The 57,671-nt window shown below is 51.2% G+C and carries 51 protein-coding genes and 1 riboswitch (1 of these 52 cut by a window edge); of the genes, 14 read left to right on the top strand and 37 right to left on the bottom strand.

The genetic code is table 11. From position 1 onward, the window contains the following. A protein-coding gene (locus NOM67_RS09485) for a MacB family efflux pump subunit (RefSeq protein WP_156852181.1) crosses the window boundary here: on the top strand, positions 1–1,066 show its 3' portion. It extends 878 nt beyond the left edge of the window; the window shows 1,066 of its 1,944 coding nt (coding positions 879–1,944); its start codon lies off the left edge, out of view; it ends in the stop codon at positions 1,064–1,066. A gap of 1 nt (position 1,067) precedes the next feature. Continuing rightward, positions 1,068–2,429 (top strand): efflux transporter outer membrane subunit, encoded by a 1,362-nt coding sequence (locus tag NOM67_RS09480; protein WP_255936340.1) that lies wholly within the window; start codon positions 1,068–1,070, stop codon positions 2,427–2,429. A 396-nt stretch (positions 2,430–2,825) separates the two neighbouring features. Here the strand turns inward: NOM67_RS09480 and NOM67_RS09475 are convergent, their stop codons facing one another. The 26 genes from NOM67_RS09475 to NOM67_RS09350 form a co-directional block, all read right to left on the bottom strand. Next, entirely contained in the window at positions 2,826–3,236 is a 411-nt protein-coding gene (locus NOM67_RS09475) for an H-NS family nucleoid-associated regulatory protein (protein WP_104015297.1), read from the bottom strand. Positions 3,237–3,772: 536 nt separating this feature from the next. Then, positions 3,773–5,515 carry a PglL family O-oligosaccharyltransferase gene (locus tag NOM67_RS09470; protein WP_255936336.1) on the bottom strand — a complete coding sequence of 581 codons (1,743 nt, stop codon included), beginning with the start codon at positions 5,513–5,515 and terminating at the stop codon, positions 3,773–3,775. Positions 5,516–5,614: 99 nt separating this feature from the next. Then, positions 5,615–6,724, bottom strand: a complete 1,110-nt coding sequence (locus NOM67_RS09465) for an LPS O-antigen chain length determinant protein WzzB (RefSeq protein WP_156852184.1) — start codon at positions 6,722–6,724, stop codon at positions 5,615–5,617. Between the two features lie 51 nt (positions 6,725–6,775). Beyond that, entirely contained in the window at positions 6,776–7,297 is a 522-nt protein-coding gene (gene rfbC / locus NOM67_RS09460; protein ID WP_255936334.1) for a dTDP-4-dehydrorhamnose 3,5-epimerase, read from the bottom strand. Positions 7,298–7,400: 103 nt separating this feature from the next. Beyond that, complete coding sequence (rfbD, locus tag NOM67_RS09455) at positions 7,401–8,285, bottom strand: dTDP-4-dehydrorhamnose reductase (RefSeq protein WP_156852186.1); 885 nt, start codon at positions 8,283–8,285, stop codon at positions 7,401–7,403. Next, positions 8,272–9,333 (bottom strand): UDP-N-acetylglucosamine--undecaprenyl-phosphate N-acetylglucosaminephosphotransferase, encoded by a 1,062-nt coding sequence (wecA, locus tag NOM67_RS09450; protein WP_156852187.1) that lies wholly within the window; start codon positions 9,331–9,333, stop codon positions 8,272–8,274. Before wecA ends, rfbD begins: the two co-directional genes overlap by 14 nt. A gap of 56 nt (positions 9,334–9,389) precedes the next feature. Then, positions 9,390–10,814 (bottom strand): phosphomannomutase, encoded by a 1,425-nt coding sequence (locus NOM67_RS09445; RefSeq protein WP_255936331.1) that lies wholly within the window; start codon positions 10,812–10,814, stop codon positions 9,390–9,392. Then, the gene (locus NOM67_RS09440; protein ID WP_156852189.1) at positions 10,814–11,563 is read right to left on the bottom strand and encodes a glycosyltransferase family 2 protein; all 750 of its coding nucleotides are present in this window, start codon (positions 11,561–11,563) and stop codon (positions 10,814–10,816) included. The genes NOM67_RS09445 and NOM67_RS09440 overlap by 1 nt, the downstream gene beginning before the upstream one ends. After that, positions 11,563–12,969, bottom strand: a complete 1,407-nt coding sequence (locus NOM67_RS09435) for a mannose-1-phosphate guanylyltransferase/mannose-6-phosphate isomerase (protein ID WP_156852190.1) — start codon at positions 12,967–12,969, stop codon at positions 11,563–11,565. Before NOM67_RS09435 ends, NOM67_RS09440 begins: the two co-directional genes overlap by 1 nt. A gap of 4 nt (positions 12,970–12,973) precedes the next feature. Continuing rightward, positions 12,974–13,456, bottom strand: a complete 483-nt coding sequence (locus NOM67_RS09430; protein WP_255936329.1) for a GDP-mannose mannosyl hydrolase — start codon at positions 13,454–13,456, stop codon at positions 12,974–12,976. Beyond that, entirely contained in the window at positions 13,440–14,420 is a 981-nt protein-coding gene (locus tag NOM67_RS09425) for a GDP-L-fucose synthase (RefSeq protein WP_215807583.1), read from the bottom strand. The genes NOM67_RS09430 and NOM67_RS09425 overlap by 17 nt, the downstream gene beginning before the upstream one ends. A 3-nt stretch (positions 14,421–14,423) precedes the next feature. After that, positions 14,424–15,530, bottom strand: coding sequence for a GDP-mannose 4,6-dehydratase (gene gmd, locus NOM67_RS09420; RefSeq protein ID WP_255936325.1), 1,107 nt, complete (start codon positions 15,528–15,530; stop codon positions 14,424–14,426). 20 nt (positions 15,531–15,550) lie between these two features. Next, positions 15,551–16,783, bottom strand: a complete 1,233-nt coding sequence (locus NOM67_RS09415; protein ID WP_255936323.1) for a glycosyltransferase — start codon at positions 16,781–16,783, stop codon at positions 15,551–15,553. Next, positions 16,780–17,829, bottom strand: coding sequence for a glycosyltransferase (locus tag NOM67_RS09410; RefSeq protein WP_255936321.1), 1,050 nt, complete (start codon positions 17,827–17,829; stop codon positions 16,780–16,782). The genes NOM67_RS09415 and NOM67_RS09410 overlap by 4 nt, the downstream gene beginning before the upstream one ends. Further along, on the bottom strand, positions 17,829–19,010 hold the full coding sequence (locus NOM67_RS09405) for a glycosyltransferase (RefSeq protein WP_255936319.1): 1,182 nt from the start codon (positions 19,008–19,010) through the stop codon (positions 17,829–17,831). Before NOM67_RS09405 ends, NOM67_RS09410 begins: the two co-directional genes overlap by 1 nt. Further along, on the bottom strand, positions 19,007–19,498 hold the full coding sequence (locus tag NOM67_RS09400; RefSeq protein ID WP_255936317.1) for a DapH/DapD/GlmU-related protein: 492 nt from the start codon (positions 19,496–19,498) through the stop codon (positions 19,007–19,009). The genes NOM67_RS09405 and NOM67_RS09400 overlap by 4 nt, the downstream gene beginning before the upstream one ends. Further along, complete coding sequence (locus NOM67_RS09395; protein WP_255936315.1) at positions 19,479–20,690, bottom strand: hypothetical protein; 1,212 nt, start codon at positions 20,688–20,690, stop codon at positions 19,479–19,481. Before NOM67_RS09395 ends, NOM67_RS09400 begins: the two co-directional genes overlap by 20 nt. After that, complete coding sequence (locus NOM67_RS09390) at positions 20,671–21,552, bottom strand: glycosyltransferase (protein ID WP_255936313.1); 882 nt, start codon at positions 21,550–21,552, stop codon at positions 20,671–20,673. The genes NOM67_RS09395 and NOM67_RS09390 overlap by 20 nt, the downstream gene beginning before the upstream one ends. A gap of 24 nt (positions 21,553–21,576) precedes the next feature. Further along, complete coding sequence (locus NOM67_RS09385) at positions 21,577–22,827, bottom strand: O-antigen translocase (RefSeq protein ID WP_255936311.1); 1,251 nt, start codon at positions 22,825–22,827, stop codon at positions 21,577–21,579. Then, positions 22,824–23,927 (bottom strand): DegT/DnrJ/EryC1/StrS family aminotransferase, encoded by a 1,104-nt coding sequence (locus NOM67_RS09380; RefSeq protein WP_255936309.1) that lies wholly within the window; start codon positions 23,925–23,927, stop codon positions 22,824–22,826. Before NOM67_RS09380 ends, NOM67_RS09385 begins: the two co-directional genes overlap by 4 nt. A 33-nt stretch (positions 23,928–23,960) precedes the next feature. Beyond that, entirely contained in the window at positions 23,961–25,160 is a 1,200-nt protein-coding gene (locus NOM67_RS09375) for a formyltransferase family protein (RefSeq protein ID WP_255936307.1), read from the bottom strand. Then, the gene (locus tag NOM67_RS09370) at positions 25,150–25,557 is read right to left on the bottom strand and encodes an FdtA/QdtA family cupin domain-containing protein (protein WP_255936305.1); all 408 of its coding nucleotides are present in this window, start codon (positions 25,555–25,557) and stop codon (positions 25,150–25,152) included. The genes NOM67_RS09375 and NOM67_RS09370 overlap by 11 nt, the downstream gene beginning before the upstream one ends. 11 nt (positions 25,558–25,568) lie before the next feature. After that, positions 25,569–26,435 carry a glucose-1-phosphate thymidylyltransferase RfbA gene (gene rfbA, locus NOM67_RS09365; protein ID WP_255936303.1) on the bottom strand — a complete coding sequence of 289 codons (867 nt, stop codon included), beginning with the start codon at positions 26,433–26,435 and terminating at the stop codon, positions 25,569–25,571. Next, positions 26,432–27,556: a dTDP-glucose 4,6-dehydratase gene (rfbB, locus tag NOM67_RS09360; protein ID WP_255936301.1), complete on the bottom strand. Its 1,125-nt coding sequence runs from the start codon at positions 27,554–27,556 to the stop codon at positions 26,432–26,434. Before rfbB ends, rfbA begins: the two co-directional genes overlap by 4 nt. A 616-nt stretch (positions 27,557–28,172) precedes the next feature. Beyond that, on the bottom strand, positions 28,173–31,322 hold the full coding sequence (locus tag NOM67_RS09355; RefSeq protein WP_042032472.1) for an efflux RND transporter permease subunit: 3,150 nt from the start codon (positions 31,320–31,322) through the stop codon (positions 28,173–28,175). A 17-nt stretch (positions 31,323–31,339) separates the two neighbouring features. Further along, complete coding sequence (locus NOM67_RS09350) at positions 31,340–32,518, bottom strand: efflux RND transporter periplasmic adaptor subunit (protein ID WP_033115833.1); 1,179 nt, start codon at positions 32,516–32,518, stop codon at positions 31,340–31,342. 143 nt (positions 32,519–32,661) lie between these two features. On the opposite strand from NOM67_RS09350, the gene NOM67_RS09345 reads away from it, so the two are divergent. The 4 genes from NOM67_RS09345 (at position 32,662) to NOM67_RS09330 (ending at position 35,905) form a co-directional block, all read left to right on the top strand. Further along, the gene (locus NOM67_RS09345; RefSeq protein ID WP_033115834.1) at positions 32,662–33,300 is read left to right on the top strand and encodes a TetR family transcriptional regulator; all 639 of its coding nucleotides are present in this window, start codon (positions 32,662–32,664) and stop codon (positions 33,298–33,300) included. Positions 33,301–33,400: 100 nt separating this feature from the next. Further along, entirely contained in the window at positions 33,401–33,922 is a 522-nt protein-coding gene (locus NOM67_RS09340; RefSeq protein ID WP_255936298.1) for a hypothetical protein, read from the top strand. 288 nt (positions 33,923–34,210) lie between these two features. After that, positions 34,211–35,392 carry a dicarboxylate/amino acid:cation symporter gene (locus NOM67_RS09335; RefSeq protein WP_041208319.1) on the top strand — a complete coding sequence of 394 codons (1,182 nt, stop codon included), beginning with the start codon at positions 34,211–34,213 and terminating at the stop codon, positions 35,390–35,392. 327 nt (positions 35,393–35,719) lie between these two features. Beyond that, on the top strand, positions 35,720–35,905 hold the full coding sequence (locus tag NOM67_RS09330) for a hypothetical protein (protein ID WP_208736673.1): 186 nt from the start codon (positions 35,720–35,722) through the stop codon (positions 35,903–35,905). Positions 35,906–36,054: 149 nt separating this feature from the next. Here the strand turns inward: NOM67_RS09330 and NOM67_RS09325 are convergent, their stop codons facing one another. Continuing rightward, entirely contained in the window at positions 36,055–37,176 is a 1,122-nt protein-coding gene (locus NOM67_RS09325; protein WP_255936297.1) for an HD domain-containing phosphohydrolase, read from the bottom strand. Positions 37,177–37,456: 280 nt separating this feature from the next. On the opposite strand from NOM67_RS09325, the gene rimO reads away from it, so the two are divergent. Further along, positions 37,457–38,785, top strand: a complete 1,329-nt coding sequence (rimO, locus tag NOM67_RS09320; RefSeq protein ID WP_042032463.1) for a 30S ribosomal protein S12 methylthiotransferase RimO — start codon at positions 37,457–37,459, stop codon at positions 38,783–38,785. A 107-nt stretch (positions 38,786–38,892) separates the two neighbouring features. Here the strand turns inward: rimO and NOM67_RS09315 are convergent, their stop codons facing one another. Then, positions 38,893–39,474, bottom strand: coding sequence for a DUF1349 domain-containing protein (locus NOM67_RS09315; RefSeq protein ID WP_255936296.1), 582 nt, complete (start codon positions 39,472–39,474; stop codon positions 38,893–38,895). A gap of 46 nt (positions 39,475–39,520) precedes the next feature. After that, positions 39,521–39,859: a YcgJ family protein gene (locus NOM67_RS09310; protein WP_255936295.1), complete on the bottom strand. Its 339-nt coding sequence runs from the start codon at positions 39,857–39,859 to the stop codon at positions 39,521–39,523. A gap of 210 nt (positions 39,860–40,069) precedes the next feature. Between NOM67_RS09310 and NOM67_RS09305 the strand changes: the two genes are divergently transcribed. Beyond that, a complete protein-coding gene (locus NOM67_RS09305) occupies positions 40,070–40,747 on the top strand; it encodes a Crp/Fnr family transcriptional regulator (RefSeq protein WP_255936294.1) in 678 nt (225 codons plus the stop codon). A gap of 97 nt (positions 40,748–40,844) precedes the next feature. Here the strand turns inward: NOM67_RS09305 and tsgA are convergent, their stop codons facing one another. The 3 genes from tsgA to NOM67_RS09290 form a co-directional block, all read right to left on the bottom strand. Beyond that, on the bottom strand, positions 40,845–42,008 hold the full coding sequence (gene tsgA / locus NOM67_RS09300) for an MFS transporter TsgA (RefSeq protein WP_255936292.1): 1,164 nt from the start codon (positions 42,006–42,008) through the stop codon (positions 40,845–40,847). A gap of 53 nt (positions 42,009–42,061) precedes the next feature. Beyond that, entirely contained in the window at positions 42,062–42,763 is a 702-nt protein-coding gene (gene deoD, locus NOM67_RS09295) for a purine-nucleoside phosphorylase (protein ID WP_005303072.1), read from the bottom strand. Between the two features lie 281 nt (positions 42,764–43,044). Then, the gene (locus tag NOM67_RS09290; protein WP_204383678.1) at positions 43,045–43,422 is read right to left on the bottom strand and encodes a hypothetical protein; all 378 of its coding nucleotides are present in this window, start codon (positions 43,420–43,422) and stop codon (positions 43,045–43,047) included. A 577-nt stretch (positions 43,423–43,999) separates the two neighbouring features. On the opposite strand from NOM67_RS09290, the gene NOM67_RS09285 reads away from it, so the two are divergent. Both NOM67_RS09285 and NOM67_RS09280 read left to right on the top strand, forming a co-directional pair. Further along, entirely contained in the window at positions 44,000–45,388 is a 1,389-nt protein-coding gene (locus tag NOM67_RS09285) for an AAA family ATPase (RefSeq protein WP_255936280.1), read from the top strand. Beyond that, positions 45,381–46,274, top strand: coding sequence for a DUF4435 domain-containing protein (locus tag NOM67_RS09280; RefSeq protein ID WP_255936279.1), 894 nt, complete (start codon positions 45,381–45,383; stop codon positions 46,272–46,274). The genes NOM67_RS09285 and NOM67_RS09280 overlap by 8 nt, the downstream gene beginning before the upstream one ends. A 430-nt stretch (positions 46,275–46,704) precedes the next feature. On the opposite strand, the gene thrC is transcribed toward NOM67_RS09280, so the two are convergent. From thrC to NOM67_RS09260, 4 genes are all read right to left on the bottom strand, one after another. After that, complete coding sequence (thrC, locus tag NOM67_RS09275) at positions 46,705–47,979, bottom strand: threonine synthase (RefSeq protein ID WP_255936278.1); 1,275 nt, start codon at positions 47,977–47,979, stop codon at positions 46,705–46,707. Further along, positions 47,976–48,986 carry a homoserine kinase gene (gene thrB, locus NOM67_RS09270; protein WP_255936276.1) on the bottom strand — a complete coding sequence of 337 codons (1,011 nt, stop codon included), beginning with the start codon at positions 48,984–48,986 and terminating at the stop codon, positions 47,976–47,978. Before thrB ends, thrC begins: the two co-directional genes overlap by 4 nt. A 2-nt stretch (positions 48,987–48,988) precedes the next feature. Next, the gene (thrA, locus tag NOM67_RS09265) at positions 48,989–51,466 is read right to left on the bottom strand and encodes a bifunctional aspartate kinase/homoserine dehydrogenase I (RefSeq protein ID WP_216995310.1); all 2,478 of its coding nucleotides are present in this window, start codon (positions 51,464–51,466) and stop codon (positions 48,989–48,991) included. A gap of 260 nt (positions 51,467–51,726) precedes the next feature. After that, positions 51,727–52,419, bottom strand: coding sequence for a tRNA/rRNA methyltransferase (locus tag NOM67_RS09260; RefSeq protein WP_255936271.1), 693 nt, complete (start codon positions 52,417–52,419; stop codon positions 51,727–51,729). 205 nt (positions 52,420–52,624) lie between these two features. Between NOM67_RS09260 and aceK the strand changes: the two genes are divergently transcribed. Further along, on the top strand, positions 52,625–54,352 hold the full coding sequence (gene aceK, locus NOM67_RS09255; RefSeq protein ID WP_255936269.1) for a bifunctional isocitrate dehydrogenase kinase/phosphatase: 1,728 nt from the start codon (positions 52,625–52,627) through the stop codon (positions 54,350–54,352). Between the two features lie 78 nt (positions 54,353–54,430). Here the strand turns inward: aceK and tesB are convergent, their stop codons facing one another. Then, positions 54,431–55,297, bottom strand: a complete 867-nt coding sequence (gene tesB / locus NOM67_RS09250; RefSeq protein ID WP_042032451.1) for an acyl-CoA thioesterase II — start codon at positions 55,295–55,297, stop codon at positions 54,431–54,433. A gap of 172 nt (positions 55,298–55,469) precedes the next feature. Between tesB and NOM67_RS09245 the strand changes: the two genes are divergently transcribed. From NOM67_RS09245 to NOM67_RS09235, 3 genes are all read left to right on the top strand, one after another. Then, on the top strand, positions 55,470–56,204 hold the full coding sequence (locus tag NOM67_RS09245; protein WP_255936267.1) for an ABC transporter substrate-binding protein: 735 nt from the start codon (positions 55,470–55,472) through the stop codon (positions 56,202–56,204). A gap of 307 nt (positions 56,205–56,511) precedes the next feature. Then, positions 56,512–56,588, top strand: a riboswitch (Fluoride riboswitch). A 67-nt stretch (positions 56,589–56,655) separates the two neighbouring features. Next, a complete protein-coding gene (gene crcB / locus NOM67_RS09240; protein WP_033116160.1) occupies positions 56,656–57,039 on the top strand; it encodes a fluoride efflux transporter CrcB in 384 nt (127 codons plus the stop codon). 11 nt (positions 57,040–57,050) lie between these two features. Further along, the gene (locus NOM67_RS09235) at positions 57,051–57,368 is read left to right on the top strand and encodes a DUF190 domain-containing protein (protein ID WP_043851430.1); all 318 of its coding nucleotides are present in this window, start codon (positions 57,051–57,053) and stop codon (positions 57,366–57,368) included. Positions 57,369–57,671: the final 303 nt, after the last annotated feature.

Below are 57,671 nucleotides of genomic sequence, written 5' to 3'. Positions count from 1 at the left end.
ACAAGGGGCGAGAACCAAGGTGATCGACCAGATCAATGCGATGGGCACCAACACCATCGAGATATTCCCGGGCAAGGGGTGGGGTGATGAGAAGATGGCGAGCATCCAGACCCTCAACAAGGGGGATCTCGATGCCCTGCTCGGGCAGCCCTATCTGGCCGGCGCCAGTCCCGAGATTGCCAGCCCGGGCCAGCTGCGTTACCGCAACAAGACCAGCAGTGGCAGCGTGACCGGGGTGAGCAACGACTACTTCAAGGTGAAAGGAATGACGCTGGTGAGCGGACGCCTGCTCGAGTGGCAAGACATCCAGCAGCGTGCTGCCGTCGCCGTGGTGGACAAGAAGAGTATTGGCAGCCTGCTTGGCAAGGATGATCCCGTTGGCAAGGTGGTGATGGTCGGCACGCTGCCGGTGCGCATTATCGGGGTTGTCTCGCAGGAGACTGGTTTTGGCCCCTCCAGCCAGTCGGTCAATGTCTGGCTCCCCTACAGTGCGGTGATGAGCCGCCTGATTTCGCAGCATCACTTCAGCCAGCTCACCATCCGGGTCAAGGATGGCATACAGCCGGCACTGGCGGAGCAGGCGGTGATCGAGCTGTTGACCAAACGCCACGGCGTGAAGGACTTCTTCACCTTCAGCAGCGACAGCATCATCAAGTCAGTGGAGAAAACGACCGCCACCATGACCCTGATGGTCTCGGCCATCGCGCTGATCTCGCTGATCGTCGGCGGCGTCGGGGTAATGAACATCATGCTGGTGTCAGTGGTGGAGCGAACCCGTGAGATCGGCATCCGCATGGCGGTCGGTGCCCGTCAGTCCGACATATTGCAGCAATTCCTGATTGAAGCGGTGATGGTAAGCCTGCTCGGCGGGATTTGCGGGGTTGGCCTCTCCCTCGGGATCGGCATGCTCTTCTCCCTGCTGGTCGACAGCATCAAGATGCAGTTCTCGCTCTTCTCTATCCTGATGGCGTTTGGCTGCTCGTCACTCATCGGGATCCTGTTTGGTTATCTGCCAGCGCGCAACGCGGCAAGGCTCGACCCCGTGGTCGCACTGGCGAGGGAATAACATGTACAAATTATCCTGGCTGGCCCTCTCTATCGCCCTTGGTGGCTGCAGCCAGCAGAGCACCTATCACCGGCAAGATCTCGCCATCGTTCCCGTCTGGCAGCAGGCGAACAGCGAACAGCTTGCCACCCAGGCTGGCCCTTGGTGGCAAGCCTTTCACGACCCGCAGCTCAACCAGCTGGTCGAGGCGGTGCTGGCCGCCAACCCGGACATGCGCATTGCCGCCCTCAAGCTCAAGAGCGCCCGGCTGGGTGCTGATCAGGCCGATACCAATCTCACCCCCTCGGTCAATGGCAGCCTGGGCGCGAGTAGCAACAAGGATCTGAAGAGCGGTAAATCAACCAGCAGTATGGGGCCATCACTTGGCCTGAGCTATGAAGTGGATCTGTGGGGCAAGCTGGCATCGGCGAGAGATCAGGCGAGCTGGGAAGCTGCTGCCAGCGAGCAGGATCTGGCCAGCACGCGTCTGATGCTTATCGGCAATAGCCTCGAGCAATATTGGCAGCTTGGCTATCTCGCCTCGGCCATTACCTTGAGCGAGCAACAGCTGGCCAACCTGGCCCGCACCGAGCAGCTGACACAGGCCAAATACAAGGCCGGAGCCATCACCCGACTCGATCTGGCACAGGCCCGCCAGCAGCAAGCGGGCAAACAGGCTGAGCTCGCCTCTCTCAAGGCGCAGCAGGAGCAGGCCCGTAATGCCCTGCGCCTGCTGCTTGGCCGCAGCCACGGACAGCTGGAGTATGCACCGACTTCGCTGACAACCCAGCCCATTCCTGAATTGGCTGTCGGCATTCCCGCCGATCTGCTGGCCCGTCGCCCCGATGTGAAAGCGGCGGAACTGCGGCTGCGCAAAACCCTGGCCAGAGGGGATGAGATCCGCACCGGTTTTTATCCGGGCCTCACCCTGACCGGCAGTGCCAGCACGGCATCGGATAAATTGGCACAGGTGCTGCAAAATCCGGTCGGCTCTCTGGGGGCAACCCTTGCCCTCCCCTTCCTTGAGTACAACCACACCCGTCTTGCTATTGCGAGTTCACAAGTGGATTACCAGATTGCCGAAACCGAGTTTCGCAAGCAGCTCTATACCGCGCTGGTCGAGGTGGAAGACAATCTGGCAGCACGAAGCTACGGCCAACAGCGGCTCAGCTACCTGCAGGAACAACTCGGGTATGCCAAAGAGTCGGAGCGATTGGCCAAGGCGCGCTTTGAAGCTGGGGCTACCGGAGTTCAGGCCTGGCTCGACGAGCAGAACCGCCTGTGGGATGCCGAGCAGAGCCTGCTGGCTCAGCAGAAGGAACAGCTCAACACTACAGCGAAAATCTATCGTGCCATCGGCGGCAGCGATAACCTGACCCAATAATCAGCATGCCCCACCTCGTGAAAGCGGGTGGGGCCTTGTAGATTACTCCCATTTTCTTCTTTCTTTTTACTTCCCCACTCCAAGGATCTCCATTGTCCAGAAATATGCAGGATGAGAGATAACGCTTGATGCACTTGTGTTTCTGTTGTCATATCCCCTCCCATCATTTTGAAGCAAAGACATACAAGGCAAACAACCCTTGTCGGGATCGAGCCACGCACTACCTGCATTTACCGCAGTTCATAAAATGCTAGAGATAAGGTGTTTACGGAGAACCAGTTCACAAAGAGGGACGAAAAATAGTGGTGAGCGGATTGAATAATCCAGTGAGAATATGCAGCAGGCAAAAATAATGCCGCACAGAGGCGGCATTATCGAATATCCAAACTGACGAAATCAGATCAGGAAATCGTTCAGGTCTTTGCCCAACGCTACCTGAGCAGCAATGGCTTTCGGCATACGGCCTTGACCGGTCCAGGTTTTTTCCTGACCATCTTCTTCGTACTTGTATTTAGCCGGACGCGGAGCACGCTTGCTCTTGGCAGCACCAGTCGCAGCAGCCGGAGCAGCGGCACTAGCCAGCAGCTCACGAGGATCAATACCAGCCTGCTGCAGCATTTCGGTGAATTCGCTCAGCTTGCGCTGACGCTCTTCCTGTTCAGCACGCTCCTGCTCAACAGAATCAGCGCGCTCTTGATAAACCAGATCAAACTTTTCTTTAGCTTCCAGCAATTGCTCAAACGGCAGCTCACGAATAGCCGCACGCAGACTGCGAATGTTCAGCAGAACCTTCAGAAACTCGTTCATTATTTCCTCACAAAAATCGGTCACAGAGATAACGGTTTTAGAATAGCATGGACAATTCACGACAACATACAGTTTTTATTTACTTCAAGCTTTTTATTCGCAGTCAAGTCAGTGGTGGTTGTCTGTGTTCGCAAAAGAGAACACAGATATAGATGAAAAACGCTTATGCTAGGCTGCCATTCTGAAAAAAGGCTAAATAAACGACAAAGATAGACTCATAATTACCACATTGTGCCAATAAACCCACTCCGAATCGGCCAAGTCTATGTTTGATAGTCATGAGAGATATCTCAGTAAAAAGCACAGCGCAACACGATCCACTATATCAAATCAGGAGAGTAGGTCTGCAAACTCAGTGGTTAATGATATACCCCTTCCCCTATTAAACCCTCGAATAAATTGCCATCAAACAATTATCTTATCCATATAAATCATCATGTTATGATGACCCTGATAGCTGGTTCTTGATTTCTACAGCGGCAAAGGTAGTAACCAATAGGAAAGGCAGCACTTTAAGAACTGGCTTTCCCGTGAGATTACTGTCCCTTGGCTTCCTTTGCTTCACTATTGGCTCGCTGATCAACGCTATTGATCACTGAGGTGGCTACAGAGCCTTTCAATAAAGGCTCGGTTGGGTATAGCACCAATGCCTCACGGCGCAGTGCATTGGCCTCCTCAATCCGCCCCAGTGCATTAAGAGCTATGACCATATTGGCGTATATATTGGCTCTTGGCGTATGGCGAACAAACTCTTTACCCCAATCAAGATAAGCTTCAAGTTCACCTTTGTTATGGGTCTGCAAACCAACCATAAGACGAACCGAGTTCACATCGAACTCAACTCTGGTCAACCATGCCATTGGATTGACTATATCCAGCAACAAGGTCGGCTCCTTATAGCCACCTCGCTCATATTTGGTAACTACCCAGGCGGTATGGATCGCAGTCAGCATAAAAGGAACCACGACCAGAGGAATCGCAATTGCCATAAAACGTAATAACAACCAGGGGCGATACTCAAATTCCCACCATGTGGTACGCCCATCATAGGCAAGGTTGGCCTCTTCAATCTCAGCATCAATGACGTAAATAAGCGTCAGAAGCAGCCACCACAATGCGATAGCATGATAGAGAGGATATTCAGTCTGGGTATGCAACAAGATGGGTGTAACCAGCGCCAACAACGCCATTCCATGACTCAATCTAGTCTTGCTTAGCCGCCACAATAGTGCGCCACCCATGATCACCATTCCGAGCATAGGGGCAATGCCACCTTCAACAGCCCAGTAGAGAAATTCATTATGTGGATGATCCAGGTTGTATTCGATCTGAATCATGTCAGGATTCAGCGCTTTATCTGCCATGTAGTGATGCAGAAATACAGACTCAAAACTGCCATACCCCCACCCTGTCCAAGGGGCCTGCAAAATCAGCTTTATCGCATATGGCCAATAAATGGAACGCATGCCGCCGGACTGGTAGATCTCCAACCCACGCTTGGCTCCTGCCATCCAGTATTGTGATAGCAGGCCAATCACTACCGCCGATATAATCAGAGCCAATACGCGCCAGAGCAATTGGTGACGATAGAGTTGCGGCAGCAATAAAAACAGGGCTAAAAGGCCACCCAATTGGCCCACCCGGGATTGCAAAACAACTAGCAACAGTGTTGCAGATAGAATGACACCATAGCGCAGAGTCATCAGCAAGCGACTCCCCTCACTACGTAATTCCAGCCAGATAGCAAGAGCTACCCCTGTTGCCATAAAGGTTGCCATCACATTGGGCTGCTGGAATATTCCATATGGGCGATTGGCCTTGGTGTCATAGCCAATCCAGTTGCCCGGGGTCAGTAGATAAAACTGCACCAGACCAATCACAGCCTCTATCGCGATCGCAATCAAGACAAGATAGAGCAATCGGTCACGCAGCAACCGATTAAATCGCCATTGATAGAGACCTAACAAAAACAGCAGACCAGCAAACAGCCCCAGCAATCTGGGGATGGCATAATCCTTGAGAGCAAATCCCGGATAAAGCATAGGGAACAGCAGTAAAAATGCCCCTATCCATAACCTAGCCTGTAATGAAGAAAATACCAGGCGCTGGCGTAGCGTCACCTGCCACAGTCCCAATCCAATAGCCAGCGAGGCAAACACCCACCCCCATGCATTAAAGGGCAGATACAGCCCGGCACCTCCAGGGTTGTGTATAAAAAAATGCATGCCCATCAGCCAGTAGAGCACGCTTAAAATCATCATGATTCGCGTTAACGTCATAGCCCAGTTCCTGAAGCAGACCCAAAACTGAAAGGGCACCGAAAAGATAGATAAAAAGAAAGGGGCAAATAGCCCCCTCCACTCAATCAACCACTCACATTATGCTGCTTCTGGCCGACGAAAAGCATGACGTACCAGCACAATTGCCACCCCCAGCATACCACCTAGCAGGGTAGCCAATACAACAATTAGAGGACGCTTTGGCTTGTCACGGGTAAAAGGCTCTTCCGGTGAATCGATCATATTAAACGATGTAAACTCTACATCTTGAAGATTCAAAGCTTTTAAACTGCTTAACTGTAGACGAATCTTTCCTAATTCAGGGTTAAGCAGTTCAGGGTCTTTAATCTCATTCAATATGTTCAATTTTTCAGCTAAACCTTTCGCACCTAGCTGAATGTTGAAAAGCTCTTGGCTATCAATTCTCTCAAGAGGTGCATCCACCCCGGCGGCTTTGCTAATGCGCAGACTATATCTAACCCGCTGAAGTTCTTCCTGTCTTTTCAACAAAGTATCAGCCTTGACACTGTCGTATTGTGCGGTCAGAGCCTTTATTCTGTTGTGCCATATAGATTGCAGTTCTGTATTTTTGTTTTTGAGTTGCTGCTGCTGGACAAAGTTGATGTACTTCACCAATCGCTGTTGAGCAAGTTCAGGTGTTTCAGCAGAGAAATTTAATGTCATATCTTGACTTGTTTTATCCATGACCCTAGCAGATATCGAATCAGCTAGTGTACTTATTAGTGCTCGCTCACTACGTTTATCCGAGACCCCTGCTTTCTCCATCTCCACTGCATAAATACCTTCTCGCATCAGAAACGCTCGTTTATTATTCATGCTATTAAAGGCTGAAATAAAACTTTGATAAATCGCAGATTGTTCAAGTGATGCAAAAACAGAATTTGATAAGGTGGCATCATCACTGCTGTTTTTGCTGTTGCTGCTAGCTTTTATAGCTTGTATTTTATCCACAGCCAATTGCAGTTCAGCGATTTGGGATACTGAAGGTTCTGAGATAGTAGCTTGACTGGTCCATACTTGGCGTGAAGTCATAGCATAGCCGATTCCCATAATGGAAAAAAACAGAGTTATTAACAAAATTAACACCCTCTGATGCCACAATGTCAACATTAATTCACGCAAGTCAATATCATCCGATTGTGGTATCTGCACCCACTGGTTAGGAATAACAGATGCTTTTTTTTTCATATTTTTCTCTTGATTATTAATATAAGAATTTTGTAACGCTTTTCTTTACAATTAAGCTAACTCAACCAATTTTGGTGCAAATCGATCTTTATCAGATAGTATCAAAGGATATTGATCAGATAACGGCCAATCTATTGCCAACATGGGACAATCCCAACGTATGCACGCCTCATCACCTGGCTGGTAATAATCAGTGCATTTATAAAAAACATCAGCACTATCACTGATCACATAGAAGCCATGAGCAAAACCTTGAGGAATCCACATAAGTTCACCTAACTGCGCATCCAGTATATGCCCAACCCATTTTCCATAGGTTGAAGATGTGGGGCGAATATCGACAGCAACATCGAAAATACATCCTTGAACGACTTGAACCAATTTTCCTTGTGGTCTAGTACGTTGATAGTGTAACCCACGTAGAGTCCCCTTTACCGAGTGACTCAGATTATCCTGCACAAATTGATGGTTACCACAAAATCTCTCAAACTCCGACTGACGAAAACATTCCCTAAACCCCCCTCTCACATCGATGTAGGTTGTAGGGGTCAATATTTTTATCTCATCCAACACGGTTGTTCGACAATTTATCATAGTCAAAGATCAATTAAATTAAACATCAATTAATATGGAGCTGTCTGAGTTTGAGTTGATTAACTAACAAAAACAACAGAACTCAAACAACTTTTGCCAAACGAAGCAGAGTATCACGAACACCGTCACGCCAATCTGGCAACACCATGTCAAACTTATGAGAAAAAAGACGGCTATCGAGTTGGGAGTTTAATGGACGGGCGACTTTGCTTGGATAAGCATCACTTTTGATAGGAATGACTGTGGGGATACCAGAAATCAGTCCGATGTTTTGCGCTTCTTTAAAAATAAAACAAGCGTAGTCAAACCAGTTGACTGAGCCAGAAGCAGCCACATGATATAACCCCTCTAACTTTGGCTCTGCCAGAACTCTCTGTATGGCCCGTAGCGTCACCTCTGCCAACATCAAAGCTGAAGTAGGTGTGCCAACCTGATCGCATACCACTTGTAACTCATTATGAACTTTTCCCAAGTGAAGCATAGTTTTGAGAAAATTATCTCGCCAAGGACTGTGTAACCAACTAGTACGAATGATCAGATGACGACAACCGCTGGTAATAATTGCCCGCTCTCCAGACAATTTACTCTGACCATATAAATTTAATGGTGCAGGTTGATCTGACTCCCTCCAGGGTTTATCCATTTTACCATCAAAGACATAGTCAGTTGAAAAATGAACAAATAAGGCATTATGTTGTTTGGCTATCTCTGCTAACCGAGCAACACCATCACGATTAACCTCCATAGCTAATATTGGCTCTTTTTCAGCACGAGTAACATCAGTAAAAGCCGCAGCATTTAGGATAATCGAAGGTTTTATATGAGACAATACTTGCTCAATGGAACCACTAAAAGTTGAGCATCTGGGGACCGCAGTATATCGCCAAGAAGCAGTTCTAAGTCGCGAGCATAGGGCTTGCCCAAGTTGACCAGTAGAACCATAAAGATAAATGTTAAGCTGACTCATGAGATGAAAGAATACCACGTTTACGAAGCCAAGCTAACACACGCCATATAGAGTTAACCACCCAAAAATAGAGAGAGAATACGACCAAAAACAATAATAGGCTAACTAGTTCAGGTGTATTTATCGCTTCGAGTGAAATACCAATTGCAGCAAGTAACATTGCTAATATACAGATAAGACAAAGTGTATAGCGAGAGGATAGACCGGCTCGTAAACATATATGGTGTAAATGCTCACGATCTGGTTTAAACGGAGAATGTCCTTTTCGTACCCGGCGAACCATTATGGTTACCATATCCATTAACGGAATGGCGATAAGCCAAAGTGCCGTCACTGGATACATCTGGGCTTTTGGCCCTTGAGTACCTTGCAACAAAACCCATATCACAGTAAAGCCGATCAACATGCTACCAGCGTCTCCCATAAATACCTTACGGTGTACGCCAAATAGAAAACCTAAATTAAGAATAATGTATGGTACCACAACGATCATCATAAGCAGGCAAAATCGTGCAAGCCATATCTGCTCATCAATATAATTGATATAGGCCAAACCTCCAAAGGTGGCGATCGTGAGACCACCTAGAAGTCCATCAATGCCATCGACCATGTTAAAGGCATTAATAGCCCCCAGCACAGCAAAAATAGTTACAATATAACCCAAAGGCCCCAATACTAACTCATGACCAAATGCGAGCCCACCTAAGCTTTTAAGAGATAATCCTGCACCGAAAATCATTGCACAAGAAATAAGAATTTGAATAACAAGACGAATTCTATAATCAACATCATACTTATCATCGATAGCCCCCATAAGTACAAGCACTGATGCGCATAGAACATAAATATCAGAACCGACTAGTAACTCAGGTTTATACCATAAAGCCAACATTAGGGTAACATATATTGATATCCCTCCCACTAATGGTATGACCCCTTGATGCAGCTTACGCTCATTAGGCCGATCAACTAGGTTGATCTTTTTTGCTATTTTCCTAAAGATAAACAATACAACAAATGCGATGATAAAAAAAAACGAATACGCCATAGACCACCATGTATAGATTATTACTACCAACCTATAACTCAACTGAGAGAAAATGTTTATACTGACAGGAAAGATATAGATTTTAGTGAATCATCAACCAGTTTTTTTGCCACATCAAATGTGTCAGCTTCAGCATAACATCTCAGTTCTGGTGCATTTCCAGATGGTCGAAGATGAACTATGCTGTTATCTGTCAAAAATAAACGTAGTCCATCTGTACAATCTGTATAAGAAACACATCTATCGTTCAAGCCCAATGTCATAAGCAGAGATTGAGGGTCACCTTTCCCTAAAGCAATTAGTTCATTACTAAGAGTTATAGGGAAATTTTTGATACGGTCGGAATGAGTAAAACGCTGTGGAAGAGTAGATACCAAAGTGGATATATTATTACTATCTGCTGCTGCAAGTAACATCAAAAATGGCAATACTGCATCGCGAGTAGGGAGAGCCTTTAGCACTTTTCCTCTAATCTCGATATCACTACCAAGAATAAATCCCCCATTAGCTTCAAACCCAGCTACACGTCGATATTCACTACGCAACCTCAAAAACTCTGCAATAACATATGGAGAGCCAATTTTGGTACAAGTAACATGCGAAAATCGCCCGCAATTCATAACTGATGTATTACAACTTACAGGAATCGCCAATGCTTCTATATTTAACTCATCAGCACAAAGTAAGCCCAGAATATCACCACGGAGCCATTCACCATTTTCATCCGCAACCAAAGGGCGATCCCCATCACCATCGGTCGAGAAAATCGCATTCAACTGGTATTGTTCAGACCACAACCGCGCTTTAGCTTTATCTTCTTCACCCACAGCTTCAGTATCAATAGGCACGAACTGATCACTACGCTCTATGCAAACCACCTCAGCACCCAATGATTCAAATAACGGAGCATAGAGTTCACGCCCTGCACTGGAGTGCTCATAAATGCCAATTCTTTTACCTATCAACAGATCGGCAGAAAACAAGGAAGAATAACGAGCACAATAACTATCTGCAGCCCGTGAATCAGGCTTCAATATAGGCAATGAAAGTAATGGTTCAAATTCAACCTGTACTTGAAGGATAGACAACTCATCAGCTTTAGTAATTTCACCATCGGGGCGATAAAACTTAAGACCATTACGATCAAAAGGGATATGGCTTCCCGTAACCATAATACAAGGTATATTATCTTGCATTGCTTGATAGGCTAATGCAGGTGTGGGGATCACACCATAATAAACAGGCTCTACACCCGCCTGTAACAAAGCAGCAGCACACGCCTGCGCCATTGCATAACTACTGGGGCGATTATCGACCGCCAATGCCAGTTGGTTGGTGGAAAACTCATGGCGCAATACAGCGACAAAAGCATGGGTAAATGCAGCACAGACATCAGGGGTAAAATCGATGACTAAGCCACGGGCACCACTTGTACCAAAGGAGATGCCGCTCTGAGTAATAATATCTTTGGAATTTCTCATTATTTTTTTACCAGAAACTGTGGGATTTTCGATAAATTTTTCAACGTGACAGCCAATGGCCAAAATATACCATTATTACGCATCGCTTTAATATCCTCGTGAGTTTTCTGGAGAATATTATCCAACGAACGATTACTGACCCCACCTACTCGCATTTTTATTAAAACTTTAGGTAAATACCCGGCACTGATTTTTCCACGCCACAGATAGCGAAGAACTGAATCATAATCAGCCGCAATTTTATAATTCAGATCAAAGCAGTTCATTTCTTTGTACAAACTACGCTTCATATAAAATGTAGGATGCGCAGGCATCCAACCATACTGTAATTTATTTCTATTGTAGTGACCACTTTTCCAGTGACGAACGATTTTATTTATATTCTCTTGCTGAACATACTCGAGGTCAGCATAAACTGCATCATGGTTTCCTGATTTAAAAATATCCACGAGGTCCTGAATAGCCTCAGGATAGGCAAGTAGATCATCCGAATGCAAAAAACCAACTATATCTCCAGTCGCTTTTGAAATACCCTTGTTGAGGGCATCATAAATCCCATTATCTGGCTCAGATATGAGCTGGCTTACCCGAGAACAATTCTGTCTTATCACCTCAAGCGTATTATCCTTAGAAGCACCATCAACAATAATATATTCAATATCAGAGTAAGTCTGGCTCTCTAATGAAGCAAGAGTGTCATGAATGGTGGCAGCACTGTTAAACGTTGCCGTGATAATACTGACCTTCATCAATAACCCACTCCAGCAGATGGAATACGCACAATATCATCTTCCTCAAGATACACACCGCTACGTACTTCGATCATTTCCAACGGAATTTTACCGGGGTTTTCGATAGCATGGGCTACTCCAACCGGAATATAGGTCGATTCATTTTCTGAAATCAAAAAGGTTTCATCCCCTCGGGTTACCCGCGCGGTACCAGAGACAATAATCCAGTGTTCAGCGCGGTGATAATGCATTTGCAGCGCCGTTTTTTGCCCTGGCTTCACCATCACCTGTTTAACGTGATAACGCAGCCCATCGGCAATCGCATCGTGGCTGCCCCAAGGGCGAAATACTTCGCGGTGTTGCAATTGTTCGGGGCGATTGGCGGCTTTTAATTGATTGACAATACCTTTGATCTCTTGGACTCGATCTTTATGGGCCACCAACACCGCATCTTTGGTCTCGACCACCACCACATCATCAATACCAACCGTAGCAGTTAAACGGTGCTGAGCATAGATAAGGCTGTTGTGAGTCTGCTCGGTTAACACATCACCATGCAGCACATTGCCTTGCGCGTCTTTGTCGCTCACTTCCCACAGTGCCGACCAAGAGCCGACATCGCTCCAATTGGCATCTAGCGGCATCACCACAGCGTTGGCGGTTTTTTCCATCACCGTATAGTCGATGGAATCGTCTGGGCAAGCGGCAAAGGCATCTGGATCTAGGCGGATAAAATCCAGATCATCTTGCGCTAAGGCCAAAGCTTGCTCACAGGCAGCCATTATAGCGGGGTTATGCTGTTTAAGCTCTTGCAGGTAGACAGAGGCCTTAAACAAGAACATGCCGCTGTTCCACAAATAACGGCCATCGGTCAGATATTGCTGAGCGGTGGTTAAATCAGGTTTCTCGACAAATGCTGCGACCGTGCTGGCACCATAGCCCACTTCACTAGCCTGCTGGATATAGCCATAACCGGTTTCTGGCGCGGTGGGTACTATGCCAAACGTCACCAACTTATTCTGCTCAGCTAGGGGAATCGCCGCTTGCACCGCTTGGCAAAAGGCGGCAGGTTTGGCGATCACATGGTCGGCGGCCAGCACCAGCAATATGGGATCGTCCCCTTGTGCGCAGGCATGCAGGGCAGCAATAGCCACTGCCGGAGCCGTGTTGCGGCCAAACGGCTCCAGCGCAATCCCGCTGTGTTGCAAATGCCCTTTGCGCAACTGCTCGGCCACAATGAACCGGTGCTCTTGATTGCAGATGATGAAAGCCGGCTGATGTGCTAACGGGCTCAGGCGCAGCAAAGTCTCTTGCAGCAGAGTGACATCACTAGTCAGGGATAAGAACTGCTTGGGGAACAGAGTGCGCGACAAAGGCCACAGACGAGTACCAGATCCTCCGGCCATTACAACTGGCAATAACATGGCGTTACGTCCTTTCTAAAAAATAATCTTTGGTATGCTGATGCACGCCAGGATCTTGCAACAATTCATTCACATAAAACCAGTGATATTGATCGTGCTGGCTTACTGGCAGCTCATTATGATGACCCTGCCACAGCACTTCATATCCCAGCACTACGTAATGGGTTGAAAAATCTTCACCTGAGAAATTATCGGCATAAAAGTGCTCATAGGGGCCGAGAAAGCGAGCATTTTCACGACTAGCTGCAATCCCTAACTCCTCCTCGGTTAAACGCCAAAAAGCATCATTTAACCGTTCATCTTTACGCACTCGACCACCTGGAACAAACCAAAAACCTTGCGCCGGGCGATTTAACCTTCGCCCAAGCAGTACCTGCCCAAGCTCATTGCGTACAATCAAATCAATTGAGATAAGTGGCGTTACCGCCACTATCTGTTGAAATTGTGTCTTATCCAACCAGTGATTTGGCTTATTTGCGAAACTCATCTTGGTGCTCCATGAACCACTGATAAGTCAGAGTCAAACCTGCCTCTAACGAGTGGGTGTAACGCCAACCCAGGTTAGCCAAACGGCTCACATCCATCAGCTTGCGTGGAGTGCCATCAGGTTTAGTGGCATCAAATACCACCTCACCGGCAAAACCCACCACCTTGGCCATCGTCTCTGCCAACTCGCGGATCGTACAATCAACACCGGTTCCCACATTGATATGGGAGAGCATTGGCTGGGTATTGGCCTGATATACCTCGTTCGCCAGTTCCATAACATGAATGCTGGCGGCCGCCATATCATCTACATGCAAGAACTCACGCATCGGCGTACCACTTCCCCACACCACCACTTCACTAGCCTCCTGCAATTTGGCTTCATGGAAGCGCCGCAACAAAGCAGGGATCACATGGGAGTTTTCAGGGTGGAAATTGTCATTCTCGCCATACAGGTTGGTGGGCATTACGCTGCGATAGTCGCGACCATATTGACGATTATACGACTCACACAACTTGATTCCGGCGATCTTGGCGATGGCATAAGGTTCGTTCGTAGTCTCCAAAGTTCCTGTCAGCAATGCAGCCTCGGTCATTGGCTGCGCGGCCAACTTGGGATAAATACAGGAAGAGCCCAAAAACAATAACTTCTGCACGCCAGCCTGATGTGCGGCATGAATGATATTGCACTCCATTACCAGGTTTTCATAAATGAACTCGGCTGGATACGTGTTATTGGCATGGATACCGCCCACCTTGGCTGCTGCAAGATAAACCTCATCGATCGCTTCAGCGGCAAAGAAACGCTCGACCGCATCTTGGCGAGTGAGATCAAGCTCCTTACGCGACCGCACGACCAGTTCCACATCATTGCGAAGAGCCAACTGGCGGCAGATAGCCGAACCGACCATCCCCCGATGGCCGGCGACAAACACGCGCTTTTTATGGGTGTTCTGCTTGGTCATCTCTTAATTCTCCAGTGAGATAGCCACATCAAAACCGTTGGCCTTGAGCAAGGCATGCTGTTTGGCTTGTTGCATATCGTTGGCAACCATTTCGGCACACATCTCTTCGACAGTGATCTCAGGTACCCAACCCAGCTTGGCCTTAGCCTTGGCAGGATCGCCCAGCAAGGTTTCAACCTCAGCGGGACGGAAATAACGCGGATCCACCCGAACAATGACATCCCCAACGTTAACTGCCGGTGCATTATCACCTCTCACAGCCGTTACAGTGGCGATTTCATCAACCCCTTCACCACTGAACGCAAGTTCAATCCCTGCCTCTTTTGCAGACATACGCACGAATTCGCGAACAGAAATCTGCTTGCCAGTGGCAATGACAAAATCCTCTGCCGCGTCTTGTTGCAGCATCATCCACTGCATCCGCACATAATCCTTGGCATGACCCCAATCTCGCAGGGAGTCCATATTGCCCAAGTAGAGGCACTGCTCAATGCCCTGAGCTATATTGGCAATCGCCCGAGTGATCTTGCGGGTCACAAAGGTTTCACCACGGCGCGGTGACTCGTGGTTAAACAGAATTCCGTTGCAGGCATACATGCCATAAGACTCGCGGTAGTTTACCGTGATCCAGTAGGCATACATCTTGGCTACTGCATAAGGAGAACGGGGGTAGAAAGGCGTGGTCTCCCGTTGTGGAATCTCTTGAACCAAGCCATATAACTCAGAGGTAGAAGCCTGATAGAAACGGGTTTTTTCCGCAAATCCATTGACCCGAATAGCTTCCAAAATTCGCAAAGTGCCAAGAGCATCGACATCCGCAGCATATTCTGGAGAGTCAAAAGAAACAGCCACATGTGACATAGCCCCGAGATTATATACCTCATCGGGAGCGATTTCTTTAATCAAGCGATTAAGATTAGAGCTATCAGACAAATCACCATAGTGAAGTTTAATATTATTAGAGCTATTGCACAGATTATCGATCCTTGTTGTATTGTAAGACGAGGCTCGACGAATTAACCCATGTACTTCATAACCCTTTTCCACCAATAACTCGGCTAAGTAAGATCCATCTTGGCCGGTAATACCTGTAATAAATGCCTTTTTCATAAATACGCTACCATAATAATTTATTGACATGAACTTCGTTCAGAGAGAGAAATTATATCAAGATATTTTCGCGAAATCACTTCATATGAAAAATTATCTTTGATATGTTTTCTTGCTCTGAGTGCATAATTGTTTTTTTCTTCACCAGAAAGAGAAGCTAGCTGAATCAGCTTATCTGCAAGTGAAGTCGGTTCAAAAGGCTCTGCCAGGAGCCCATTAACCCCATCAATAATTATATCAGTTAGCCCTGACGTCCTAAAAGCAACAGCAGGAGTACCACACGCCATCGATTCTGCAGCTACCTGGCCAAATGACTCAACAATTGAGGGGACAACAACACAATCTGATGCACAAAAAAGATCGGCTAGAATATTCTGATCTCTAATGTGCCCAGCATATGATGTATGAAATCCATGCATAATCCTTTCTTTACCTGATTGACCAAAGACTACACATCTTATTGTTTTATCATTATACCTTAACCTTTCAGCCACAATTTTTAATGCACATTCCAAAATACCACCACCTTTAAGTGGGTTTTTTTTGCCTCCTATCGCACCAAAACATATTACAAAATCATCATTTTTAAATCCTAAATCAGACCTTATTTTATTACGATTAACTTTAGGATGAAATACATTGACATCGATAGGGTTTGGCAATAAAAAAACCTTGGCATTTTTCAAGATAAGACTTTTTTTTGCCCTTTCCAACATCCAATTTGAAGGTACGGTGTATATAATATCATGTCTGTCTCTTAACTTAGCCAGTTTGGTTTTCCAGACAATATAGCGCCAACCAAATCCACAAGAGCCAGGAGAGAAAAATTTATAACCATTGACAAATGCTAGCTCATTAGTATTTACATCATAACAATGTTCACTTCCGCAATATAGCCACTCATCATGCATTGTTACAATAGAGCCTTGAGGTATTTTATCCAAATCAAAAATACTTATCGTGTCATTATTAAACCAGTGCAAATGAAAAATCTCTTCCTTTTTATTTTCAAATGCAGTAATTACGGGGCGATATGAAAATAGATTCAATGAATGCTTTATCGGATTTTGGTTAATTTGAAATAGCCCCCCCCCCCATGATAATACACGCTTTATAAATTGCATTACATTTGCATCATCTTGATTTATTGTATTAACATCTCTAATGCTAGCAAGAATATCGGTAAATTTTCTTGCAGCAATAGCAGCCCCGCCTTTTGATAGTGAAAAGGAGACAACATTTACTTTTTTCATGATAAATATATATTTACCTGAGCAAGGTCTTTTTCTCCAACGCTGAAGTTCTCAACGTTATTTAAAAAGAACGAATATTTTTCTGTCATTTCATCTATTGCATTAGATAGCGATGAAATAGATGAATCAGAATAAATGATTCCAGTACAAGGATTTTCAACCAACTCGATATTGCAGCCAACATAAGATGAGCAAATAATAGGAAGGCCAAAATAAAGTGCCTCCTCAACTACCAGTCCCCAAGGCTCGCTGTGTGATGGTAACAAAAATACATCGTGCGACTGATAGATGTCCGCAAGATCTTTATTGTTAACGGAACCGACTAAAGTCACATTATGGGGCGATATCTTTGCGAGTTGTTCTCTTAATGGTCCATCACCAACAATGGTCAAATTTAGTTCAGGATGTTCTTTGAAATATTTAATAGCAAAAAACAATCCTTTCTCTGGCGCTAGCCGCCCGACATACAAAAAATTAACTGGTGTTTTAATGCTTCTTAGTTTCGTGCACTCTTTTTCACAATCGGAATCAGTGATATTAATTATCCCAACGCCTTTAGTGAGGTGCACATCCCCTTTGAAATCTAGAGCCTTGAGCAGCTCATGATGTGGAGAGCCACTGCAATATGCAGTAGAAATCCTAGAAAGGAAAATCTGCTTAATTATTTTCTTCAGAAGCCCAATCTTGCTTTCGTAAATTGTTGATTCAACAACAACGGCATTACCTGCACGTCTGTGCAAAAACATACTTAACCAGAACTCAGGTAAATCCCACCCTCCGACAACTAGCTTATCAATGGACAAGGAAAATAATACATTGGCTAGTTTCAAACAAGATGTAATAACATTTCTTTTTTCGAATGACCCAGCGTTGATGATTTTGTATTTAAAGTTAATAGTTGCGCTAGTAAAATCTTTATTTCTTATCGCAGATGTATCAGATATAAACAGGACCAGTATCTTTTTTTTCTTTGCAAGCTCATTATATAGGTTTATTTTGTAAAAAGCCGGCAAGTGAGTTACAAACACCAGTTCATAATGTCCCATTAGTACTCCCCAAAGATAAAACGTTCCATCTCTCTTCTGACAGAAGTTTTCCCCATGTTTTCTCTCAAAGATAAAGTGCCGTTCATCGCAATGCTATCAATCAACTCTCTTTTGTCCATCAACTTCTTCAAGCAATTAATTAATTCATCAGCATCATTACCTTTTAAATAACAAGCACCATCTTGGCCCAGAACACTTTTTACATCGCTAATATCTGTCGCAATGACCAATAGTTTATTGCTAGAATACTCGACTACTTTGGATGGAAAGGTTGTATCTGCATAAATACCGCCAACGGGTTTCAGAGACAACCCGATATCGGAAGTCGCAAGCAACTTACTATACTCAACATTATTTAGTCGACCATAAACTCTAACCGCTGGAGCCTGAGAACTGGACTCCAGTTCACGGAAATCGCAAATGCTATCACCCATCCCACAAATTGAAAACTCGAGACTATCCATCCAATCATCATAGTTTTCCCGCATCTTATGTATAGCAGCAATCAATCTATTAGCGCCTGTATCAGCAATCAAAGTGCCAGAGAGCAGTACATAGACCTTGTTTTTTGCGCAGAAAAACTTAGATGACTCAAGATGTTCATCTATCACACCATAATAGTTTTTTACTGGTCTGACTTTCGTGTAAATAGATAATGCTGAGCAAGCCAGAAATGCACCATGATGACAACATTTATCAAATAAAAATGGTATCGCCCTTTCCAATTTACGCTTTATTGATCTCCGCCCATCATCAACCTCACCATCTTCAAGGTCTATGAATTGTTTTGCGCCGAGATAGTAACCAAAGATCACACCGAATATATAGGCAGGCATCCGATTATAATAAATAAATGAACTTTTATTTCTTTTCCATAATTTCCAGATAAAATAAGGCAAAGCAAACAATGTTATAAGCTCAGAAACTACTGAAATATGACAAAAAGGAAGATATATAACAGCCACACCATCCTTGCGTTCAACTTTTGCCTTATAGAACTGCAAACTACCATTTCCTTTACCACGCCCTAAACTAAGGATATAGCTTCTAACACGACGAGATTTAATAGTATTTGCCCACATTAAGACTTTACGTGTTGCTGCTGGGCTATCAGAAGATATTTCCCTCTCATTCCTGAGTTTGTCACTAACAGCATTAGAAACAATAACACATGACTTCATGCCAACCTTCTCTTTATGACTGCGGGTACCCCTGCGACTAGGACATTATCGGGAATATCTCGTGTGACAACTGAACCAGCTGCGACAACAACCCCTTTCCCTATAGTGACGCCACCTATGATAAGTACATCTGCACCTATCCAACACCCATCACCTATTGATATAGGTAATGCAACCCCCTCACCAGCTCGTCTGCTTGGATCACCAAGACAATGAGATCCTGGTACAAATTTCACTAGCGGTCCGATATCACATTTCGCCCCTATCTCAATAGTGATATCTTTGTGGCTATAGATAATACACCCTGGACTTAACCAAGTGCTATCACCAATTATCACTTTCCCATTACCATAAATTCCACCACCACCACAGAAAGATACATTGTGGCCAATATCAACCTTTGCCAACTTTAATAAAACTCTGCGTAATGCGAAGAGACGAGTAACAGGAAGAATACCTAATATTAGTCTAACCAGATGACGCCACATTACTAGCATTCTCCTTTTTAATTCTCATAATGACAAGGCATGTCACCATAAACACACGACTATAATCAGATGCAGAATATGCCTCACCTTTAAGCATCGCTACAAAAAAAATAAAAAACACCAACATACATCTTGAAACACTATAACTCCATTCGCTCTTATCGTATAGAGAGCATGAAATATAAAAATATAAAAATATGATGGCGCATAAAGATACCAGACCACCCGAATTAATCAACCGAACGAAACCTATATCTGAATAACAATCTGACTCAGCATTACAACTGTATGAACGACCAAATAAAGCATCCCAACTTGAAGTTGGAATATGTATCATACCTTCCAGATCACTTAATGTTGTAGCTTGGTTATTACTTGAATTTGAAAACTGGTTAACTCCTTCTTTCAGCCAATCCAAGGTAGCATTATCACTGAAAGAAAATAACCCAAAAAATAAAAATAGAGAAATTGAGGTTATAAAAAAAAGTACAAATAGATGCTTAATATTATTCTTTGAGCATGTAACTAGCATCCAGAAAAGAGCCAAAAGCAATACTGCAAGGCCAACTCTCGCATTTAAAGAGATGAGTAAAACACCCAGGATAAAATAAAATGCTTTAACCGTAGGTTTTTCATATCGCTCAGTAATAATCAATGCGACACAAAGCGCTATAGCTAAAGGAAGACCATATAAATGATGCTTACTAACACCAAACCCTCGGTAAATAATAGCATTTTTAAACGCCTCCCCTTGATAAGCAACCCCCTCATAGATGTAGCTTAGCAACGACTCCCTTATTTGAGGGAAGCAGAACATTATAATAGCAAAGACGGTCTGAAATAAAATAAGTGATTTTAATAGAAGCAATAATTCCTTGTACTTATTAACTCTAAAAGTATAAATCAACACATTTGCAATTATAAAACTCTCTATTATTACCCTAATCACTCCAGCCGAGTTATCCCAACCATTAGAAAGCAATAATAAAAAGAGTAAAAAAAACAAAGCGACACGAATTCTTTTTGGATAAAAGACCTTGCCTCGTAAAAATATCAAGACTAATGAAAAAATATAAAATACCGCTTGCCCATAGCCACCAATCGAATTGGCGGCGCAACATCCCATAAAAAAGAATAAACAAGCTAAATTATGTCGAGATGTTAGGCTAGTTTCAGGAAGATGAGTTGCCATGAGTATTATTTTTTTGCCAACAGAAAATTAACTTGGTAAATCCAATTATAAAATCTTTTGTCATAAAAAACTTATGATGTAGACATAAATACTTCATTGCTTCCTTTTTATAATCCCTACTCAACTGTCTGAATGAAAAAAGCGACCAGATAATCTTTGCATCTTCATATATTTTATAGCTTTTAAATCTGTCTAAAATAATATGATGATATTTAGCAATCAATGCTAAATTACCAGTTGTATTAGATGAATGAATTCTATATTTCGCTAGAATATTTGGAAGGACATCAATAGTCCCACCATTAACAGTTAACTTTAACCACAAATACAGATCTTCCACCTTAAGACTTTCATCAAAAAACGTTTTATCTACAATGTCCGCTCTGAATAATATTGTAGCTGGAGGTATATTAAAACCAGAAGTCATAACGCGTGCAAAGTCGTACGACTCTATGAGGTTCATAGGATTTTTATTTTGTGTTATTACATTATATTCATTTATAACATTAACATTGGCACAACATGCAACAGCAAGATTATTTTGCTCCATGTAGTCAACTTGAGTCTGAATTTTATGCTCTAGCCATATATCATCAGACGCAACTATCGCTATATATTTACCATGGCACAACTTCAAGCTCTCTTTTAATGTTTTAGATAAACCTTTGTTATTCTGGTTTACATATATAAACTCATTTTCTTTTATTAACCTTGTTATAACTTCATGGGAGGAATCGCTAGAACCATCATTAACTACTATCAACTCAATATTATTGTAACTCTGAGACAAGACACTCTTGATTGCATCTTCAACGTATTTTTCATGGTTATAGACAGGGATAATCACTGAGACTTTGCACATATAAACCTTCTGGCATAAAAATATTTAACTAACAATTTTGTTTTTATTAAAGAATATAACAATGAAATAAATGACATAGCTAAATAAATACGCAAAATTAACACCATCAACACCATGATGATGAACTAGCATTTGGGAAAGTATGACAAAGGATACAGAAAAAAGTATTTCAGTAGAGATAAACCATTTCGTTTTCCCTCTTGATATCATCGGATATGCATATAACCATGATGCTATTTTGACTATATCACCACATAATTGAACAAGAAATAGCTCCCTAGCATCATAAAATTCTCTTGTAAAAAGAGTTAATATAGCAAAATCACGTAACACATATACCAAGAGAGCAAGCAATGAAACAACAGGAACAATTATCAGTGCCGTGTTACTTATTTCTTTTAAAATAAGTTTACCACAATTCAATGATGACAAACGAGGTAAGTAATAAGTGCTTAGAGCAATAGTAATAACACCTAGGTATACCTCTGATATTTTCCATACAGCTTGCCAATTCCCGGCAGCCTCCCAACCCACATTACTTACCAATATGTTCCTGACCAAGATCAATGATATAGGCATAGTTAAAGAACTGGTCAAGGCCATTAACATATAATGGCCAATAGCTATTCTTGCTTCTTTTTCTGTCTTCCCCCACAAATATCGCATCTTAAACCACGGTTGCCTTAAATTCCCAGCAAGCATAACACTGCCAATTAAAGCACTTTGTACTGATGCCGCAAACAAAGCGCCATTAAGATTTGCCTCCATAATCATGTATAGCATAACTAAACCAGATACTATCGAAGACATCATGCCCAAAACGATATATCGACGATAGTTTTGCAAACCATTAATCACTGAGTTTAAAAAAGTACCCACTGCTGCTAAAGGTAATGCAATTACTGTAACAATAATAACCCAGTAAAACTGGGTGTCATTAAATAACCATTGTGATATATTATTTGAAAATAAAATCGTCAACGGTAAAACTATTGTAAGAATAATCAAAACCCATTGTAGTGATGCTTTCCACCAACGGGCGCATTCATCGTATCCGGAATCTTTTTTTTCCGCTGTATAGCGAACTATACCACTACCTACAGGTGAATTAATAATTCCGTTTAGTGTTGCAACCAGGCTTTGAATTTGTCCCAGCATAGCCATACCTGTTGGACCAGTATATATGGCAACAACTTTAGCAATGACAAACCCCATCCCCATACGCAACAAGGTTAATAACCCTGACATTGCAGTAACTTTAAGCAAACGCTTCATGCAACAAAACCGTTTACTGAATTGATAACATGAGAAATAGCGTCATTACTCATTGTAGGATCGAGAGGGAGAGATAAAACCTCTTGGTGAATGTTCTCGGTCAATGGCAAAGAAATGCCATTCCATTCCTGATATGCTTGCTGTTTATGGGGAGGAACAGGGTAGTGGATAAGAGTTTGAACTCCTTGCTCATTCAGCCACTGCTGTAACTCTGCCCTTTTGGCAGAGCGAACAACAAATAAATGCCATACATGTCCACTTTCAACTTCTACTTGTGGCAAAACAATCAACGGGTTATTAATATTTTCACGATATATCATTGAAATCTGTTGACGTCGCAAAGTTTCATCTTCCAGATATGTTAGTTTAACTCGTAGCATGGCAGCCTGAATTTCATCGAGGCGACTATTTACACCTTGGTAAATATTCTCATACTTTTTGTGAGAGCCATAGTTACGTAATGCTTTTAACGTTTTAGCCAACTCATCATCGTTTGTAGTAATTGCACCAGCATCTCCCAAAGCGCCAAGGTTTTTGCCCGGATAGAAGCTAAAACCGGCCGCATCTCCCCAGCTACCAGCGCGCTGGCCATTCACTTCCGCACCATGAGCCTGAGCACAATCCTCCAGCACCAGTAAATTATGTTGCTTGGCTATGGCCATAAGCTCTAGCATGGGAGAAAGCTGGCCGTATAAGTGCACAGGCAAAATAGCTTTAGTTTTAGGGGTTATTGCAGCCTGTACAGCTACAGGGTCTAGGTTATAAGTGCCAGGATGCGGCTCAACCAATATCGGGACCAAATCATTTTCGGTAATGGCAAGCACTGATGCGATATAAGTATTAGCCTGTACAATAACTTCATCACCCGCGCTTATTTTTCCAAGCTCTTTCCAAGCACGCAGAGTTAGGATTAACGCATCCAGTCCATTGGCGACCCCAATCGCATGTTTAGTTCTACAGTATATGGCGAACTCTTCTTCAAAGGCAGCAAGCTCATTACCCATGATATACCAACCAGAGTCTATTACACGAGCACAGGCATCTTTGAGCTCTTGTTGGTATTTGCAATTTATGGATTTCAAATCGAGAAAATTAATCACTTTACACCTACGATGTTCTATGAATAAATTACACTACAATGATGACAAAACACTCAACCAATATTCGTTTTTTTGATTTTTAAGATAATCAAATACAGTCATACCTCTATAGTCAGACAGACTTAAATCGGCACCGAGAGATTTCAACTCTTCAAGATACTTAACGGAGTTATGTTCAATTGCATAATCTTTGGCATACATAAAAACGGTGGTACCATTATAATTAGTATCATTTATATTTGCACCACACTCTAACAGCTGGCGAATAACATTAAGCTGGCCATTATAGGCCGCTACAATTATTGGCGACCATCCTTTGTCATTTTTTTCATTAACATTGAACTTGTTAAGATAAGCTCGTACTAACTCTACATCATTTTTCGAACAAGACTGCATTAATAGAGAAAATGTATCTTTATATACTTTTACATCAAAATCTACACTGCTTAATATGATGTATTGTTCTGTCTCTTCTAAAATAATTCCGGCTTTTGGGACTGATTTTGTATCCAAAATTTCACAACCACATACGTGGTGCCCAAAAACCCTGGGAAGTTGATATGTTCTGAAAGTAAAAGCATTAATTGAATTTTTAATTTCAATGGCAGTTTTATTTAAATCAATTATAACATTGCTATAGTCTATGCTTTTCTTTGAATAATAGCTGGAACCTTTAGCTTGCTGTCGGACGCATGCGATATTATCGTAAAACAAAGCATCCAATTTTGAAATAACTAAGTCTGTACCAAATGAAATGTACTTTTGATACAAACTAGCTGCAGTTTCATCCTCTGATAACTCGAATACTGACTGGGCCATAATATCTCCAGTATCAATACCTGAATCTATCTTGTGAAGTGTTACCCCTGTTTCAGCTTCACCATTTATTATTGGCCAAGCAGATGTATACATTCCTTTATATGCTGGAAGCTTGGAAAAGTGAATGTTATATAATTGCGTACTTTTAAATAAAGATGGATTTATTATCTTATCGAACTCTAAAGATAAAAAAACCAGGTCATCTATCTCGTATGCCTCTGAAAGTTCAATAATCTTGACATCATTTGACTGACAGTATTTTTTAAATGAACGCTGAAAACCGTCAACACCTTTATCGGTTGAATTAATAACCGCTTGGATGCTCACGCCAGGATAGTGTCCCCTGATATGATCTACCACATCAACTGCAATATTATTTTTTCCTGCTACAACAACTGAACGATCACAACTCATTTTTAGCCACACTCAAAAAATAATCATAATCACGAATGTAATCAGACTCATCATACAGCTGATCAGCAAGAACCATCAGCACACAGTCAGCAGAAAAGTCATGCATTTCCCGCCACATAAAGGATTCAATCAGCAAGCCTTGGGCCGGATTATCGAGCAACACCTCGACACGCTCGTTACCATCATCCAATACAAAACGGCAAGACCCGCGCACTGCAATAGCCACTTGTTTAAGCGCCTTATGGGCATGAAATCCCCGAGCAACACCTTGGACTGTGCCATAAATGTAATAAACCCGCTTAATATCAAATGGGATTTGGCGGTTTGCTTCTAGTGCGACTAACGCACCACGCTCATCCCCTAGCGCAGCAAAATCAATTATATTAATCAGGGTCATGACAATCCCTATTATTTATTTAATAAATCAAACAAATATTGGCCATAGCTATTTTTAGCCATTTTATTTGCAGCATCGCTGAGTTGGTCATCGGTTAGCCACTTATTGCGCCATGCAATCTCTTCTAAACAAGCGATTTTATAGCCTTGGCGTTTTTCTATCGTCTCAACAAAGGATGCGGCATCGTGCAAACTTTCATAGGTGCCGGTATCGAGCCAGGCAAAACCACGACCGAGCAGCTCAACATTGAGTTCACCCGCATTGAGATACATCTCATTGAGGGTCGTGATTTCCAGCTCGCCACGGTGCGAGGGTTGCACCTGTTTGGCCAGCTCGACAACCTTGTTATCGTAGAAATAAAGGCCGGTTACAGCAAAGTTGGACTTGGGATTTAGCGGCTTTTCTTCAATGCTTATCGCTTTTTGGTTGTCATCAAACTCCACCACGCCAAAACGCTCAGGATCTTTAACCTGATAACCAAATACGGTTGCTCCGCTTTGACGTTGTGCTGCGCGTTTTAAAATGGGCGAGAAACCTTGGCCCCAAAAGATATTATCACCCAAGGCCAAACAGACGCTGGAATCACCGATAAACTGTTCACCAATCAAAAAAGCCTGTGCTAAACCATCAGGACTTGCTTGCACAGCATATTCCAGCGTGATACCAAACTGGCTGCCATCACCCAACAAACGCTGAAATGACGATTGATCTTCTGGCGTGGTAATAATCAGAATTTCACGAATGCCCGACAGCATTAATACTGAGAGAGGGTAATAGATCATGGGCTTGTCATAAACGGGCAATAACTGCTTGGAAACCCCCATAGTGATAGGATAAAGACGGGAGCCAGAACCACCAGCCAGAATAATACCTTTCATAACTTTTTTTCCCCGTACTGCTGTTCAATCCAGGATTGGTAGACACCACTCTTGACGTTGTTGACCCACTGCTGGTTATCCAGATACCACAGCACTGTCTTGCGGATACCAGATTCAAAGGTTTCTTGCGGTTGCCAAAAGAGCTCGGCGCTCATCTTGCTGGCATCGATGGCATAACGGCGATCGTGACCGGGACGATCCGCTACATAGGTGATTTGATCGCGATAGCTTCTCCCCTCACCCCGGCCCTCTCCCCCAAGGGGCGAGGGAGACAGAGGTACCATCTCGTCCAGCAGATCGCAGATGGTGTGTACCACCTCCAGATTCTGCTTCTCGTTATGACCGCCGATGTTGTAGGTTTCCCCCACCAAGCCCGTGGTCACCACCTTGTAGAGCGCGCGCGCGTGGTCTTCCACGTAGAGCCAGTCACGAATCTGGTCGCCCTTGCCGTATACCGGCAGCGGTTTGCCATCCAGCGCGTTGAGGATCACCAGCGGGATCAGCTTTTCGGGGAAGTGGTACGGGCCGTAGTTGTTGGAGCAGTTGGTGACGATGGTTGGCAGGCCGTAGGTACGGCGCCAGGCGCGAACCAGATGGTCGCTGGAGGCCTTGGAGGCAGAATAGGGGCTGCTGGGGGCGTAAGGAGTTGTTTCGGTAAAGAGCGGCAATGGCTCACCGGCGGCGACTTCATCCGGATGGGGCAGATCCCCATACACCTCGTCGGTGGATATGTGGTGGAAGCGGAAAGCCGCCTTGCGCACCTCGTCCAGACCGTTCCAATAGGCGCGTACCGCTTCCAGCAACATATAGGTGCCGACAATATTGGTTTCGATAAAGTCGGCAGGCCCTGTAATGGAACGGTCAACATGGCTCTCGGCAGCCAGATGCATCACCGCATCCGGCTGGTGCAGGGCAAATACCCGATCCAGCTCGGCACGGTTGCAGATATCCACCTGCTCAAACGCATAACGCTCGCTTTTCGATACATCGGCCAGGGATTCCAGATTGCCGGCATAGGTGAGTTTATCGAGATTGATAACGGCATCCTGGGTATCACGGATGATATGGCGCACCACGGCAGAGCCGATAAAGCCGGCACCGCCGGTCACGAGGATTTTCATAGATATGCGTTCTCTTGCGAGGAGTGAATACGGAATTGGGTATCGGTGGTATGGAGAAGAAAACAGCTGTATTAGCGCTAAATATCAATAAATAACGTGTATTGCCAAGACTGCACTACACAGCCGTTATGCATATACGTTGAACAAAAATCAGGATAACACCATGGCTACCGCCCCTGGGTTACAGCCCCCAGCTTGCTGCTTTTAACCGAATTTTGTTTGCTGTTGGTCATCGTGTCCTCCAGCATTTTTATGTTTTGATGGTCGATAACAGTGTTACCCGCTCGCATTTTATAGCCAAAAGAGGGGTACCAAACCAAACGACACATAGTCTACCAGCCCGATAAGGGGCAGATTCTATCTCGTTTTCTGTAAACCTGCACACCAAAAAGTGCCTTCATCAAGGGTTTTGAATCAAGATTCGATGGAGAACCGACAGCACTTGATGAACTCATCCGAATCACCTTTAAAAATCGAACAGATCACAGCCAAGTTACCGTTTTTCAGGCGAAAAAAATGGGGCAACCGCTCGTGTTGCCCCATTTTATAGTCAGCTTTAACTGACTCATTTATCAAATTGTGATTTGTCGCTCAGAACAGATGGACACGCTTTTGCTCAGTCACCTTTTGACTCAACTGCTGCAGCCATGCGCGCCTCTTTGCTCTGGTGGCTGGTGAAGTAGCGCATCACCAACACGAAGAAGAGCGGCACGAAGAAGATAGCCAGCACGGTGGCGCTGATCATCCCCCCCATCACGCCGGTACCGATGGCATTACGGCTGCTGGCGCCGGCGCCGGAGCTGATCACCAGCGGCAGCACCCCGAGGATAAAGGCGAGCGAGGTCATCAGGATCGGGCGCAGACGCAGGCGCGCCGCCTCCACCACCGCCTCACCCAGCCCCATCCCCTTGTCATAGAGCTCTTTGGCAAATTCCACGATCAGGATCGCGTTCTTCGCCGACAAGCCTATGGTGGTCAGCAGGCCCACTTGGAAGTAGACATCGTTCTCCAACCCGCGCAGAGTAGCAGCCAAAATGGCCCCCAGAACCCCGAGCGGCACCACCAGCATCACCGAAAACGGAATGCTCCAGCTCTCGTAGAGGGCCGCCAGACAGAGGAACACCACCAGCAAGGAGATGGCGTAGAGCGCTGGCGCCTGCGAGCCCGCCTGCCGCTCCTGGAAGGAGAGCCCGGTCCACTCGATACCCACCCCTTCCGGCAGCTTCTTCACCATCTGCTCGATGGCAGCCATGGCATCACCGGTACTCTTGCCGGGCGCCGCTTCCCCGACGATCTCCATCGCCGGCACGCCGTTATAACGCTCCAGACGCGGCGAGCCGAAGCTCCACTCGGTGCTGGCAAACGCGGAGAAGGGCACCATCTGGCCGGCACTGTTGCGCACATACCAGAGTTTCAGGTCTTCCGGGTTCATCCGGAAGGGGGCATCCGCCTGCATATAGACCTTCTTGATCCGGCCGCGGTCGATGAAATCATTGACGTAAGCAGAACCCCAGGCGCTTGCCAGCGTGTTGTTGATCTCCGCAATGGAGAGCCCCTGCGCCAGCGCCTTCTCGTAGTCGATCTTGATATCGAGCTGCGGCGTATCTTCCATCCCGTTCGGGCGCACCCGCACCAGAGTGGGATCCTGCGCCGCCATGCCGAGCAGCTGGTTGCGTGCCGCCATCAGCTTCTCGTGGCCGATACCGCCGCGATCCTGCAGGAAGAAGTCAAAACCGGTCGCCGTCCCCAGCTCGGGGATGGGAGGCAGGTTGAAGGCGAAAACCTGCGCCTCCTTGATGCTGAACAGATAGCCCATGGCGCGGCCGATGATGGCATTAGCACTGCGATCCGGGCTCTTGCGCTCGCTCCAGTCTTTGAGTTTGATAAAGGCCATACCGCTGTTCTGACCGCTACCGGCGAAGCTGAAGCCCGCCACCGTCAGTACGGAATCGACGTTATCCTTCTCGTTTTTCAGGAAGTAGTCGCGCATGTCCGCCAGCACCACCTCGGTGCGCTGCTTGGTCGCCCCGACCGGCAGTTGCACCATGGACATGATGACCCCCTGATCCTCCTCCGGCAGGAAGGAGGTGGGCATCCGCATAAAGAGCACAGCCAGCACCGCTAGCATGGCACCGTAGATGAGGCTGTAGCGCACGCCCTGCTTGATCACCTTGCCCACCCCGCGCTGGTAGCGCTGGGTACCGGCATCAAAGGCGCGGTTGAACCAGCCAAAGAAGCCGCGCTGGGCACCAAACTCGCCGTGCTTCATCGGCTTGAGCAGGGTGGCACAGAGGGCCGGCGTCAGGATCAGCGCCACCAGCACCGACAAGGTCATGGCAGAAACGATGGTCAGCGAGAACTGGCGATAGATGGCGCCGGTCGAGCCACCGAAGAAGGCCATCGGCACGAATACGGCGGAGAGCACCAGCGCAATTCCCACCAGCGCGCCGGTGATCTGGCCCATCGACTTGCGGGTCGCCTCAAGCGGGGAGAGATCCTCCTCGCTCATCAGCCGCTCCACGTTCTCCACCACTACGATGGCGTCATCCACCAAGAGGCCGATGGCAAGCACCATACCGAACATGGTGAGGGTGTTGATGGAGAAGCCAAATGCAGCCATCACCCCGAAGGTACCGAGCAGCACCACGGGCACCGCGATAGTCGGGATCAGGGTCGCCCGGAAGTTCTGCAGGAACAGATACATGACGCAGAACACCAGGAAGATCGCCTCGATCAGGGTCTGCACCACCTCCTCGATGGAGATCTTCACGAACGGCGTGGTGTCGTAGGGGTAGACGATCTTCATGTTGGCCGGGAAGTACTCCGACAGCTCGTTGAGCTTGGCACGCACCTTCTCGGAGGTATCCAGCGCGTTGGCACCGGTCGCCAGCTTGATGGCTACAGCCGCGGTGGGCTGACCGTTGTAGAGCGCCTCGGCGTCGTAGCTCTCGCCAGCCAGCTCGACCCGGGCCACATCTTTCAGACGCACCTTGGCGCCATCCTGAGTCACCCGCAGCAGGATGTCGTTGAACTGCTCGACGGTGGAGAGACGGGTCTGGCCCATGATGGTAGCGGTGAACTGCTGATCGGCCACCGAAGGGGTTCCCCCCAGTTTGCCAAACGCTACCTGGGCGTTTTGCGCCTTGATCGCCAGCTGCACATCACTCGGGGTCATCTGCACTCGGTTGAGCTTGTTGGGGTCGAGCCAGATCCGCATGGAGTACTGACTGCCGAATAGAGTGATATCCCCTACCCCGTCCAGACGGCTCAGCGGCTCCTTGATGTTGGAGACCACATAGTCCGCCAGGTCGTCGTTCTTCATGCTGCCATCGCTGGAGATGAAGGCGGCTACCATCAGGAAGCTGCTGGAGGTCTTCTGCACCCGAATGCCCTGCTGCTGAACTTCTTGCGGCAGCAGCGACATCGCCTGCTGCAGCTTGTTCTGCACCTGCACCTGGGCGATATCAGGATCAGTTCCCGGCTGGAAGGTCAGGGTTACCGACACCCGGCCGGCAGAGTCGGACTGGGAGGACATGTAGAGCAGGTGATCCAGCCCCGTCATGTTCTGTTCGATGATCTGGGTCACCGAGTCCTCTACCGTCTTGGCAGATGCGCCCGGATAGCTGGCGGAGATGCTCACCGCCGGCGGTGCAATGCTCGGATACTGGGCGACCGGCAGTTTGATGATGGCCAGGCTGCCCGCCAGCATGATCACCAGCGCGATCACCCAGGCAAAAATGGGTCTGTCTATGAAAAATCGAGCCATGAAGCGACTACTCCATCCTACTTGTTGGCCGGGGTGGCGGCAGTTGCCGGCGCCGCAGCCTGTTCAGCCGGATTGACCACGGCACCCGGACGCACTTTCTGCAAACCGGCCACGATCACCCGCTCGCCGGCATTGAGGCCGGACTCCACCACCCAGCTGGTATCGACAATGCGGCCCAACTGGACGTTGCGCAGATCCACCTTGTTGTCTGCGGTCACTACCAGCACGGTGGCGCCGCCATTGGGGGTACGGGTCACCGCGGTTTGCGGCACCAGCAGCCCTTTGGCTCGCTCGCCCTCTTGCAGGGTGGCGCGCATGAACATGCCGGGCAGCAGCAGATGCGCTGGGTTGGGGACAATCACCCGCAGCGCCACCATGCCGGTGGTCTCATCCACGGTGACGTCGGAGAACTGCAACGAGCCCTCTTCGCCATAAGTGGTGCCATCTTCCAGCTGGAAGCTCACCTTGGCGCCCTTGTGTTCGTCCTGCACCACCTTGCCCTCGGCCACCAGCCGCTTGAGACGCAGCAGATCGGCGGTGGACTGGCGCACATCGACATACATGGGGTCGAGCTGCTGGATGACGGCGAGGCTGTCAGCCTGCTGGGCGGTTACCAGCGCCCCTTCGGTCACCGCGGAGGTGCCAATGCGGCCGCTGATGGGGGCCGTGATGCGGGTGTAACCCAGATTGATCTCGGCGGTGCGCAGGGCTGCCTTGCTCGCCATGATCTCCGCCTGCGCCTGCTTCCAGCTGGCGTCGGCATCATCATAGTCCTGACGGCTGATGGAGTTGACCTTGAGCAGCTCCTGATAGCGCTTGGCCTTGAGGCGGGCGCTCTGCTCGTTGGCCTGCGCCTTGGCCAGATTGGCCTTGGCGCTGGCGACGGCAGCCTGATAGACAGCCGGATCGATCTGATAGAGCAGATCGCCAGCCTTCACATCGCTCCCCTCGGTAAAGAGGCGCTTGAGGATGATACCCCCCACCTGCGGGCGCACTTCGGCCACCCGCAACGGGGCGCTGCGGCCGGTCAGCTCGCTGGTCAACTTGAGCGGAGCACTCTGCAGGGTCACCACGTCAACCGCGACGGGAGGCATGCCCCCCTGTCCCTGCGGCGCGCCCTTGTCGCCACAACCTGCCAGCAAGCCTGTTGCCAGCAGGGCAAGACCTACCGAACGAGCAAGAATATGTTTATGCATGAAACACCTGAGCCTTTGCCAGTCAATGAACAATCAGGGCCACGTGGGCCCTGTTGGTAAAAATCGGAAAGATGAGGCAATATACATACATTCATAAATGTATGTAAGTGACTTTTTCTTACTAATCAGGGGCGCAGAAGTAGATGGCCAGACGGACCAAAGAGGAGGCGCAGCAGACCCGCTGCACCATCATGAAGACGGCGCTGGATCTCTTCTGCAGCCAGGGGCTGGCAAAGACCAGCCTGACCGACATCGCCAGAGCCGCTGACCTCACGCGCGGGGCCATCTACTGGCACTTCAAAAACAAGGAGGAGCTCTTCTTCTCCCTCTGGGAGGAGCTCTGCCAACCCCTCGCCCATCAGCTCGACGCCTGCGTCAATGAAGAGGAGCCCGACCCTCTCGGCAAGCTGCGCGACTTCCTCAAAGAGGTGCTGACCCGCATCACCCGGGATCAGGCCCACCAGCAGATGTTCACCATCCTCTTCAACCTGGAGTCACTGGAGGGGGAAGCCATCTCCCTGCGCGAGCATATCCGCAGCCAGTCCAGCAACTTCTTTCGGGATCTGGAGACCACCCTCACCAACGCCATTCGGCGTGGACAGCTGCCCGCCAATCTGGATCTGCGGCGAGCCTCCACCCTGCTCCACTGTACTCTCGATGGCTACATCATCAACTGGCTCCACTTTCCGGAGCGGATCGATCTGGCGGCCGAGTCGGAGTACCTGCTCGACTGCATGTTCACCATGCTGACCCAACCCCGCAATCCGGCGGTTCGTTCCTAGAGTTCACCCTCTGCGCCAACTTGCAGGCTATTTTGCCAGCGCAGCCCCCGATTTGCTAAGGTAGCGCCCCCTGTAGCCGCTTCGGCCCGAGACCATCGCTGTGACATCCACTGACGCCATCGCCCCAGATACCGCCCATTCCGCCAGCCCGACTCCGGCGCACACCGCCTTTACGGCCCGGCTGGCCGCAGGCGCCCACCTGCTCAACCTCGACTGCGGTGACGGGGCGGATCTCTGCTGGCTGCGGGATGGCGGTTTTCGGGTCACCGCCTGCGAGCCCGAGCTGGCGCTGGCCCGCAGCGCATCGCGCCGCTCGGGTCAGGCGGTGCGGGTTTGCCCCATCGCGGGGATGCGCAGCGTGCTCCCCTATGACGGCATCTGGCTCAGCCGCCCCGCCGACTTGGCAGTGCCGCAAGCAACTGACACCCTGCGCCATCTCGCTACCCTGCTCAAACCGGGTGCGCCGCTGGCGTTGCCGGTTGCAACCGCTCTCGCGGCCACCATGGCGCAACTGGCCGAGCAGCTCAAAGAGGATAAGATCCCGCTGACGATCTGCGCGGAGCAGCCAGCCCAATCCGCCGCAGCGTTGAGTTATCTGCTGCTGACCCGCACGACCACTTGATTGGCGGCGCCGGTTAACCCCTTAACGGCGCTCAGCTTTTACCCCGTGCAGGCCCTAACCCCGAGGCCCTGCACGCCCTCTGTCAGCCCCCCCATGTGCAGTCCACCATGACGAATCTTGCGCGTTTAAATATGGGCGCTTTCCGGTCGGAAAAAATAGCCGTTAACAATATTTAACTCGGCATTAACCCATTCAAGACAGACATAATGCGGATTCTGTGTTAGAAAGTGTGATTAATATCAAAATTTAATAACAAATCAGACAATACAACCAACACCGGATTTCCTTATGAAACTTGTCCTCAAACTCATTGCTGGCATCCTTGCCGGTCTCTTGCTCGGTCTCTACGCCCCTGAGTGGGTGGCGCGCGTGCTGTTTACGGCCAAGACAGTCATAGGTCAGCTCATTACCTTCACCATTCCGCTCATCATCCTCTTCTTCATCATGAGCGGTATCGCCAGCCTGCCGAAAAACTCCGGCAAGCTGCTGGGCAAAACCGTGGCCCTCTCCTACTGCTCCACCATTCTGGCGGGCCTGTTCGCCTTTACCGTGGCGAGCCACCTGATCCCGCAGCTGACCACCGCCGCCGAGCCCACTACCGCCGAGGCGGTCAAGCTCGCCTCCTACGTCAATCTGGAGATCCCGCCGCTGTTTGGCGTGATGTCCGCGCTGGCCGCCGCCTTCGTGTTCGGCATCGGCATCAGCGCCACCCAGGCCACCGATCTGCGTCGGGTCGCCGATCAGGGCCGTGACATCATCGACCGCCTGCTGGCCAAGGTGATCATTCCGCTGCTGCCGTTCTACATCGCCGGTGTCTTTGTCGAGATGACGGTGGAAGGCACCGTATTTGCCACCCTGAAGACCTTTGGCGTGGTGCTGGTGATGGCCATCCTGATGCACTGGGTATGGCTCTCCGTATTGTTCGTCGGTACCGGTCTGGCCCTTGGCCGTTCACCGGCCCAGCTCATCAAGAACATGCTGCCAGCCTACTTCACCGCGCTGGGGACCATGTCGAGCGCCGCCACCATTCCGGTTGCCCTGCAGTCGAGCAAGAACAACGGGGTGAGCGATGGCATCGCCAACTTCACCGTGCCCCTGTGCGCCACCATTCACCTCTGTGGCTCCACCATTACCCTGGTGACCTGCGCCACCGCGGTGATGTTCCTCTCCGAGCATCTGGCCATTCCGGGCATCGACACCATGCTGCCCTTTATCATGATGCTGGGTGTGATCATGATCGCCGCCCCGGGCGCACCGGGTGGTGGCGTGATGTCGGCACTGGGTCTGCTCACCTCCATGCTCGGCTTCGGTGAAGCCTCTATCGCCCTGATGATCGCCCTCTATCTGGCGCAGGACAGCTTCGGCACCGCCTGCAACGTCACCGGTGACGGCGTGATTGCCCTGTGGGCCGATCGCTTCGCCAATGGCAGCGAGAGCGCTGCCCCCGTGGCCGAGGCCGAACAGGCGTAAGCTCGCCGGGATGGCCCGACCATCCTCTGCAAAAACCACAGGCCCGAACCTCTGTTCGGGCCTGTGTCGTTTCTGCCTTAAGCCATCTGACCTGAGCCAGTCAGGCAGCATCAGCGCAAGTCGGCACCCCACACCATCAAATCGGCATCATGGGGCCACCCGCTGCATTCGTCAGATTGTTACTCTAGCGAAACAGTTGCCAAGTAGACTGTTTCACCCACGATAACAATCAAGCGCATCAACCGCCGCGGGGCCATACTTGCTGCCAGCATCACAGCCGCCCGATCGCAGAGCTAGCTGCCGCCAACACCACAAGGAGAAGAGAACATGTCCATCTGGTTATTGAGTCTGCTCGCCTCGTTTGTGCTGATCCTCGCCATGACTACCATCATCTGGTGGCGTCAGTATCGGCTGGCCCAGCAGCGACCGGACAAGCAGATCCGCCCCTGCGGTTGCTCGGGTGCCAGCGCTGACCACCTCGACCAGTCAAACGAGTCGCCGCGCAAACCATAACGGGCTGCGGGCGACGAGCCACAAAACCGCTGCCATCAAATCTGACAAATGCAAAGGGGACGCTCGCTGGCGTCCCCTTCTCTTGCTCTGCATCGTTGACCCTCTTGCTTGCCCCTTGTCCCCCTTGCGCTGGCTTTGCCGCCCCCATCTCACTCAGCCGATTTCGCCTCGTCCGTCTCCGGCGTAGTGGCCGGATCCTGATACTGCTGATAGATGGCATAAAACTCGGCCTTGTTGCGCAGGGCCGCAGCGACACAGGCGGGATCGAACTGGCTGCCGGCATGCTCCTCCAGATAGGCAAAGGCCGTCTCGAACGGCCAGGGCTGCTTGTAGGGGCGCTCGCTGGTCAGGGCATCAAACACATCGGCCACCGCCACGATGCGCGCCGCCAGCGGGATCTCCTCCCCCGCCAGCCCCAGCGGATAGCCGGTGCCGTCGAAGCGCTCGTGATGGCTGGCGATGATATTGGTCAGCATGTCGGTGTGGTGAATGCCGTCGAGGCCAAACTCGCTGATCATCAGGTTGATCATCTCCTGCCCCTTGCCGGGGTGGCTCTTCATGATCTCGAACTCTTCCGGGGTCAGCTTGCCCGGCTTGAGCAGGATACCGTCCGGCACCGCAATCTTGCCGATGTCGTGCAGCCCGGAGAAGAGATAGACAAACTCCACCTCCTCATCGCTGAGGCCAGTAACAGGGGCCAGGGTTCTGGCGATCAGCCGGGAGTAAGCCGACATCCGGTGCAGATGGTTGGCGGTCTCCTCATCCCGATAGCGGCTGAACTCCCGCGCAGTGGTCAGCGCCCCGCCAAGGGTCTGAATGGAGAAAAACTCCACCGCAATGATCGCCGAGAGCATCTGGGCATAGGCCGACAGCTCGTTTCTGATCGGCTCGTTGAAATAGTCCGGCTCCATGGCATCGCAAAACAGAAAGCCAAACAGCTTGCTGTTGAACAGCAGCGGCTCGGTATAGCTGGAGGCATAGCCCGCCTCCAGCAGCTTGCGGCTGTGCTCCGACGCTGAGTCACGCAGGGCATCGAGATTGCCGAGCACACGGGCGTGGTGGTGCTCCGCCAGATAGCGCAGGGAGGGGACATCGCTCAGCTTCACCTCGTACTGCACCAGCGGAGAGTGGCCTTCGGTGCTGTGGGCAAAGGTCTTGAGCTGATCGGTATGAGGGTCGTAGATCGCGATGGCCACCCGGCTCAGCTTGTCAAAACGCTCCCTGAGGGTGGCGTGTACGCTCTGCATCCTTTCGCCAAATGAACTCTCCATGACCTTCTCCACCGGATATCCGTGATGGGATTATAGTGACTCCCTCTGTCCCCCTCACCTCTGTTGACAGGAAAATCAACAAAGCGGGATCCCGATAACAACCCCGCTCTGCGGGGTCAATAGCCCATTAATGGCAGGCCTTTGGCGGCAATTCACGCCGCCCAATCCTGCCCACTCCGAGATATTGTTCGGTTCTCCCAGCTCCGCTGTATAGTTTTTGGTTAGCCATTTAGGTAAAATCCGCGCCCTTAAAGAGAAGCCACCTAAGAGTGATTGAGCGATGTCCAACACAAAACAGGCCCCCAAAGTAGGATTCGTCTCCCTGGGTTGCCCGAAAAACCTGGTCGATTCCGAGCGCATCCTGACCCAGCTGCGTACCGAAGGGTACGACGTGGTGCCCAGCTATGACGATGCCGAGCTGGTTGTCGTCAACACCTGTGGCTTTATCGACAGTGCCGTGCAGGAGTCGCTCGAAGCGATCGGCGAAGCGCTGGCCGAGAACGGCAAGGTGATCGTCACCGGCTGCCTTGGCGCCAAAGAGAATCAGATCCGCGAGATCCACCCCAAGGTGCTCGAGATCACCGGCCCCCACGCCTACGAAGAGGTGCTGGGTCACGTCCACAAATATGTGGAGAAGCCGCAGCACAACCCCTTCACCAGTCTGGTACCGGCCCACGGCGTCAAGCTGACCCCGCGCCACTACGCCTATCTGAAGATTTCCGAAGGGTGCAACCACCGCTGCACCTTCTGCATCATCCCCTCCATGCGCGGGGATCTGGTGAGCCGCCCCATCGGCGACGTGCTGGCCGAAGCCAAGCGCCTGAAAGAGGCCGGCGTGAAGGAGCTGCTGGTGATCTCCCAGGACACCTCCGCCTACGGCGTCGATGTGAAGCACCGCACCGGTTTCTACGACGGCATGCCGGTCAAGACCAGCATGGTCGCCCTGTGCGAAGAGCTGGCCAAGCTCGATATCTGGGTACGTCTGCACTACGTCTACCCCTACCCGCACGTGGATGACGTCATCCCGTTGATGCGCGATGGCAAGATCCTGCCCTACCTCGACATCCCGCTGCAGCATGCCAGCCCGCGCATCCTCAAACTGATGAAGCGTCCGGGTTCGGTCGAGCGTACGCTGGAGCGGATCCAGAAGTGGCGCGAGATCTGCCCGCAGATCACCCTGCGCTCCACCTTTATCGTCGGCTTCCCGGGCGAGACCGAGGAAGATTTCCAGATGCTGCTCGACTTTATCGACAAGGCGGAGCTGGATCGGGTCGGCTGCTTCAAATACAGCCCGGTCGAAGGGGCGCTGGCCAACGAGCTGCCGGATCCGGTGCCGGAAGAGGTTCAGGAAGAGCGCTTCCAGCGTTTCATGGAGCTGCAACAGCAGGTCTCCATCCGCAAGCTGGCCCGTAAAGTGGGTCAGGAGATGACCGTTATCATCGACGAGGTGGATGAAGAGGGCGCCACTGGCCGCTCTTTTGCCGATGCGCCGGAGATCGATGGCCTGGTCTACCTCAACGGCGAAACCGGCCTCAAGCCGGGCGACATGGTCAAGGTGCGGATCGACGAATCCGACGAATATGACCTGTGGGCCAGCCTGATTGGCTAACCCTGCCATGGGTAAACACGCCGCGCGTTGAGCCGATAGCGTTCAACGTAACTAAACAAAAAGCGCCTGATGGCGCTTTTTGTTTAACAACTACCGGCGATAAAACCCTAGCCAAGGTCGTGCAGCGCCTTGCCAAGGGGCGCTGTGAGGCGCAAGTCAGAGAAGTGCACCGCCAGCCCCTGCCGCTCCGGCGTGCAGCACATCACCCCGATAAAGCAACTTTCGCCTGGCGGAAACGGGGCGAGGCGCAGCAGCGGCCACACCTTGCCATCGGTGGAGTATTGCAGGCGCAGACAGTCCGCCAGCCGGGTCAGCCGCAGCCAGAAGCGGCGCGGATTGCCGGTGAAGATGCCGGTGGCCCAGTCAGAACGCGGATTGGTCAGCACGCTGCCGATCATCGGCTGATCGTCGTTGTACTCGATACCGGCCTTGAGCCAGTGCGCGTCGTCTTGCAGCAGCATCAGACCCGCCTGATCGTAGAGGGTGGTGAATTCCCCCTCGACGCAGACCTGAAAGGTAAACTCACCCGCCACCTCGCAGCCATAGACATGGCCGCTGTGGCGCTCGAAGCCATACCAGGTGCTGCGCCAAAAATCGGTCTGCTTGTCCGTGACTACCTGTAAACCATCGTCTGTCTGGTGCCACCGGGCCGGTTCATTGAGCCAGCACCACTGCGTCCCTTCCATCATCTCGTTCAACTCCTGTTGTCTCGCCAACTTGCCACCAGCGACCCGCTTACTTGCCCTGCTTGAAGAGGATGGCGGTGAAGTGGCTCTCTTTGGTGCGCGGGAAGTAGCGATCCTTGTAGCACTGCTGCTCACTGCTCTCGCAATGTACCCCGTTGCTCAGGGTGTAGCTGCCAAGATCGGCCCCCTGCAGGTTCTTCTGCAAACGGCTGGCCGCCTGCTCGCCGAGATGGGCGCGGGTCAGGCCGATGGAGATCCCCTGCGGGTTGGCGCAATAGCCGCCCTTCTTGTCGCACACCACCTTGGCGGCGGGAGAGAAAACGGCCGGAGCCGCGTGAACGCCCCCGATTAGCAGCAGCGCCACCAGCGCAGCCGAGCGTTTGAACATGGTGTTACCTTGATAAACCTTGAAAATCAGGGCGTTAATTTATCACTCCGCTTCCGTGATGGCCAATTGCCAGCCGCCCTATCAGCCGGTTGCTGCGCAAAGCCCACATAGAGGATTGGCGCCAAGCGGGCCGCCACCGCAGCGGGGCTGGCTTATCGGGGGGCGAACATGTGTAATAGCCGCCTGTACACGTCCGTCAAAGAGTCCGCCATGCAACTCAAACCCCTTCTCAAGGGACGCTTTCAGCCCCACTGGCAGGCCAGCCATGATCTGATCGAACAGGTGGTCATCTCCTGCATCACGGAGCGGCGTCTGATCCCCGAGGGGGAGCCCCTGATGCGTCAGGGGGAGCTATTGCGGGATCTGGTGCTGGTGCCGGGCGGCCGCATCGCCATGGGCCACACCGCCATGAATGGCCGCCGCTTTCAGCTCGGCACCCTTGAGTGCGACAACCAGCTCTTTGGCGAGATGGAGTTCTTTACCGGCTACCGCTGCCAGCTCGACATCATCGCCGAGGAGCCGCTGGAAGTGGCCCGCATCGACGGCGAGCAGCTGGAGCAGGCGCTGGTAGCCCACCCCAAGGTGGCGCTCTTCTTTGCCACCGCCATTGCCATCGACTATCAGGACACGGTGGATATCTTCACCTGCCGGATGCTCTACCCCATCAGCTACAACATCGCCCTCGACCTCTATCACAGCCACTGCCACGACAACCCGGTGAGTGGCTTTCGCAAGGGGTATCAGGAGGCGGAACGCTTCGGCACGACCGACAGGGTCTACCGGCGGGCGGTGAAAGAGCTGATGGACAAGGGACTGGTGGAGCGTGGCGAGGAGGGGTTGCAGATCCGCGATCTGGCGGGGCTCAAGGCCTTTCTGGAGCAGCCATAGGTCGCGGGTATCAGTAGCCGCCTGAACAGCAACAAGCGGAACAGCAACAAAAAAGAGGGGCGGTTTATACCGCCCCTCTTGCTGTTTACTCTCCCGCTCAGGCCAGACAAGGCTGCGGCCGGGCCATCCGCAGCGACGCTACCAGCATGGCGAGGATCACGCCGTAGATAAGCGGAATGGCGTACATCACCGCCTGCAGACCGATCACCTGCTCGAACAGGGCGCTGATGGCCGGGCTGAACATGGCCCCCGCGCTGCCGCTGATAAGGATATAGGAGACGTTCTTGCTCGATGCCTGCCGTACAAACGACACCCCGTAGGCGATAAAGGCGTTGTAGAGCGCGGCGCAAACAAAGCCGTAACCATAGGTGAGATAAGGCAGCTGGCTCAGGTTGTCGGTGGTGACGATAAGCGCCGTCATCCCCATCGCCAGCGTGATGATCACCAACAGGAAGGTGCGGATCGCAACGCGGGTCACGATGGCGGTCGAGACCAGCGCGCCAAGCAGGGCCGCCGTCCAGTATTGGGTGATGATGTTGCCCGCCTCCTCGAAGGGGATGCCGAACTTGTTCTTCACGAACATGGGCGCCCAGGTGAGGAAGGTGTAGAGCGCCAGCATGCCGAGAAAAAGCCCCAACCCGCCGCTGATGATGCCGAGGTTCCACTCCGAGTGCTCGTTACCAGCGCTCTCGCCGCCCGCCTCGCAGCTGCGGAAGTTGGTCAGCACCGCCACCAGCATGGTCGCCAGCGCCACCACACCCACCGCCAGATAGCTCCAGCTCCACGCCATGGCGTGAGTCAGGGTGTAGGTGGTGACAAGCGGGAAGACCACCCCGGCCACGTTGAAGGTGGCATCCTGCACCACCAGCATGGTGCTCTGCATCCGCGCCTGCCAGACGCTCACCACCAGGGTCCCTGCAATGCAGAGCCCCACCCCGCCACACAGGCCAATCACCGTCATGGCCGCCATCACCACATAGAGCGAACCGGTCAGATGGAGCGAAGCCGCCGCCAGCGCGATCAGGCCGTAGCAGAGCAGCGTCATCCGCTTGAGGCCCACCTTCTCGATGAGGAAGAAGGCGGCAATGGTGCCCGCCAGCGCCCCGCCGTTGAGCAGGGAGAAGATAGAGGCCACCTGATTGACGTCGGCGCCGAACTTGGCGGCGATGGGGTCGATCAGCATGCCGAACTGGGTCGCAAAACCGGCCATCACGAAGTTGGCCAAGAAGCTGATGGCAGTGAGGGAGAGCTTATTGTTCATATTGGATCTCTCTTGGGGTCAGGGTGCGTGCAGGGTTGGGCGGGCTGCGGCGCTTACAGCGCAGTGTGCAGCGCCAGCTCGATCATCTGGTTGAAGGAGAGCTGCCGCTCCTCGGCAGTGGTCTCTTCACCGGTCAGGCAGTGGTCGGAGACAGTCAGGATGGCGAGCGCCTCGATCCCCTGCTGATGGGCCAGCCCGTAGAGACCGGCCACCTCCATGTCGATGCCGAGCACGCCAAACTTCTCCAGCGCCGGAATGAGGTTTTCGTCCGGATCGTAATAGAGGTCGCCGGTGAAGATATTGCCCACCTTGACCGGAATGGCCTTCTCCTGCGCCTTGGTAAACGCCTTGTGCAGCAGGGCGAAGTCGGCCGAGGTGGCCATCTGGTAGCCGGCGCTGCGCTTGGCATTGGTCGGGGAGTCGGTGCCCGCCGCCTGCGCCAGAATCACGTCACGCATCTGCACGTGGCGCTGGGTCGCCCCCAGACTGCCGATGCGGATGATCCGCTTGACCCCGAAGTCGTTCACCAGCTCGTGGGCGTAGAGCACCATGGAGGGGATCCCCATGCCGTGGCCCATCACCGAGATGCGCTGGCCGTTGTAGTAGCCGGTGTAGCCCAGCATATTGCGCACATTGGTCACCTCGCGCGCATCGGTCAGAAAGGTCTCGGCGATATAGCGGGCCCGCAGCGGGTCCCCCGGCATGATGACGGTCTCGGCGAAATCGCCCGGGTTGGCATTGATATGAGCGGTCATTATTGTTGTGCTCCAGTTTGACTCGTGTGGATGAGGGCATCCTAGCCCCCGCCCCCTCGCCCCTTGCAGGACAAAAGTCCTGTTGCCCCGATCGAGATCCCAGTTCCGGCAACTTCTCCATGGCCGCCCCGCTTGCCCCCCTCCACCACCGCTTATTGGCTCTTAATCAGCCCAGCCCTTGCGGCAAGGGCCATGTCACCCGCCCAGCGATAACGCCCCTGCGCCCAAAAAGCGCGGGGGGCCTGATGGCCCCCCGCAAACACACCGGATGAGAAAATGCCTTACTTGGCGGCGCTATCCTTCACGCACTTCTGGACAAAACTGTTCTTGGCCGCGCCAGCCAGCTTCTTGTCGGCTGCCGCCTTCTCGCACTTGGCCGCCGGATCCACCGCCGCGCCCGTCTTCACGCACTTCTGGATAAAGCTGTTCTTGGCCGCTCCGGCCAGCTTCTTGTCGGCTGCGGCTTTCTCGCACTCGCCCGTCTTGGCACCGGCGGCATCTTTCACGCACTTGCCGACAAAGCTGGTCTTGGCGGCGCCGTTAAGCTTTTTGGCTGCGGCCTGCGCCTCGCACTGCAACTGGGCTGTGTCGTTGGCAAAGACCGGATTGGCCAGCAGCACGCTGCCGCAGAGCAGGCCGAACAGGATGGTACGCTTCATGGGAGATCTCCTCTCTATCTGGTGATGTGTTTGCATGGTCATATTTGCATGACGATGTGTTGCAAATGGCTGTGATTGCAACAGCTGATTGTTACCGCAGATCCCCCACCTCGCCAGCTTGGGAGCGGAGCAGAGGGCAACCATCGCCCGCACTATAGCGCCGATTACCGGAGCGGGATTGTCCCCAGCCAGTCCTTCCTCAACAGCAAGCCACTCCCGCTCTTCCCCGCCACGCCCGCCAACCCCAATAAAATCAAGGGCCATGGGAATCCGGTGCCCGGTCAGGGCGATTTGTTGAGCCAGCGCAAAAAATCAGTCATTACTGACACTTACGTCACTTTTTGACTGGTATGGCCAGATTCGATTGGCTTAACATAGCCATCCGGTGCCTATTCATCTGTGATGGGCTGCTGCCCTCGCTGGTTAATGGAGCATATTGGAAGCTGTAATCCACGGGCGGTAGCGTTGGTTTTAAGTGCTACGATATCTACTTAGAAAAGTTAAAATATTTACATTTATAACTTAAAAACAATGACCCAATTCCTGTTCGCCTTTTTTATAACACCTTGGAGTTAATATGAATGCATTAATAAAAAAGTTCGGAATATATGGACTGTATGGATATAAAAACGTAACAATTGACTTCGACGATCCAACAACAATTATTGTTGCAGAAAATGGCATGGGTAAAACCACAATTCTAAGCGCTTTAAATAATATTCTAACGGGTAAATTCTCAGAACTTAGAAGCATTAGCTTCAACAGTATTGAAATACTATTTCAAGATGGTGAAAATATCTCAATTTACAGTAGTGAAATCAAGGATGACTTTTCATTAAATACAGATTTCAGAGAGTTAAGCGCTTATATAAAAAATGGCTATGACATTTATAACATAGCCAATCAAATTAAAACCATGGAATTCGATGAGATTAAAAAACTAGATTGGTATAGAACAGTCTATATGGAAAGCCCGCACTCTCATGAGGAGTTAAGAGAGTTGACATTAAAGGCTAAAGCATACATAAGCAATCTAGATACAACTACATTTAAGAAAATAAATACAATCAAGACCAAACTCAGTGACATTGAAATACTATTTCTACCAACATATCGTCGAGTAGAAAAGTCGAATCTTAGAGAGCAATATAATCAACGTGATGACTTCACATTCTCATCTCGCATGTCGTCCTCTGGTAGAATACGTGAAAATATAAAAACAGATATTGCTTTTGGCCTCGCAGATGTCGAAACAAAACTAAAATCTATCAGTGAAGACATTGAGAGGATTTCAAATATTGACTATCGTTCATTAAGTGCGACGATGTTAGAAGATTTAATGACTGGCAATACCAAGCCGAATCAAAATAATACTTATCAACTTCCAGAAATAAATGATCTATCCAGATTCTTAGGTCGAGTTATCAGTAGCCGACAAAAACAGAAAACCGATGAAATCGTAAATAGAATCTCCAATTTATATCAATCTAATGAAATAGAAAAAAATACATATCTATTCTACTTCTTAACAAAGTTAAATGATGTCATTAACTCAACAAAAAAACAAGAAGCTACTGTCGAGAAATTTGTTTCTGTGTGCAATAAATATTTCGAATTATCTGCTGATACCAAAACACTAACTTTTGATGTTGAAAATCTTCAAGTTATTGTGAAGGATGAATTTACGAATACACCAATAAAATTAGATGACCTTTCCTCTGGGGAAAAACAAATAATATCGTTTATGTCATACTTATACCTTGACAATAAGCCCAAAATTGTTCTTATAGATGAACCGGAATTATCATTGTCAATTGAATGGCAACGATTAGTCATCCCTGATATGATTGACAGTAAAAACGTAATTCAACTTCTTGCTATTACTCACTCACCTTTTATTTTTGATAACTCTCTACATAATAAAGCTAAAATGTTAAGCATTCATCGGGAGAACCTAAATGGCTAATGGTTCTTCATTTTTGGACAATATGGTTCTAAGTAAAAAATCGCCTTCAGTTCTTAGACTTACTTTATTAAAAATAAAACGCACTAATGAATTAGTTTTCATTTTCGAAGGAAAAGATGACTACTCATATTATGAACATGCCTTGAGACATTGCAACTTCAGCAAGAAGTACGAGCATATAAATGGAGAAGGAAAGGAGCAATTAACTACTCTTTGGCGCCAATTATTAGAAAATAAAAATGATTCAAAGTTACTTGACAACACTTATTTTTTTGTTGACCAAGACTATGATGACTTTTCATACCATGGGAAAAACATATATAACTTACCATGTTACTCCATAGAGAATATGCTATTGGATGATTCAGCAATAGATAGCATTCTGAAAGATGAATTTAATTTAGATGCAGAGAGAGAGGACTTACGGCTCCATTTAATAGAGTCATTTAGAACATCATACAAAAATTTTTCAGATGAAATAAAAAAGATATCATATGTTCTTTTCTTCAACAAAAAGGTCAACTCCGGCACAGCCTACCCCAAATTCAGTGAAATTATTGAGAGAGTTGAATATAATCAATGCATATTCAAGGTTGACACAAATGAGCATCTAAAGAAAACAATTCATGATCATCACCTATATCATAATGAAATCATCTGCATAGACCATTTCTTAAAAATGAATGATGAACAAATAATTAGAGGTAAGTATATACTCGCTTTCATTCAAGAATGGTTTGAATCAGCTAAAAAACACATCAACAATAATTACGCTGACAGATTAAATGGCCGAATTAAATTTGGCAAGGATACAATTAATATAAGGCGACTTTCGCAGTCATGCACAATAAACAAACACCTCAAACTTTTTACAAACACAATCTAACCTGAAAAACATCAAGAATACCTCATAATAGATTCGGCTAAATGCCTCTCTTTTACTAGAGGGGCATTTTAGACATCTAGTTCTCCCCAATACATCTTAAACTGTTACAAAATCAGTCGTCAGGGGGAGTTTTTTATGATCTCTTCCTCAAAAATCCCACATGAGTCGAGTAAGGCTACATCAAGCACCGGATCTCGATATAGTCCCTTTGATTTGGTCGTATAGACAACATCTAAGCCCCCCTCCAACAAATCCACCCCTTTCAATCCCCACACCTACAACAAAGTTGAGATCTAGTAAAACAAACAGAAGACCTTACTGTTGCACCAATACAGTCAGCTGAGCTTGGTTTAATTCTCCTTTCGCAAGAAATAAAAATCCCCCGTTACTGGGGGATTTTTATTTCTATCGGTTATCTCAGCTCAGCGGCTTAACCCACCAAAAATGCCCTTAACCGGGCAAATTCCGCTGGCAGGTTATGGGAGAGCAGCGGCAGGTCGGCGTGTTTGGCGAGCGGGCCGGGCAGCGGTACATCCAGATGCAGGATCTCGTCCACCGACTCCTTGAACTTGGCGGGATGGGCGGTGCAGAGGAACACCCCCACTTCGTCCTCGGCCAGCTGTTCCCCCAGCAGATCCCAGGCAATGGCGCCATGGGGCTCGCACAGGTAATCCAGCTGGTGCAGGCGTTTAAGGGCAGCGCGAGTCTGGGCGTCATCACGCATGCCGGAGCCCAAGGTCTCCAGCGCCCAGCCTTTGCGACGGCAGAGCTCCTCTACCCGCGGCCAGTTGTTGGGGCGGCTCACATCCATGGCGTTAGACAGGGTGGCCACTGTCTGGTGCGGCTCCCACTGACCGGTTTTCAGGTAGCGCGGCACGGTGTCGTTGGCGTTGGTAGCGGCGATAAAGCGCTTCACCGGCAGCCCCAGCGCCTTGGCAATCAAGCCTGCGGTGAGGTTGCCAAAGTTGCCGGACGGCACGCTGATCACCGCCTTGGCACGATCGGCTTTCGGCAGCTGGGCTACCGCTTCGAAGTAGTAGCAAACCTGCGCCAGCAGACGGCTGATATTGATGGAGTTGGCGGAGTTGAGGCCAATGGCCTTTTTCAGCGCTTCGTCGTCAAAGGCCTGTTTTACCAGCGCCTGACAGGCATCGAAGTCGCCGTCGATGGCGATGGTGCGGATATTGCCGCCGAGGGTGCAGAAGAGCTTCTCCTGCAAGGGGCTGATCTTGCCCTTGGGATAAAGGATCACCACCTCGATCCCCTCCAGCCCGTAGAAGGCGTGGGCTACGGCGGCGCCGGTGTCGCCGGAGGTGGCGGTGAGGATAGTAATTTTGTCGTTAGTGCGAAACGCTGCGAGGCACTGGGCCATAAAGCGGCCGCCGAAATCCTTGAATGCCAGGGTCGGGCCGTGGAACAACTCAAGGGCATAGGTGCCGTCTTTCAATTTCACCAGCGGCGCCGGGAAGGTGAAAGCGGCGTTGACAAGCTCGCTCACTTTGGCGGCGGGCACTTCGTCCCCCAGCAGGTGGCTCAGGATGCGGGCGGAGCGTTCGGCCAGCGGCAGATCCAGCAGGGCATCCACATCGGCGAGCGGTTCGAGTTGTTCGGGGAAGAAGAGCCCCTGTTCGCGACCCAAGCCCTGACGCACCGCCTGCGCGAAGCTCACCTGTTCGCTGTTGTCCTTGATGTTGTAGAGATTCATAGCTCGCTTCCTGTTACCCGTGCCCCGGCCATGTCCAGTTTGCAGACCCGGGCAAATCCATCTTCGTTCTGCACGAAATGTGCTTCCATCCAATCCTTCATCCGCTCGGCCTGCGCCAGCTCCTTCATCACCACAAACACGGTAGGGCCGGAGCCGGAGATGCCGGTAGCGAGTGCCCCGTTCTGGGCCGCCTGCGCCCGCACCTCGGCAAAGCCTTCGATCAGCGCCGCGCGGTAGGGCTCGGCAATCACGTCTTTCAATACGCTGGCGGCCAGCGGCTCCTGCCCGGTGTAGCTGGCGTGGACAAAGGCAGCCAGACGGCGGCCATAGGTGAGGCAATCCTGACGGCGATATTGGGCCGGCAGAATGGCGCGAGCCGCAGCGGTGGAGACCACAGTGCCCGGGTAGCAGACCACCCAGTACCACTCGTCAAACACCGGAATGCCCTGGCTGATAACGCCCGCCTCCTCCACCACCAGCTGCATGCCACCCAGATAGCAGGGGGCGACGTTGTCGTAGTGAACGGAGCCGGAGATGCGCCCCTCCATCTCTCCCATCAGCAGCAGCAGGGCGTGCTCGTCGAGGGGCTCGCCGTGAAAGGCGTTGAGCCCCTCCAGCGCCGCCACCACGCTACAGGCGCTGGAACCCAGACCCGAGCCGACCGGCAGGTTCTTCTCCAGCACCATTTCGAGCGGCTTGAGGCCAAGGCCGCGCTTCTCCAGCGCCTCGCCATAGGCGACCCAGCAATCAAACAGGATATTCTTTTTCGGATCGTCCGGCAGCTTGTGGGCGTAGCGGCCCACGGCGGAGAGGGCGAACGGCACGTCTGCCGCTTTTACCTGCACCCGATCGCCGAGCAGAGAGCCATCCACGGGGGCGAGCGCCGCCCCCAGTACATCGAATCCCACGCTCAGGTTGGCGCTGGAGGCGGGGGCGTAGGCAACCACACTTCTGTCATTACCCATGCCGCCTTCCGTCATATAAGAGGGGTACATGTCTGAACTCATGCTTATAGCTCCTGCTTCCAGTTCTGGGTGCGCAGCACGTCGGCAAAGACGCCCGCCGCAGTCACTTCGGTACCGGCGCCGTAGCCGCGCAGCACCAGCGGGATCGGCTGGTAGTAGGTGGAGAAGAAGGCGAGCGCGTTCTCCCCGTCTTTGACCTTGAACAGCGGCTCGTCGGCCCCGACCGCCTTGATGGCGACCTTGCACTTGCCACCTTCAATAGAGCCCACATAGCGCAGTACCTTGCCTTCACGCTGGGCAGCGGCGAACTGGTCGCGGAACCAGCCGTCAGCCTCCGGCAGGCGGGCCATAAAGGCTTCCACGTCGCCGCTGGCGTCAAAGCCGGGCGGCAGCGCCTGCTCCACTTCCACATCGGAGAGCTCCAGCGCCATGCCGGCCTCGCGAGCCAGAATGAGCAGCTTGCGCGCCACATCCATGCCGTTGAGATCGTCGCGGGGATCCGGCTCGGTAAAGCCGTTGCCACGGGCGATCTTGGTCGCCTCGGAGAAGGCCATCCCCTCGTCCAGCTTGCCGAAGATAAAGGAGAGCGAACCGGAGAGGATGCCATCGAAGGCACGCAGCTTGTCACCGGCCATGATGAGGTTCTGCAAGTTCTCGATAACCGGCAGACCGGCGCCCACGTTGGTCTCGTACAGGAACTTGCGGCGAGTCTGACGGGCGGTGCGGCGCAGCGCCTTGTAGTAATCGAGCGAGCCGGTGTTGGCCTTCTTGTTGGGAGTGACCACATGGAAACCGGCGGCGAGGAAGTCGGCGTACTGGACGGCCACAGCCTCGGAGGAGGTGCAGTCAACGATCACCGGGTTGATGATGTGGCTCTCTTCCACCAGCTTCTTCACCCCGTCCAGCGAGAAGCTGTCGCGAGCTTCCACCAGCTGTTCGCGCCAGTTGGCGAGGTTCAGACCATCCTTGTTGACCGCCATCTGGCGGCTGTTGGCGATGCCGACCACCCGCAGGCCGGTGCCCTGCTCGGCCAGCACCGGCTGCTGGCGGGCAATCTGATCCACCAGCGCGGCGCCGACGCCGCCCACCCCGACCACGAACAGGTCGATAAAGTGCTGGCTGCCAAAGAAGTTCTGGTGGCAAGCCTTGATGGCTTCCGCCACCTTGCCGGAGCGCACCACCGCCGAGATGGAGCGCTCGCTGGAGCCCTGCGCGATGGCAACGATGTTGATGGAGGCTTGTGCCAGCGAGGTGAAGAAGCGGGCCGCCATCCCCTTGGCAGTGCGCATGCCGTCACCAATCAGGGAGATAATCGCCAGATCATTCATGATCTCGAGCGGGTCGAGCAGCTGGTTCTTGAACTCCAGCTCGAATTCGCGCTCCAGCACCTTGCGGGTCTTGTCGCTGTCGTAGCTGTGGATACAGAAGCTGACGCTGTATTCGGAAGAGGATTGAGTGATCAGCACAATGCTGACCCCGGCGCGGGAGACGGCAGAGAAGATGCGACCGGCCATGCCGACCATCCCCTTCATGCCGGGGCCGGAGACGTTGAACATGCACATGCCGGCCAAGTCGGAGATGGCCTTCACTTTCAGGTCATCATCGCCGCTCTCGGGGCCGATCAGGGTGCCCGGCCCCTGCGGGTTGAAGCTGTTCTTGATAAGGCAGGGAATGTGGAACTGGGCCACCGGCGCGATGGTTTTCGGGTGCAGCACCTTGGCGCCGAAGTAGGAGAGCTCCATCGCCTCCTTGTAGGAGAGAGTTTTCAGCAGATAGGCATCCGGCACCAGACGGGGGTCACAGCTGTAGCAGCCCTCAACATCAGTCCAGATCTCGCAGCACTCGGCATCGACACAGGCAGCCAACACGGCTGCGGAGTAGTCGGAGCCGTTACGGCCCAGTAGCACGGTTTCACCCTTGTCGCTGCCGCCTGTAAAGCCCGGCATCAGATAGAGGCATTGCTGCTTTTCTGCCACAACAGGACGCAAGCCCCTGGCGGCAAAGCGCACCCGGGAGGCTTCGATATCGACGTGGGCTTCCAGATAGCCGCCATCGGTCACCAGCAGCTCTTCCGGTACGATGAGACCCAGTTCGAGGCCACGCACCCGCAGCAGTTCGTGCATAAAGGCGATGGAGAGGTTCTCGCCACGGCTCAGGATGCGCGCCTGCACGTTGTCCGGGCAGAGGCCCAGCAGGCGGATGCCCTGCATCAGCCGCTCCACCTGATCCAGTTCGCTGGTGAGACGAGCCTGCAGCGCCTTGTCATCGAGCGCCGGATAAGCCGCCTTCAACCCGGCCAGCAGGCGGGAGAAGATACCGTTCACTTCAAACAGGGTACTGCTGGCATCCATGCCACGGCTGGTCTGCTCCACCAGCGCCACCAGATGGTTGGTTACCTTGGCAGGAGCAGACAGCACCAGGGCTACCTGAGACTGGCCATGGGTATTCACCGCAATGTCGGCAACCCGTAAAAAACGCTCTGCGTCGGCCAGAGATGACCCGCCAAACTTCAACACTCTCATCGCTTTCTCTCCCTGTAATCCCTGCTGTATAACCGAAAAACCGGTCTGAAAATCATCCAACAAAAAGGCCCGTACTGGGTGGGTACGGGCCTTTTCTGATTTCTGTGCTTGTTCGTCAGCGCATCAACCGGCCCCAGTGCCACCTGTGGTGGTACCGGTAATAATGGTGGTGGTGATGATGTTGGTGAATAGCTGCATGACGAACACTCGTGAACGAAACTGGCTTTTAGCAATACCGCGCCGGGCGCCGGGCTGTCAACTTAAACCTCTTTACCAAGTTTGCGGGCAAGGTCCTTGCAGAGCAGGTGGAGCATTTTCAAATCCCGCTGCGGCAGCATGGGTACCCGGTCCATCACCCACTGATGCAGTTTTTCATCCTGCGAAACTCCGAGTTCACCCAGAATTTCTGCTGTTTTGCTTTTCAGCACGCGAACCTGTCCGCTGTTATCAATATTTTCTGCTGCGACACTTGCCTCATCGAGCAGCGGGCTCAACTCGTAGGCGTAGAGCATGATCGCCTGCCCCAGATTGAGGGACGGGTAGCTCACCTTGAGCGGCAGATAGCTGATGAGGTCGACCTCGGCCAGCTGCTCGTTGGAGAGGCCCGACTCCTCGCAGCCAAAGACGATGGCAACCTTGTTGAGGGAGGGCTTGGCGCGGATCTGGTCGCGAATTTCAGCTGGCGTGAGATAGTGCTGGTAGCGACCACGCTGGCGGGCGGTGGTGGCGATCACCAGCTCCATGTCGGCCAGCGCCTCTGGCAGGGTATCGAACGCCTCGGCCTGAGCCAGGATCTCCTGCGCGCCGTGGGCCACCCAGCTCGCTTCATCCTCTTCGTGCACCCGGCTTGCCACCAGTCGCATGGCATCAAAGCCCATGGTTTTCATGGCGCGGGCGGCGGCGCCGACGTTGGCGGGGCGGGCAGGTGCCACCAGGACAAAATAGAGCTTCATCGGGTTTCCTCACAGGCCGGACGGCCTCTCAAACAGACGGCAAACAGTCGTCAAACCATCGCCAAAACAGGGGCGCAATCTACCGTTTATCCGCGAAAATTGCCACTTGAACAGATGTTTCAATGTTGCCATAGTGGCCTGACGCACGCTTTTTTGCGCCCGTTTTCCGGCGCGTTCGGCCCGAAGAATCACAAGGAAGAGAGAGATGCAGCAGCCATTGGAACAGGCCGTCGCCGAGACCATCTTGCAACGGTTCGAGTCGTTTTACAGCCGGTTTCTCGAGATCACCCGCGGCAGCAAGAGCCGCTTCGAGAACAGCGACTGGCTGGGGGTGCAGCTGGCGGGGCGCGAGCGCATTCGCCTCTATGATCACCATGTGGGGGCCACCGCCAGCTCCATCCGCCAGATGATGGGAGAGCACCACGCCACCCAGGAGCTGCTCAAGCGGGTGAAAGGGGCTTTCAGCGATCTGCTGCCCAAATGCGAGAACTTCGAGGTGGCGGAGTCCTTCTTCAACTCCGTCTATCGCCGCATCTTTCGCCATCGCAATATCCGCGACGAGAACCTCTATATCCACCCCTTCGTCAGCCGTGGCGACAAACCCGATCTCGGCGCATTGCTGCGCATCTATCGCACCGATCTCGCCCACTTGCCACAGACCCTGAGCCAGCTGCTGGGGGATTACAGCTTCACCCTCCCCTATGAGGACAAGCAGCGGGATATTGTCGACATCCACCGCCATCTTGCCGAGAACGGCCCGCAAATCCTCCATGATGAGCCCTTTGCCATCGAGCTATTGAAAGAGGTGTTCTACCGCAACAAGGGGGCCTATCTGGTGGGGCTTATTCGGGTGAAAGATCAGGTCTTCCCCTTCATCCTGCCCCTGCTCAGCACTGGCCAGAGCATCTATGTGGACACCGTCATCTTCGAGCCGGATCTCGCCTCCATCGTGTTTGGCTTCGCCCGCGCCTACTTTATGGTCTATGCCCGTGAACCGGCGCTGTTTGTCACCTTTCTGCGCCAGATCATGCCCCACAAGCCCGATTACGAGATCTACAACGCCATCGGCTGCCAGAAGCACGGCAAGACCGAGCTCTATCGCCACTACCGCCACCATCTGGCCCAGAGCCGGGATCAGTTCATCATCGCGCCGGGCATCAAGGGGATGGTGATGAGCGTGTTTACCCTCCCCTCCTACGACGTGGTGTTCAAGGTGATCAAGGACGAGTTCACTCCGCCCAAGGAGGTGAGCCACGAGCAGGTCAAAGAGAAGTACCGGCTGGTCAAACAGCATGATCGGGTGGGCCGCATGGCCGATACCCAGGAGTTCACCAACTTCGAGTTTCCCCTCGATCGCATCTCGCCCGAACTCCTTGCCGAACTCAAGACGGTGGCGCCGTCGGCCCTCACCATCACCGACGACAAGCTGGTGATCAAGCACCTCTACACCGAGCGCAAGATGATCCCGCTCAACCTCTATCTGGACAAGGCGGACGAGCAGCAGACCCGGCTCGCGCTGGAGGAGTACGGCAACGCCATCAAGCAGCTGGCGGCGGCCAACATCTTCCCGGGGGACATGCTGTTCAAGAACTTCGGCGTCACCCGTCACGGCCGGGTGGTCTTCTACGACTACGACGAGATCTGCTACATGACGGAGTGCAACTTCCGCCAGATCCCGCCGCCCCGCTATCCCGAGGATGAGTGGAGCGCCGAGCCCTGGTACTCGGTGGCCCCCAACGACATCTTCCCCGAGGAGTTCGCCACCTTCCTGCTGCAAAAGCCGCAGGTGCGGGAGATCATGTTGCAGTTGCACAAGGAGATGTTCGACGCCAACTACTGGAAGATGCTGCAGAGCAACATCAAGGTGGGGGTGTTCGAGGATGTCTATCCCTATCGGCGCAAGAAACGCTTCAAGTACCAGCGCGGCGGCTGATCCCGCAGCGCCCGCGCACATCGCAGCAACGAAAACGGGGTGGCCCAAGCCACCCCGTTTTGCTATCCGCTTTGCGCCTTAACTGCCGCGACGGCGGATCACCCCCTCCTGCATGGTGCTCGCCACCAGCACCCCGTCGCGGGTAAAGAACTGGCCGCGCACCAGACCGCGACCGCTGCTGGCGCTCGGACTGTCTACCACGTAGAGCAGCCAGTCGTCGAAGCGGAAATCCCGGTGGAACCACATGGAGTGATCGATGGTGGCTACCTGCATATCCGGCTCCCAGTACGACACCCCGTGCGGCTGCAGCGAGGTGAGCAGGAAGTTGAAGTCGGAGGCATAGGCCAGCAGGTATTTGTGCACCCGCAGATCGTCCGGCATCTGGCCGTTGGCCTTGAACCAGACGTGGCGCACCGGATCCTGCACCGTCGGCCGAATGGGGTCGACCAGGGTCACCGGGCGCATCTCGATGGGCTGCTCGCAGAGGATCTTGTCCCGCAGGGAGGCCGGGATCAGGTTCTCGTAGGGGCGCACCAGCTCCAGCTCGCTCTTGAGCTCCTCCGGCGGGGTGATGCCGGTCGGCATCTGCGCCTGATGCTCGAAACCATCGGCCGGCACCTGAAACGAGGCGTTGAGATAGAAGATGGGCTTGCCGCCCTGAATCGCCTTGACCCGGCGGGTGGAGACGGTCTGGCCGTCACGGATATTCTCCACGTCATAGACGATGGGACGGGTCACATCCCCCGGACGCAGGAAGTAGGAGTGAAAACTGTGAACCTGACGGCCGGTCTCGACCGTCTGCTTGGCGGCTGACAAGGCCTGCCCCATTACCTGTCCGCCAAACACGGCCCGCAGACCGAGATCCTGGCTCTGGCCCCGAAACAGGCCCTCCTCGATTTTTTCCAGCGCCAGCAACGCCAGCAGCCCATCAAGTACCTTGCTCATTGTTCACTCCTCTGTCAGAGCCGCACAGGCTAACAAGCTCACCGGAGCAGAGCAACCGCCATGCGTCCGTTCATGTCGCCCGGAAGGTGCAGAAACAGTGCGCTTCGAATCTGTTTTTTCCCCGGTGAAACCGTTAATCTGAAAAAAGTCGATAGAGGCGAGGTCACCAGCCATGCACATTCGTTATCCACGCACCCTCTCTGTCGCTCATCCCTCTTTTTTGCGCTTGCGCCATCCGCTGCTTGCCCCTCTCCTTGCGCTCTCGCTGCTCCCCGCCAGCGCGGCGCAGAGTGCGGTGATCATCACCGGCGAACTGCCCCCCTACTCCTCTGCGGAGCTGGCCAATGGCGGCGAACTGGCAAGCAAGGTGCTCACCATCCTCAAAGAGGCTGGCCACCCGGATCTGCAGATATCCTATCAGCCCTGGCCACGCGGACTTAAAAACATCGAGCTGGGCAACGCCATCGCCGCTTTCCCTTTTACCTGGACCAACGAGCGCAGCAACAGCCTGCTGTTCAGCACCCCCATCGCCTTCGATATCCAGTCCTGGTACACCACGCCCGACAAGAAGGGGCTGGAATCCCCGCCCTGGCAGCAAAAAACCGCCTGCGTGCCCAAGGGGTGGTTCTCCGACGCCATCGAACGGGTCATCAACGATCAAGGGCTGATCGTCAGAACCACCAACCGCCTCAACCAGTGCGTCGAGCTGCTGAAAAAGGGCAAAGTCGATCTGGTGCCCATCAACGACACCTCGAAAAAGAACCTATCCGAAGAGGACAGCGCAGCCCTCTACCGCCTCTCGCTGTTTCGCCAGAACGTCACCTTCTATCTGGTCACCTCCCGCAACGCAGAGGGGGAGAAGTTTATCCACGACTTCAACGACAAATGGAATGCCCAGGCCTACTGACCCGACCGCCCCTCCTGCTCGCAGACACCGCCGCACATCCCCGCCCCCAGACCTGAGAACACAGCCTGGCCGCATCGGCACCACAAATACCGCAGGATCGGAGGCAGTTGCCACCCCACTATTCGGTGACTCACTCTGCAACCACTTATGGGATTATTTCACTGGTGATACAGCGCGCCAGTAACTCGTTACATGGATGCAAAAATCATCATATCGGACGGGAGCTTGGCTGGACGACCTTCTTGCCAGCATGGCTGGCCGACAACACCAAACAGCGGCTCGACTTTTTCTCTGCGAAAGATACAATCCATGCACTGGAGATGGCATTCCTCCACATGCATACGCACACAAACCGCCGTTGTGGCTAATGATGCCTACGTTTCAGTCCAGGTCAGGGCTGCGTAGCATATGCACCACTGTCCTGGAGTCTCTGCACTAAAGGACGATTTATATGCTTAATTCGATTCTTGCCATCAGCGTTGGCGCCTCGTTTGGTGCCATATTTCGCTGGCTACTCGGCACATCCCTGAACGCTATCTTTCCTACCCTCCCGCTGGGCACTCTCGTGGCAAACCTGCTGGGAGGCTACCTGATCGGGATCGCTATCGCTTTCTTTTCCGCAAACCCCAATCTCCCCCCTGAATGGCGGCTGCTGGTGATCACCGGTTTTCTCGGCGGGTTAACGACCTTCTCAACATTCTCTGCTGAAGTCACTTCATTACTGCAGGCAGGTCGATTGGCCTGGGCAGGGGGGGCGATTTGTGTCCATGTACTGGGTTCGCTGGCTATGACTCTTGCCGGCATGTGGTCAATGTCAATGCTGCAACGGATGTGACAGGAGTATCTATGCAAGGCTATCAATTAACATTTTACACTCGCCAGGATCGCTCAATCGAGGGTCAACCCTTGGCACAATGGCTGGTCGAACAGGCTAAAGAGCTCGGTATTCAGGGGGCCACCCTGTTGGCTGCCAATGAAGGTCTTGGACATGACCGGCGTCTACACTCGGCTCATTTTTTCGAACTGTCAGATCAGCCATTGGAAGTGACGTTTTCAGTCACTGACAACGAGGTAAACCTCATTTTCGACCTGCTAAAGAAGCACAACACGAGTGTGTTTTATACCTTGATGCCAATAGAGTTCGGGATGTCTGGCGATCGCTAAATCGCTAATCTGGTAATCAAATCGCTATATCGCCTCTTGTCTGGCATAAGAGGCGATATCGAGACCCACTTTTGGGACTCCCCCCCTGCATAGCAAGCACCACAGCACATCCGCCCACTATCAGCAGCATCGGCATCGGCATCACGAATACCGCAGGATCGGAGGCAGTTGCCACTCCGCCATTAGGCTATCGACTCTTCCACCACGTCTCGGATTATTTCACTGGTGATACGGCCAACAAAAATTCGTTACATGGATGCAAAAGTCATCTTGGCGGATGGGAGTCAGGTTGAACGACCAGCT

The organism is Aeromonas sp. SG16 (assembly GCF_024436135.1).
Classification (GTDB): domain Bacteria; phylum Pseudomonadota; class Gammaproteobacteria; order Enterobacterales; family Aeromonadaceae; genus Aeromonas; species Aeromonas jandaei.
This window is presented reverse-complemented; position numbering and strand designations above follow the sequence as displayed.

Bases quoted from the DNA above. Each gene is read 5' to 3' on its own strand.
- NOM67_RS09480 (WP_255936340.1), top strand. From the start codon at position 1,068: ATGTACAAATTATCCTGGCTGGCCCTCTCTATCGCCCTTGGTGGCTGC.
- NOM67_RS09475 (WP_104015297.1), bottom strand. From the start codon at position 3,236: ATGAACGAGTTTCTGAAGGTTCTGCTGAACATTCGCAGTCTGCGTGCG.
- NOM67_RS09470 (WP_255936336.1), bottom strand. From the start codon at position 5,515: ATGACGTTAACGCGAATCATGATGATTTTAAGCGTGCTCTACTGGCTG.
- NOM67_RS09465 (WP_156852184.1), bottom strand. From the start codon at position 6,724: ATGAAAAAAAAAGCATCTGTTATTCCTAACCAGTGGGTGCAGATACCA.
- rfbD (WP_156852186.1), bottom strand. From the start codon at position 8,285: ATGAGTCAGCTTAACATTTATCTTTATGGTTCTACTGGTCAACTTGGG.
- wecA (WP_156852187.1), bottom strand. From the start codon at position 9,333: ATGGCGTATTCGTTTTTTTTTATCATCGCATTTGTTGTATTGTTTATC.
- NOM67_RS09445 (WP_255936331.1), bottom strand. From the start codon at position 10,814: ATGAGAAATTCCAAAGATATTATTACTCAGAGCGGCATCTCCTTTGGT.
- NOM67_RS09440 (WP_156852189.1), bottom strand. From the start codon at position 11,563: ATGAAGGTCAGTATTATCACGGCAACGTTTAACAGTGCTGCCACCATT.
- NOM67_RS09435 (WP_156852190.1), bottom strand. From the start codon at position 12,969: ATGTTATTGCCAGTTGTAATGGCCGGAGGATCTGGTACTCGTCTGTGG.
- NOM67_RS09430 (WP_255936329.1), bottom strand. From the start codon at position 13,456: ATGAGTTTCGCAAATAAGCCAAATCACTGGTTGGATAAGACACAATTT.
- NOM67_RS09425 (WP_215807583.1), bottom strand. From the start codon at position 14,420: ATGACCAAGCAGAACACCCATAAAAAGCGCGTGTTTGTCGCCGGCCAT.
- gmd (WP_255936325.1), bottom strand. From the start codon at position 15,530: ATGAAAAAGGCATTTATTACAGGTATTACCGGCCAAGATGGATCTTAC.
- NOM67_RS09415 (WP_255936323.1), bottom strand. From the start codon at position 16,783: ATGAAAAAAGTAAATGTTGTCTCCTTTTCACTATCAAAAGGCGGGGCT.
- NOM67_RS09410 (WP_255936321.1), bottom strand. From the start codon at position 17,829: ATGGGACATTATGAACTGGTGTTTGTAACTCACTTGCCGGCTTTTTAC.
- NOM67_RS09405 (WP_255936319.1), bottom strand. From the start codon at position 19,010: ATGAAGTCATGTGTTATTGTTTCTAATGCTGTTAGTGACAAACTCAGG.
- NOM67_RS09400 (WP_255936317.1), bottom strand. From the start codon at position 19,498: ATGTGGCGTCATCTGGTTAGACTAATATTAGGTATTCTTCCTGTTACT.
- NOM67_RS09395 (WP_255936315.1), bottom strand. From the start codon at position 20,690: ATGGCAACTCATCTTCCTGAAACTAGCCTAACATCTCGACATAATTTA.
- NOM67_RS09390 (WP_255936313.1), bottom strand. From the start codon at position 21,552: ATGTGCAAAGTCTCAGTGATTATCCCTGTCTATAACCATGAAAAATAC.
- NOM67_RS09385 (WP_255936311.1), bottom strand. From the start codon at position 22,827: ATGAAGCGTTTGCTTAAAGTTACTGCAATGTCAGGGTTATTAACCTTG.
- NOM67_RS09375 (WP_255936307.1), bottom strand. From the start codon at position 25,160: ATGAGTTGTGATCGTTCAGTTGTTGTAGCAGGAAAAAATAATATTGCA.
- NOM67_RS09370 (WP_255936305.1), bottom strand. From the start codon at position 25,557: ATGACCCTGATTAATATAATTGATTTTGCTGCGCTAGGGGATGAGCGT.
- rfbA (WP_255936303.1), bottom strand. From the start codon at position 26,435: ATGAAAGGTATTATTCTGGCTGGTGGTTCTGGCTCCCGTCTTTATCCT.
- rfbB (WP_255936301.1), bottom strand. From the start codon at position 27,556: ATGAAAATCCTCGTGACCGGCGGTGCCGGCTTTATCGGCTCTGCCGTG.
- NOM67_RS09355 (WP_042032472.1), bottom strand. From the start codon at position 31,322: ATGGCTCGATTTTTCATAGACAGACCCATTTTTGCCTGGGTGATCGCG.
- NOM67_RS09350 (WP_033115833.1), bottom strand. From the start codon at position 32,518: ATGCATAAACATATTCTTGCTCGTTCGGTAGGTCTTGCCCTGCTGGCA.
- NOM67_RS09345 (WP_033115834.1), top strand. From the start codon at position 32,662: ATGGCCAGACGGACCAAAGAGGAGGCGCAGCAGACCCGCTGCACCATC.
- NOM67_RS09335 (WP_041208319.1), top strand. From the start codon at position 34,211: ATGAAACTTGTCCTCAAACTCATTGCTGGCATCCTTGCCGGTCTCTTG.
- NOM67_RS09330 (WP_208736673.1), top strand. From the start codon at position 35,720: ATGTCCATCTGGTTATTGAGTCTGCTCGCCTCGTTTGTGCTGATCCTC.
- NOM67_RS09325 (WP_255936297.1), bottom strand. From the start codon at position 37,176: ATGGAGAGTTCATTTGGCGAAAGGATGCAGAGCGTACACGCCACCCTC.
- rimO (WP_042032463.1), top strand. From the start codon at position 37,457: ATGTCCAACACAAAACAGGCCCCCAAAGTAGGATTCGTCTCCCTGGGT.
- NOM67_RS09315 (WP_255936296.1), bottom strand. From the start codon at position 39,474: ATGATGGAAGGGACGCAGTGGTGCTGGCTCAATGAACCGGCCCGGTGG.
- NOM67_RS09310 (WP_255936295.1), bottom strand. From the start codon at position 39,859: ATGTTCAAACGCTCGGCTGCGCTGGTGGCGCTGCTGCTAATCGGGGGC.
- NOM67_RS09305 (WP_255936294.1), top strand. From the start codon at position 40,070: ATGCAACTCAAACCCCTTCTCAAGGGACGCTTTCAGCCCCACTGGCAG.
- tsgA (WP_255936292.1), bottom strand. From the start codon at position 42,008: ATGAACAATAAGCTCTCCCTCACTGCCATCAGCTTCTTGGCCAACTTC.
- deoD (WP_005303072.1), bottom strand. From the start codon at position 42,763: ATGACCGCTCATATCAATGCCAACCCGGGCGATTTCGCCGAGACCGTC.
- NOM67_RS09290 (WP_204383678.1), bottom strand. From the start codon at position 43,422: ATGAAGCGTACCATCCTGTTCGGCCTGCTCTGCGGCAGCGTGCTGCTG.
- NOM67_RS09285 (WP_255936280.1), top strand. From the start codon at position 44,000: ATGAATGCATTAATAAAAAAGTTCGGAATATATGGACTGTATGGATAT.
- NOM67_RS09280 (WP_255936279.1), top strand. From the start codon at position 45,381: ATGGCTAATGGTTCTTCATTTTTGGACAATATGGTTCTAAGTAAAAAA.
- thrC (WP_255936278.1), bottom strand. From the start codon at position 47,979: ATGAATCTCTACAACATCAAGGACAACAGCGAACAGGTGAGCTTCGCG.
- thrB (WP_255936276.1), bottom strand. From the start codon at position 48,986: ATGAGTTCAGACATGTACCCCTCTTATATGACGGAAGGCGGCATGGGT.
- thrA (WP_216995310.1), bottom strand. From the start codon at position 51,466: ATGAGAGTGTTGAAGTTTGGCGGGTCATCTCTGGCCGACGCAGAGCGT.
- NOM67_RS09260 (WP_255936271.1), bottom strand. From the start codon at position 52,419: ATGAAGCTCTATTTTGTCCTGGTGGCACCTGCCCGCCCCGCCAACGTC.
- aceK (WP_255936269.1), top strand. From the start codon at position 52,625: ATGCAGCAGCCATTGGAACAGGCCGTCGCCGAGACCATCTTGCAACGG.
- tesB (WP_042032451.1), bottom strand. From the start codon at position 55,297: ATGAGCAAGGTACTTGATGGGCTGCTGGCGTTGCTGGCGCTGGAAAAA.
- NOM67_RS09245 (WP_255936267.1), top strand. From the start codon at position 55,470: ATGCACATTCGTTATCCACGCACCCTCTCTGTCGCTCATCCCTCTTTT.
- crcB (WP_033116160.1), top strand. From the start codon at position 56,656: ATGCTTAATTCGATTCTTGCCATCAGCGTTGGCGCCTCGTTTGGTGCC.
- NOM67_RS09235 (WP_043851430.1), top strand. From the start codon at position 57,051: ATGCAAGGCTATCAATTAACATTTTACACTCGCCAGGATCGCTCAATC.